Source organism: Oscillatoria sp. FACHB-1406 (genome assembly GCF_014698145.1).
Taxonomy (GTDB): Bacteria; Cyanobacteriota; Cyanobacteriia; order Cyanobacteriales; family Spirulinaceae; genus FACHB-1406.
In genome coordinates this window covers 1-50115 of sequence record NZ_JACJSM010000035.1, presented here as the reverse complement: position 1 = coordinate 50115, position 50115 = coordinate 1, and the positions used below count along the sequence as shown (strand labels likewise).

At 48.0% G+C, this 50115-nt stretch carries 39 protein-coding genes; 17 read left to right on the top strand and 22 right to left on the bottom strand.

Features of this window, described 5'->3' with window-relative positions; all coding sequences use genetic code 11:
* Positions 1-347: 347 nt before the first annotated feature.
* On the bottom strand, positions 348-1082 hold the full coding sequence (locus H6G50_RS22960) for a Uma2 family endonuclease (RefSeq protein ID WP_190721766.1): 735 nt from the start codon (positions 1080-1082) through the stop codon (positions 348-350).
* A 126-nt stretch (positions 1083-1208) separates the two neighbouring features.
* Between H6G50_RS22960 and H6G50_RS22955 the strand changes: the two genes are divergently transcribed.
* A complete protein-coding gene (locus tag H6G50_RS22955; RefSeq protein ID WP_190721760.1) occupies positions 1209-4883 on the top strand; it encodes a hypothetical protein in 3675 nt (1224 codons plus the stop codon).
* Positions 4884-4983: 100 nt separating this feature from the next.
* Here H6G50_RS22955 and H6G50_RS22950 read toward each other — a convergent pair whose 3' ends face one another.
* From H6G50_RS22950 to H6G50_RS22940, 3 genes are all read right to left on the bottom strand, one after another.
* Entirely contained in the window at positions 4984-5868 is an 885-nt protein-coding gene (locus H6G50_RS22950) for a PEP-CTERM sorting domain-containing protein (RefSeq protein ID WP_190721758.1), read from the bottom strand.
* Between the two features lie 389 nt (positions 5869-6257).
* Positions 6258-7178, bottom strand: a complete 921-nt coding sequence (locus tag H6G50_RS22945) for a PEP-CTERM sorting domain-containing protein (RefSeq protein WP_190721748.1) — start codon at positions 7176-7178, stop codon at positions 6258-6260.
* A gap of 449 nt (positions 7179-7627) precedes the next feature.
* Entirely contained in the window at positions 7628-8140 is a 513-nt protein-coding gene (locus H6G50_RS22940) for a hypothetical protein (RefSeq protein ID WP_190721746.1), read from the bottom strand.
* Positions 8141-8580: 440 nt separating this feature from the next.
* Here H6G50_RS22940 and H6G50_RS22935 point away from each other — a divergent pair, with 440 nt between their 5' ends.
* Positions 8581-9558 (top strand): CPBP family intramembrane glutamic endopeptidase, encoded by a 978-nt coding sequence (locus tag H6G50_RS22935; RefSeq protein WP_190721744.1) that lies wholly within the window; start codon positions 8581-8583, stop codon positions 9556-9558.
* Positions 9559-9695: 137 nt separating this feature from the next.
* Here the strand turns inward: H6G50_RS22935 and H6G50_RS22930 are convergent, their stop codons facing one another.
* Positions 9696-10820 carry a THUMP domain-containing protein gene (locus tag H6G50_RS22930; RefSeq protein WP_190721743.1) on the bottom strand — a complete coding sequence of 375 codons (1125 nt, stop codon included), beginning with the start codon at positions 10818-10820 and terminating at the stop codon, positions 9696-9698.
* A gap of 288 nt (positions 10821-11108) precedes the next feature.
* Between H6G50_RS22930 and H6G50_RS22925 the strand changes: the two genes are divergently transcribed.
* Entirely contained in the window at positions 11109-12140 is a 1032-nt protein-coding gene (locus H6G50_RS22925; protein ID WP_190721741.1) for a glycosyltransferase family 4 protein, read from the top strand.
* 448 nt (positions 12141-12588) lie between these two features.
* Here H6G50_RS22925 and H6G50_RS22920 read toward each other — a convergent pair whose 3' ends face one another.
* A complete protein-coding gene (locus tag H6G50_RS22920; RefSeq protein ID WP_190721739.1) occupies positions 12589-14121 on the bottom strand; it encodes a tetratricopeptide repeat protein in 1533 nt (510 codons plus the stop codon).
* Complete coding sequence (locus H6G50_RS22915) at positions 14118-15554, bottom strand: NB-ARC domain-containing protein (RefSeq protein ID WP_190721737.1); 1437 nt, start codon at positions 15552-15554, stop codon at positions 14118-14120. Before H6G50_RS22915 ends, H6G50_RS22920 begins: the two co-directional genes overlap by 4 nt.
* A 281-nt stretch (positions 15555-15835) precedes the next feature.
* Between H6G50_RS22915 and H6G50_RS22910 the strand changes: the two genes are divergently transcribed.
* Positions 15836-16627 (top strand): hypothetical protein, encoded by a 792-nt coding sequence (locus H6G50_RS22910; protein ID WP_190721735.1) that lies wholly within the window; start codon positions 15836-15838, stop codon positions 16625-16627.
* A 483-nt stretch (positions 16628-17110) separates the two neighbouring features.
* Here H6G50_RS22910 and H6G50_RS22905 read toward each other — a convergent pair whose 3' ends face one another.
* Positions 17111-18295 (bottom strand): NAD(P)H-quinone oxidoreductase subunit H, encoded by a 1185-nt coding sequence (locus H6G50_RS22905; RefSeq protein WP_190721733.1) that lies wholly within the window; start codon positions 18293-18295, stop codon positions 17111-17113.
* A 332-nt stretch (positions 18296-18627) separates the two neighbouring features.
* Between H6G50_RS22905 and coaD the strand changes: the two genes are divergently transcribed.
* The 3 genes from coaD to gorA are packed head-to-tail and all read left to right on the top strand — an operon-like array spanning position 18628 to position 21173.
* Positions 18628-19194: a pantetheine-phosphate adenylyltransferase gene (coaD, locus tag H6G50_RS22900; RefSeq protein ID WP_190721731.1), complete on the top strand. Its 567-nt coding sequence runs from the start codon at positions 18628-18630 to the stop codon at positions 19192-19194.
* Complete coding sequence (locus H6G50_RS22895) at positions 19104-19814, top strand: DivIVA domain-containing protein (RefSeq protein WP_242032956.1); 711 nt, start codon at positions 19104-19106, stop codon at positions 19812-19814. The genes coaD and H6G50_RS22895 overlap by 91 nt, the downstream gene beginning before the upstream one ends.
* Before the next feature lie 15 nt (positions 19815-19829).
* A complete protein-coding gene (gorA, locus tag H6G50_RS22890; protein WP_190721729.1) occupies positions 19830-21173 on the top strand; it encodes a glutathione-disulfide reductase in 1344 nt (447 codons plus the stop codon).
* 57 nt (positions 21174-21230) lie between these two features.
* Here gorA and H6G50_RS22885 read toward each other — a convergent pair whose 3' ends face one another.
* The 10 genes from H6G50_RS22885 to H6G50_RS22840 all read right to left on the bottom strand — a co-directional run bounded on the left by H6G50_RS22885 (position 21231) and on the right by H6G50_RS22840 (position 28868).
* Positions 21231-21392 carry a hypothetical protein gene (locus tag H6G50_RS22885; RefSeq protein WP_347239987.1) on the bottom strand — a complete coding sequence of 54 codons (162 nt, stop codon included), beginning with the start codon at positions 21390-21392 and terminating at the stop codon, positions 21231-21233.
* Between the two features lie 204 nt (positions 21393-21596).
* On the bottom strand, positions 21597-23063 hold the full coding sequence (locus H6G50_RS22880) for a sugar transferase (protein ID WP_190721725.1): 1467 nt from the start codon (positions 23061-23063) through the stop codon (positions 21597-21599).
* A gap of 307 nt (positions 23064-23370) precedes the next feature.
* The gene (locus H6G50_RS22875) at positions 23371-24207 is read right to left on the bottom strand and encodes an alpha/beta hydrolase (RefSeq protein ID WP_190721723.1); all 837 of its coding nucleotides are present in this window, start codon (positions 24205-24207) and stop codon (positions 23371-23373) included.
* 130 nt (positions 24208-24337) lie between these two features.
* Entirely contained in the window at positions 24338-25426 is a 1089-nt protein-coding gene (locus H6G50_RS22870) for a WD40 repeat domain-containing protein (protein WP_190721721.1), read from the bottom strand.
* Between the two features lie 159 nt (positions 25427-25585).
* Complete coding sequence (locus H6G50_RS22865; RefSeq protein ID WP_190721719.1) at positions 25586-26014, bottom strand: MerR family transcriptional regulator; 429 nt, start codon at positions 26012-26014, stop codon at positions 25586-25588.
* Positions 26015-26026: 12 nt separating this feature from the next.
* Positions 26027-26314 (bottom strand): hypothetical protein, encoded by a 288-nt coding sequence (locus H6G50_RS22860; protein WP_190721717.1) that lies wholly within the window; start codon positions 26312-26314, stop codon positions 26027-26029.
* 165 nt (positions 26315-26479) lie between these two features.
* Positions 26480-26656: a chlorophyll a/b-binding protein gene (locus H6G50_RS22855; RefSeq protein WP_190721715.1), complete on the bottom strand. Its 177-nt coding sequence runs from the start codon at positions 26654-26656 to the stop codon at positions 26480-26482.
* Between the two features lie 244 nt (positions 26657-26900).
* Positions 26901-27854, bottom strand: a complete 954-nt coding sequence (locus tag H6G50_RS22850) for a glutathione S-transferase family protein (protein WP_190721713.1) — start codon at positions 27852-27854, stop codon at positions 26901-26903.
* Positions 27855-28025: 171 nt separating this feature from the next.
* Positions 28026-28322, bottom strand: a complete 297-nt coding sequence (gatC, locus tag H6G50_RS22845) for an Asp-tRNA(Asn)/Glu-tRNA(Gln) amidotransferase subunit GatC (protein WP_190721711.1) — start codon at positions 28320-28322, stop codon at positions 28026-28028.
* Between the two features lie 24 nt (positions 28323-28346).
* Positions 28347-28868 (bottom strand): photosystem I assembly protein Ycf3, encoded by a 522-nt coding sequence (locus H6G50_RS22840; protein ID WP_190721709.1) that lies wholly within the window; start codon positions 28866-28868, stop codon positions 28347-28349.
* Between the two features lie 283 nt (positions 28869-29151).
* Here H6G50_RS22840 and H6G50_RS22835 point away from each other — a divergent pair, with 283 nt between their 5' ends.
* The 10 genes from H6G50_RS22835 (at position 29152) to H6G50_RS22790 (ending at position 46047) form a co-directional block, all read left to right on the top strand.
* Complete coding sequence (locus tag H6G50_RS22835) at positions 29152-30198, top strand: aromatic ring-hydroxylating dioxygenase subunit alpha (RefSeq protein ID WP_190721707.1); 1047 nt, start codon at positions 29152-29154, stop codon at positions 30196-30198.
* A gap of 122 nt (positions 30199-30320) precedes the next feature.
* Entirely contained in the window at positions 30321-37163 is a 6843-nt protein-coding gene (locus H6G50_RS22830) for a translocation/assembly module TamB domain-containing protein (protein WP_190721706.1), read from the top strand.
* 808 nt (positions 37164-37971) lie between these two features.
* Positions 37972-39003 (top strand): SDR family oxidoreductase, encoded by a 1032-nt coding sequence (locus H6G50_RS22825; RefSeq protein WP_190721697.1) that lies wholly within the window; start codon positions 37972-37974, stop codon positions 39001-39003.
* 77 nt (positions 39004-39080) lie between these two features.
* A complete protein-coding gene (locus H6G50_RS22820; RefSeq protein WP_190721695.1) occupies positions 39081-40355 on the top strand; it encodes a class I SAM-dependent methyltransferase in 1275 nt (424 codons plus the stop codon).
* A gap of 62 nt (positions 40356-40417) precedes the next feature.
* Positions 40418-41239: a glucose-1-phosphate cytidylyltransferase gene (locus H6G50_RS22815; protein WP_190721693.1), complete on the top strand. Its 822-nt coding sequence runs from the start codon at positions 40418-40420 to the stop codon at positions 41237-41239.
* A gap of 152 nt (positions 41240-41391) precedes the next feature.
* A complete protein-coding gene (locus H6G50_RS22810; protein WP_190721691.1) occupies positions 41392-42045 on the top strand; it encodes a PIG-L deacetylase family protein in 654 nt (217 codons plus the stop codon).
* A 53-nt stretch (positions 42046-42098) separates the two neighbouring features.
* Entirely contained in the window at positions 42099-42635 is a 537-nt protein-coding gene (gene rfbC / locus H6G50_RS22805; protein WP_190721690.1) for a dTDP-4-dehydrorhamnose 3,5-epimerase, read from the top strand.
* Between the two features lie 121 nt (positions 42636-42756).
* Positions 42757-44133, top strand: coding sequence for a glutamate-1-semialdehyde 2,1-aminomutase (locus tag H6G50_RS22800; protein ID WP_190721688.1), 1377 nt, complete (start codon positions 42757-42759; stop codon positions 44131-44133).
* The gene (locus H6G50_RS22795) at positions 44072-45514 is read left to right on the top strand and encodes a DUF4910 domain-containing protein (RefSeq protein ID WP_206756594.1); all 1443 of its coding nucleotides are present in this window, start codon (positions 44072-44074) and stop codon (positions 45512-45514) included. The genes H6G50_RS22800 and H6G50_RS22795 overlap by 62 nt, the downstream gene beginning before the upstream one ends.
* Positions 45515-45684: 170 nt before the next feature.
* On the top strand, positions 45685-46047 hold the full coding sequence (locus H6G50_RS22790) for a hypothetical protein (protein ID WP_190721686.1): 363 nt from the start codon (positions 45685-45687) through the stop codon (positions 46045-46047).
* Positions 46048-46075: 28 nt separating this feature from the next.
* On the opposite strand, the gene H6G50_RS22785 is transcribed toward H6G50_RS22790, so the two are convergent.
* From H6G50_RS22785 to H6G50_RS22770, 4 genes are all read right to left on the bottom strand, one after another.
* Entirely contained in the window at positions 46076-48364 is a 2289-nt protein-coding gene (locus tag H6G50_RS22785) for a CHAT domain-containing protein (RefSeq protein WP_190721684.1), read from the bottom strand.
* Between the two features lie 384 nt (positions 48365-48748).
* A complete protein-coding gene (locus H6G50_RS22780; protein WP_190721762.1) occupies positions 48749-48970 on the bottom strand; it encodes a hypothetical protein in 222 nt (73 codons plus the stop codon).
* A gap of 105 nt (positions 48971-49075) precedes the next feature.
* A complete protein-coding gene (locus tag H6G50_RS22775; protein ID WP_190721682.1) occupies positions 49076-49804 on the bottom strand; it encodes a WecB/TagA/CpsF family glycosyltransferase in 729 nt (242 codons plus the stop codon).
* Between the two features lie 211 nt (positions 49805-50015).
* A partial coding sequence (locus H6G50_RS22770; protein ID WP_199303395.1) for a photosystem II protein D1 occupies positions 50016-50115 on the bottom strand: 100 nt, incomplete at its 5' end.

The window sequence follows — 50115 nt, the reverse complement described above, 5'->3', positions numbered from 1 at the left end:
TGGCGTTGCTCGGGACTCAGTTTAATGCGATACTTAGCGTTGGGGTTGCTCATCGGCGCGATCGATAAACTCTTACCCACGATTTTAAGCTTGTCAATGTACTACAGATAATTTCGTAGGGTGGGCAGCGCCCACCAGCCTTAAGTGAGTGCCATTCGATCGTGGACAACGTTGAGGAATTCAGAAGTTGAAAGGTTTGCTGAATCATTGAGAATTGACAATTGATAACGTTCGGATTTGCCAGCGAAGTCCTCAAACTGTAGAGACGTTGTATACAACGTCTCTACAGTTCTTAAAAAGGGGATTACCATTTTCGATTGTGTTGAATCCCATCAGAGAGGAATCGCCTAAAGTTCGTCGGGATTAATCCCCATCTGCCGCAACCTTTCAGCTAAAAGCTGGGCTTTGCGTTGTTCTGCGGCTAAAGCAGCTTCAGCTTGTTCGGCACGTTGGGCTTCAGCTTCGGCTAACCGTTGGGCTTGTTCGAGTTGCTGTTGGGCTTCGAGATAGGTTGCAAAACTCTGCCCGTCAGGACGATACACCTGCAACGTTTCCTCGCTTAACTCAAAGCGAATCCCCAAACGCAGACTCGTCCACCCTTGCATTTCTTCGATGACTTGAAGGTGTCTGTCTCCTGTTTCTGACTCTTGGGGACGCAATAAACCACTGAGTTCGTTTTTGTGCGGGTCGTAAATATAATATTCTTCAACCCCGTGCAAGTTATAGAAGATGAGTTTTCGATTCATCTCTGTTTGCGTATTGCCGGGAGAGAGAATCTCAAACACGACTTGAGGGGCAATATTTTTCTCTTGCCATTGTTTGTAGGAACCCCGATAGCCTTTTCTTGCACCAAAAACAACCATGATATCGGGCGCTTGGCGCGTTTTCACTTGTCCTTCTACGGGATACCACAGTAAGTTTCCAGCCACAAACACTTCGGGATTATCGGCAAACAACCAATCGAGGTTGTAGTAAAACGTCATAATCCATTCAAACTGAAGCGTGTTGTCGGACATGGGTAAGCCGTCATCATCGGGGTAGACAATCGGAGAGGCTGTGGTTTGGGGGAGTTGAGCAACCATCGCGATCGGTACAAATAAACTATTTTCAATTCTAATTGTAGAAGGCAAACTGAAAAAGCGCGATCGCGCAAACTTCTAATCTGGGTACGCTAACGGCAACCGTCCTTATATCCGTCGATTGCTCGTATGAAGCATTTAACCCGATCGCTGCTGTATATTACTGCCGTTTCAACTTTATTATGCCCCGTCGCCGCGATCGCGCAAACCGAAGCCGCCCCCAGACTAACACCGCGCCTCGGCGGACAATTCACCACAGGTTCGGGCGCGGGATACGGTAGCAGTTTCGGTAGCATTTACGGTTGGATTCCCTTTCTACAAACGCCGGGGAGGAATGTTGCTTTTGCAGAAACTCGCCTCAATGTTGAAACCCAAAACGGACGTTTAGGCGGTAATTTTCTGCTGGGATATCGCGGCACGCTGGAGAGTGATTGGGTTTGGGGGACGTATTTGGGTTACGATCTTCGCAGCAATGGCCGCAATACGTTCCATCAAGTGGGGGCGGGCGCAGACTTACAGGGGGCAGGTTGGGAAGTGCGCTTCAATGCTTATGTTCCTGTGGGTAAAACCGAGGCAACGGTTGCCGAAAGCGAGACGGTGCTGAGTTCGACAGCGACCGATGGGCGCTTTGTGGGGAATTATCTTCAGTTTACGCGATCGCAAACCACGCGGCGCGATCGCATTGCCGATTCTGCCCTCACCGGCGCGGATTTAGAAGTAGGCGGGAAACTTGCAGCTTGGGAAGGCGGCGACTTGCGCGGATATGTCGGCGGTTATCTCTATAGCGGCGAGAATATATCTACTTTTGCCGGGTTTCGCAGTCGCATCGTGGCGCGTCCTACTGCTAATACTAACATCGGGTTAACCGTGCAGCGCGATCGCGAATTCGGTACAAACCTTATCCTTAGTATCGGCGCAAGTTGGGGCGGCAGTTCGCCCAATCCTCCCAGCACTCCATCCTACCTCAGCGAAAGCATCGAACGGCAAAGTAACATTGCTCTCGCCCGTCGTACTACCAGCAGCACCAGCAGCACCAGCAGCACCACTAACGCCCTCAACCCCGCCACCGGACAGCCTTGGTTTTTCCGCCATGTCAGCGCCAACAGCAACGGTAACGGGACAATCGAAACTCCCTACAGTAGCATCGAAGCAGCCCTCAACGGCATTCCCACCGACGGCAACCAAATCGTTTACGTTCAAGGAAGCAGTAGCTTTGGCGGTAACTTAACCGTAGCAGACAACGTGCAACTGCTCTCCACCGGACCCATTCAACAAATTCCCACGCCCTCCGGAAGCTTGCAACTCCCACTTTCCGGTAGCGGTAACATTCCCACCCTAACTAGCGCGGTTCGCCTCGGTAGCGGTAGTCTCATTGACGGGTTCAACCTCAATCGTAATCTAGCGATCGATAATTTAAACGGAACCGCGATCGCGCGCAACCTTAACATTAACATTACTGCCCCCAACGAAAGCGGGATTTCTTGCAGCAACATTAGCGGGACTGCAACCCTAAATTTAAGCAATGTTAATCTTGCTGTCAACAATGCCAGCAGTAGCGGAATTCGTTGTACGAATGTCAGCGGAACCGTTGCGATTAATTCCGCAAATATAACCGTAAATAACACTCAAGCGGCAATCCTTCTCCAAAATAGTCCCGGCAGCATTAACTTATCGGGTTTAACTGTCACCGCGAATCATAGCGCTTTGTTGCAAGGCTCAACTTTCGGCAATCTAAGCATTACTAACACCACCTTAATCGGCGATAATGCTCCTACAAATGGCATTACGTTAGAGAATGTCAGCGGCACAGCAACAATTACCGCTAACTCCGGCAGTCGCGTCAATAGTTCTGTTAATAACGGTATTGCTTTAACCAATTCCAGCGGTACAATTAACTTCTCTGGTTTGGAAATTGCCAATAACAAGCAAGCACAAGTTTTTATCCAAAATAATCCCGGAACTGCTAATATTTCTAATGCCACAATCACCGCCAACAATGCAGCATTAATTCAAGGCTCAACCTTGGGCAATTTAAACATTACCAACACCACCTTAATCGGCGATAATGCTCCCGCAAGTGGTATTACGTTGGATAGCGTCAGCGGTACGGCAACCATTGCCGCTAACTCCGGCAGTCACGTTAATAGTTCTGTTAATAACGGCATTGCTTTAACCAATTCCAGCGGTACAATTAACTTCTCTGGTTTGGAAATTGCCAATAACAAGCAAGCACAAGTTTTTATCCAAAATAATCCCGGTACGGCAAATTTATCTAATGCCACAATCACCGCCAACAATGCAGCGTTGATTCAAGGCTCAACCTTGGGCAGTTTAAACATTACCAACACCACCTTGATCGGCGATAATGCTCCCGCAAGTGGTATTACGTTGGATAACGTCAGCGGCACGGCAACCATTGCCGCTAACTCCGGCAGTCGCGTTAATGGTTCTGTTAATAACGGCATTGCTTTAACCAATTCCAGCGGCACGATTAACCTTTCTGGTTTGGAAATTGCCAATAACAAGCAAGCCCAAGTTTTCATCCAAAACAATCCCGGTACGGCAAATTTGTCGAATGCTACCATCACCGCCAATAATGCAGCTTTAGTCATTGCTCAAAGCTTAGGAAACTTAAGTATTGCTAATAGTATTCTTACGGGTAATAATGCTCCTGAAAATGGAATTACTTTAGATAAAGTTATAGGTACAGTGACGATTACTGCAAACTCCGGCAGCCGTATCTTCGGTTCGGGAACTAATGGCATTGCTTTAACAAATTCAACCGGAACTGTCAATATTTCGGGCTTGGAGATTGCCAATACCACTCAAAATGCGGTGCGCGTACAAGAAGTATCGGGAAATCTTAACCTAGAAAACTTGAATATTAACAATTCCGGACAACGAGCCTTTTTCTTAGAGAATACTACCGGAAACCTGAATTTAACGATCGCAAACAGCCGGATGACCAATTCTACCGTTGATGGCGTTCGTGTCGATTTAAATAATAACGCTAATTTAACGGCTGCAATAACGGGCAATACAATTGATGGCGTGACCGACTTAGCAGGCGATGGACTAGATTTTGAAGCCATTGGCGCGAGTCGTATGAACTTAAACCTAAGCAATAATACAATTCGCAACTCTGGCAATTCTGCGATCGAACTTGAAGTACAAAATAATGGCGTTCTAAACGGAAGTATCAATAATAATATTATTGCTAATTCTGGCGGAGATGGCGTTCTATTCTTGCATAATAGCGCTGTTGAATCTCTGCTAAGCTTGACAAATAATACGATTTCTGATAGCGGTTTAAACGGGAATGGTATTACAAAAACTCCAGGTCCCCCACCTCTAAATGTGGGCAATGGTGGCTTTGGAATTGGTGTTATTACTGTTTCTAACGGTAATTTAAAACTAACAGTCGATTCTAATACAATTGCAAACAGTAAGGATGCAAAAATTGGCATTGCTGCCAACCCCGACAATTTTTTACCGGCTTTTTCGGGAACGTCGCGCATCGATGCGCGAGTACGAGGAAATACGCTATCGGGTACGGGAGGCGGTGCAACAACAGGTGCACCTTTTAATGCTGGAAGTTTCGGCGCTTTGGCAGATAGTAATTCGACAATTTGCTTGCAGTTACAAAATAATACAGCAGATGATGTCAATGGCTCTGCTTACCTCTTAGCAAATCTGAATCCCGGAACTGCTCAATTTCAGCGCGATTCTCACAGTGGCAATACCGGAACATTGACGCTAGTTCCTAATAATCCAGCTTTCTTTCCAGCAGGAACGTGCAATTAAGCATATAGGGTGTGTTAGTTTCGCTAACACGCCCTACGCTGAGAAGCTGAAGATTAATTGAAGTCGAGAGACCAAATTTTCAGACGATTTTGAGAGGATGTTAACCTTTATTTTTCTTGCGGCGGTAGAAACCCATTAAATATCCGATCGCGCCTAATCCTAACATCATACTCGGTTCGGGGATATCAACCGGGCCGACAGGCTCCGGATTCGTAGGAACCTCTACTCCATCCATCGGTTCGGAAATAAAAGTAATAGGTGCGGTGTTAACCACAGGTTCGTTAACAACGGGTTCGGTAGCGACGGGCGTGGGATTAACGACGGGTTCGGTAACGACGGGCGTAGGATTAACGACGGGTTTGGTAACGACGGGCGTTTTTGTTTCGATGTTGGCAAAGAAGATGGAAGCGTGGGAAAGTGCCTTGCCATTCTTTTTATTACCCGCAAGCTCAACCCCGCTAGTATTCCAGAGCAGATTTTGAAAATCGCTGAGGGCCGTACCTTTTTGAATATAGTAAGCACTCCAAGAGGTTGCTGTTTTTAAACTAATCACGACATCAGCATAAAGGTTCTCAGCCGCTTTAGTAAGGCTCCAGATTCCCGAACCTTCTTTGTTTTCCGTCCACTGGAAGCCGTAATCGACTGTTGCACCCGAGGTTTTAGCGCCTGCATCTTGCTTGCCGCCAAATGCCCAATTGGTAATGCCTCCAAACACGCCAGTTCCCAGCGCATCGAACAGGCTACCCCGACCATCACCTAAAACGTCATTAGCGGTACTCTTGGTTGAGAATGCACCAATGCAATCAGTGTAAGCGGTCATTCCCGAACCAACTGCATCACAAGCTTGACCGCTCGTGTTCCAACTGGAGAAGTCTTCGAGAACTGATGAAGTGAGATTTGCCGCTTTCGCGCCTGTCGTGGAGAGAGAGAGCGAACCAGCAATAACTAAAGAAGAGCCGACTAGAGTTGTGAGTTGCTTTTTCATCAATGTACCGTTTTCTCGAAAGAGCGTTGTCTTGTGTTCTTAATTTCATTTATAGAGGGTAATTGGGAAAATCCCGTGAAAAATAGAAAAAATTTGTGTAAAATCTTACCAGATTTTATCTAGCTACATAAAAGTGCTGACTTTTTCTCACTATCCTACAATAACCAAACTCATGTTCATAAACAGTTTCAGGCTTTGCATTGCTTTTGTGCCTAATGTTTTGCACTGATAAACATCTGTATAAAAAATAACTTTATAAATAAGTTATTTGACGATAGTGAAGTATAACGGCGTGCCGATTAAAAAAGCGATCGCGCTCCATTCTCTTTAAGATCGCGATCGCTGTCTCAATTGTATAGATGCACTAGACTCAACCCGCTGAACTCATATTAAGCATTCGTTGCGCGGCGCTTGCGATCGCTCCAGAAAGCCAAGCCAATGGAACCTAAACCGAGTAAAGTTGCTGGTTCGGGGACTTCTTGCTGCTGGGGAATCGTTACGTTTCCAGCCAGCGCCACCCCATCATTACCGCACTCGAGCAGAACGTGAACCATAAAAGGCGTTAATCCTGCCGGTAACACGCCCTTCAACAAAGACTTGTCAAGCTGAAAACCGAGGGTTTGAGAACCCGCTGCGCTGAAGTGACCGAAGTTCAGTCCTTGGGCAAGGAGTTGCGCGCTATTCAGAGAAGCAATAGCGCCCAAGAAGTTTCCGGACTGAATCGAGTTGAGGATCGGGGTGTTATCGGTGGTGGGGTTCGCTGCAACGCTGGAACCGTAGAGGTAATTATAAGCAGCATTTTGGGTGGCAATATCAGTTCCCATTGTATTGGCAGTACCCCAGCCCCAATCGTAGTATTGTTTGAGGCTGCCATAGCCGTGATTTTCCAGAGTAACGCTTTGGGCAACAACATTGCCGTACAAACCGAGTTGGGATACGCCCGAGTCATTAGTTCCGGCGAAATGCACCCCAAAGATGCTACCTTCTGCTTGGGCGGTGGCAAAATCCTTACCGGAGAAGTTGAAGAACATATCGCCCCAGCCAATATTGCCATCCGCTGCACCGCTTGCTGCTACGCCGGTTAGCGGCGTTCCCCCTGTGAGTGCGACGAAGATGCTATCGGCGGTTTCCTTAATAGCTAACCCTTGTATTTCATAACCACTGCCCCCGGAACCGTCGCTGAAAGAATCAATGCTATAGTTCCAGCCATCGTAGAGCGTACCGGCTTTCGCTTGCGGCGTTGCGATCGCGATCGCACAACCTAAAACGACTGCTCCTGCGACTACTTTACCCAACTTCTTGCTTTCCATGATTCCGAATCCTCTTGCTCATCTATACATTTCTGTTATAGAGGAACGAAAGGGAGTTTGTCATCAAGATTAGGTAAAGATTTGGTAAAAAATTATACTCGTGAATGTGAAAGTTTGATAGAGATTTTGCAACGTCATTTCGGTAATAATAACAGTATAGAAAGGCTTATCGTTTTTTCTCGGTATTTTTTCGAGCAAGTAACATTGGTCACATAGCTTCTTAACCTCCCAGAAAGAAAAACTACTGATTTTTTTGCGAACCCCCAGAGGAAGCAACAGGAACAAGTACAAAAACACCAATCAAATCCCTCTCCATCCCTCCGCTTGATGACTCGAAGAGATGGAGAGGGATGGGAGTGAGGACTACAAACTCGATTTACTGACCCAAAGAAAAGGTCGCAAGCCTGCCCTTTCAAACTAATGACTGAATTGACGAGCGGCGCGATTACCTATTGAGCGCGGCAACTATTGAGGATGCGAAGATCGTTTTCGCTCGGTGCGTCGAGGCGATGATATCCTTCCAGCCCCATCGCAACGGCAGTCTCTCCATTGCTGGCAACGGGCGATTGAGGTTCGAGGGCGATTTGATGGCTGTAGGTTTCGTTTTCGTAGGGAGCGACTACAGACAAATTGAGGTTGCGCGAATCCGAACTGCCCGTAAAGCAAGCAAACTCCGAGCTTGGCATATATAAAGCACCCGTAACCGTGCCGTTGCGAACTTGAAAGACTAAATACTCAGAACCAATCTTTTCCGGCGTTGGCGATTGACCGTACAGATAGGTTCCATCCGCTAAACTCGATTGAGCCTTTGCTGCTTCTACGCACGCTGTGCTTGTCATTGCCACGCTTGCTGTCGCTAACAGTACAAGGCTGCCCAATCGCTGGGCAAGATTGAGGCGGGATGAAGAAACTTGTCGCGTCTCTTGACAAAAGTCACCAATTGCATTAAAAAAGTTGTACATTAGTATCCTCCCCTCACTCAATAAGTTTGCTCTGCTCTACCACTTAATTAACCGATCCAGCCGCCTTTTTGACTTCCCCCTACTGGAGTAAGTATGATTTTCTAAGGTTGTCCTCCTTTAGAAGGACTGGGGTTGGTTTCAGTTCGATGTCTCGTTATTTCCAATCTAACTAAAGCTAAGGGCTGTCCGCTTGTCGCGCGTGACAGTTTTTGGGCTGGACTGTTTAGCGACTAATGGAGTTCCAGAATATCTCCATTAGAACGAATCAACCTAACGATTGACATTTTCGCCTGTGCTGGATGACCGCTAAATTCGGCAGTGCGATCTCGAAGCAGACAGATACTATCCTTTACTTGCAATATTCAACAACGCCCGATTCCAACAAAAGCAGAAAATTAGGCTAAGATTCGAGGGTAAAGTGCGTATTTAATTAAATATCAGTGGTCGATCCTAATTCTTTTTCAGTAGAAAATAGTGAAAGTTCGTTAACACCGGCTTCGGAATTTTCATCAACCCATCGTCCCAATCTGCCCTTCGAGAACGTGCAAGTCAGAAGTCTTTTGAGTTCTGGTTTAATGGGTTTGCTTGTTAGTAGTGTTTTGTGCGTTCTAATTGCAATACTTTGGTCTCTTCTGAGTTTATTTGGCAATCCAGATTCAGGGATTAATCTTTTCCTCAACACTGAATACACTATCCCTCTCATAATCATTCATGTTTGGGTTTATGGAGTGATTGCTTTTTGGTGCTTTACTCAAATCCGAACCTCAAACCTCAGTATTGTCAGGATTTTTGGCTCTTTCCCTCAAAAAGTGCGAGAGTTAAAGCTATTGATTTTTGCCATTCCTGTTTTTCTATTTTCTTTAGGAATTGGTCAACTCACTCTTCTCGTAGTTTTACAGTTTTTTCAAAAAAACTTCGATCCGATCTGGCTGGCAAACCCACTAATATTAGTGGTTCGGAGTTCGAGTTCGCTGATTTATCAAGTTTTACTAATCGCCATTGTTGTTATTCTAGAACCTGCCCTTGAGGAAGTCTGTTTTAGAGGGTTGATTTTACAGCGCTTAGCAACCAAGTGGAATTGGAAGGTGGCGATTTTAATTTCGTCGTTAATGTTTGGCATTTTACACGCAAATATTATTGGTTTTTTTGTGTTTGGAATTGTTCTTTCTGTGATTTATCTTCAAACGCGGGTATTATGGATTCCTTGGCTGCTGCACCTGTCGTATAATGCGATCGCGCTGTGGGCAGGTCAGCTTTCTAGTAGTTCTCTATTTCCAATGGCAGGACAAAATCTAGAACAGTTGATTTCATCGTGGCGAAATGGGATTATCTGTATCAGCTTTGTCACTCCTTGGCTGTTGTTGTATATTCTCAAAAATTGGCCGAGTAAGGATCGCAAGATTCCTTATGAATTATGAATGATGAATCATGAATGATGAATAGGGAATGGAGAATGATGAATCATGAATGATGAGTGGGGAATGGGGAATGGGGAATGATAAATTATGAATTATGAATGACAAAGGGGAAGTATGGGTAATTGCTCGATCGCAGGTCAGTACAATTCATACTCGAGCAGCGTACAAGCGATCGCGCCGTTGTAAACTGGCAGACGGCTAGAAGCTTTGAGTCCGACTTGTTTGCTGAGTTCCTTACTCCCCGTTAAAACATAGGCTTTCCAGCCTTTAAAACGCTGTTTAAAAATATCGCCCAGCAAGCGGTAAAAACTGACCAGTTCTTGCGTTTCGCCCAACCGTTGACCGTAGGGCGGGTTGCAGATGAGAATACCGCGATCGCACGGCGCTTCAATATCAGCAATATCGGTTTGGAAGAAGCGAACCTGGCGATCGAGGGCGCAATTTTCAGCGTTAGTACGCGCTTGTTGGAGAATTTCGGGATCGCGATCGCTACCGCCGATGAACGCAGGAAGCTCGGAAAGCTCGCGTTTTTGGGCTTCAACGAGGGTTTGTTTCCAAAGTTGGGGATCGAAGTCCGACCATTCTTCAAAGGCGAAGCGATCGCGCAAACGACCGGGTGCTATCTTTAAAGCTTTCAACCCCGCTTCTAACGGCAACGTTCCCGAACCGCAGAGGGGATCGAGGAACGGAATACTTGCATCCCATCCCGCCATTTCCAACAGCGCGGCGGCTAAGGTTTCTTTAAGCGGTGCTAAGCCCATCGCCGGACGATAACCGCGACGGTGCAAACTTTCGCCGGTACTATCGAGACTGAGAATACAGCGATCGCCGCGAATATGCGCGTTAATCGAAAGGTCGGGATTTTGGGGATCGACGCTAGAACGCGCTTGGAATAGATCGCGCTGGCGATCGACAATCGCATTTTTAATCTGCAAGGCAGTATAGTAGCTGTGGTTGAGTTGGGGATTGCTGCCCGTGCAACGAACGGCAAGGGTGCGATCGCACTGCAAGTATTGCTCCCAATTTATCGCGCGCACCTGGCGGTAGAGTTCCCGGGCATCGCGACACTTAAACTCCGCGATCGGTACTAAAACGCGGAATATCAAGCGCGATTCCAGATTAACTCGATAGAGCAGGGCGCGATCGCCTTTAAAGGAAACGCCGGTAAACTCCTGCTGGATATCCTTCGCCCCCAACTCCTCCAACTCTTTTGCCGCGATCGCTTCTAGCCCTCGCGCCACTGTCGCAAAATAATGCTCCATCCTTCAGTACAGTTTTGAAAAAACACATCATGTAGTAGCATATCGCCACTCAGACGAACCGCCCGAAATTGACTGGGTTAAATTGCGACGCGATCGACTCTTGACGCTGAAGAATTCCGGCGTTCCCGTTTTTCTCACTCGATGCCGCAATACTGGAGAATTGGCGAAAAAATTGTTCTATAGACTACGGAAGGAATTGACTAATGAACCAAAAAGTTAGAGGATATTAAGCCAACATTAAGCTTCGTGGCTCGATTAACGAAGCTCTAAAGATAAGGAGTTTCACATATGCGCATCGCTCAAATTGCCCCCCTCTGGGAGAGAGTTCCTCCCCCGGGTTATGGTGGCATCGAGTTAGTAGTCAGCCATTTGACTGACGAATTAGTTCGTCGGGGACACGAGGTCACATTATTTGCCTCGGGGGACTCCAAAACCTTAGCCAAGCTCGAGTCTGTCGTTCCCGAAGCTTTGCGCCTCAATCCCGAGATTAAAGAACCATTTATCTACGAAATGCTGCAACTCGCTCAAATCGTTGATAAAGCGAGCGAATTTGACATCGTTCACTTCCACACTGGGCTGACAGCCTTGCCCTTTGAAAAAGTAATCGATACGAACGTTCTGCACACGCTGCACGGACGCTTTACGACTGATAATGTTAAACTTTTCGATCGCTACAAATATCAACCCTTCAGCAGCATTAGTAACTCGCAACGGGAAGGCGGCCCGGAATTAAACTACGTCGGAACGGTGTATAACGGCATTGATGCCGACGCTTACCCATTCTGCGAGAAACCCCAAGACCCCCCTTACTTAGCCTTTTTAGGACGGATGTCGCCCGAAAAAGGGCCGCATTTAGCCGTTGAAATTGCCAAACGTACCGGCTGGAATCTGCGCATGGCGGGCAAAATTGATGTGGTCGATAAGAAGTTCTACGAACAAGAAATCGAACCCCTACTCGATGGCGAACAAATTCAATATTTGGGCGAACTCAGCCACGAGGAAAAAGCAGCATTGTTAGGCGGTGCAAGTGCGACGCTATTCACCATTACTTGGCCCGAACCGTTTGGCTTAGTGATGATTGAATCTATGGCAGCAGGAACGCCCGTGATTGGCATGAAAATGGGATCGGTGCCGGAAGTGATTGCCCACGGAAAATCGGGCTATATTTGTACGAGTGTGGAAGAAGCGATCGAAGCCGTTCCGAAAGCGATCGCACTGAACCGTCGCGATTGCCGCCAGCACGTCGAAGATCGCTTTACCGTAGCGAAAATGACCGATGCCTACGAAGTTGCTTTCCAAAAGATTATGGAAGGGAAATAGTCGATATTTTCCCTTTCCCTAGAGCGATTAAAAAAGACGTTACTCTAGATTTACGCCTAATGTGAATTAGAAGTAATAAGGGGGACTTTGAATCCGGTTCCCCCCTTTTTTAAGGGGGGCTAGGGGGGATCTTCAACCGTCATGCTAGATTCGATCGCTTATGTGTACACGATAGCCCACCGATTGGGAGAGGGGCTGGGGGTGAGGGAAATCAAGACTTTTGGATAATGCACATCAGACGTGATTTGAAAAATATAAGGGCGAATGGCAACTTGCCCTTACAATCTGCTATGACCCATCACGCTGGTAGAATGCCTCTTCGTGTCGATAATATAAAATCCGCAAAATCGCCCATTATGTAAGAACATCACCCCGTCCCCCCGTACCCCCGTCAGCCTTAATTTAGGTCATTCAACCGGATTTTATATAACCGGCTCTCCAGGCATCGCTAAAGTCCCGTTAAAACGAGTTGAGGAGCGATTCTTTTCAACAAAAATTGGCTTAATCTTTTAACAACTAAAGCTAGCAATAATTTACTATCTCCACCGTTCCAAGGGGGAAGAACCCGAAAACTAGCGCTCAGCGATCGCAGGCAATCTTTCAGTTTCCCGCTCTCGAGATAGGTCAAACCTAAAACAGCAAGTGCAATCCCCGTATAAAAAGCGGAATCCACGGTTTGAGCGCTCGCAAAGGCTTGTTTTCCATAGTCTAAAGCGAGAAAAGTTTCTCCCAGATCGCTATAGAGATAAGACAGTTGAGACAAAGATTGGGATTCGTGGTGGCGATAGCCAAACTGCTGCGACAGTTTGAGACATTGCTGAGTCCTTTCCATCGCTAACGTCGTTTCATTTCGCCACATATGAACGAACGAGAGTATGAGTAGGGCGTAACATTGAAGGCTGGCATTGCCGTTTTGTTGGTTGATTTGTAAGAGTTCTTGCACGCAGGTAATCGTTTCTTCAAACTGGCGCTTGTAGCAGTAGACTAAAGCAATATTAACCAACATCGCACTAATTTGAGAACAACTTCTGCCTTGGTGTCGCTGTTGATACTGCTGCTGTAATGCCTCAAGCGCTTGTTTGGATTTTCCTAACTGAGTATTGGCAATTGCCAGTCGTCCGAGGGCGTACCATTCTGTTTCGGACGCGTCGATTTGACGTGCAATTTCTACAGCTTCCCGACAGCAACGAACGGCGTGACGATAACACCGCAAGTGAATGTCTAAATACCCCAAAGTTGCTAGTGTCTGGCATCTTTCTTTTAGGGTAAAATTATCTCTAGGATCGTTTTGAGCTTTTTCTGAAAACTCCGAGGAGAAGAAATTGCACGATCGCGCTTTCGAGGAAATTTCATCGATCTGGTCTAACACTAACAACTGTTGCTGACAGTAATCCCAAGCCGTTTGATATTGTCCCCAGTGTCCGTAGCAAACGCCTAATCCCCCCAAAGCTAAGGCTAAAGCCTCGCGATTACCGATTTCTGTTGCAAGTTTTAACAAACGCTGGTAGTAATGCGTAGCCTTTTGATACTGACAGAGATGAGTATAAGCAAATCCTAAATTGTTCAAACAAAGACAGTCGATTTCGGGATTGACTCGCTCTAATAAAGGTTCGCACAAGTCGATTTGTTGGGAGTAACATTCCCAAACTCCAAGCTGTTCGTGTAAGGGAGAATAACTTTCGCGATCGACGCAAACGAATAAAATTTGGCAGAGAGATTCCCAGGCTTCAAGCTGACTGAAATGGTAAGCGGCTTCTAAATAGCCTCTAACTCTTTCTAGCTCGGAAGCTTGAGGAGTGGGTTGATGTTGCTTCAGCCAATAAAAAGCGGCTCGTAAATGCGCTTGTTCCAGTAAGGTCGGTTGTCGGTTGAGGTTGCACCCGCGATTGACGACCAGTTCTCCGGTTTCCGTAAAGCAGCATCGAAAAATCTCTGTTTCGGTTATTATTTTGGGCTGGAACCCTGGGTTAAAAGCGCTCATAAGCTCTCTGGTAGATCGGGATTGGTAAGATGTTGGAGAGCGATGCTGCGAATCAAACTATGAAGTCGATATAGGATGCGATCGACTGTACGATCTGTTTCTAATAAAAAGCGACGTTGCAAGGTTTGAAAAGCAATAATTTGGGATTCTTTAGGAGCATCTGCTATTAAAGTTAGCCAAGCCGTTCGTTCTACGGAGCAGCGATAAGTGGCTCCCATGCAGAGTAAAATATAGGCTAAGGGAGATGAAGCCGATAAACGAGTGAAAGTACGTTCGATGCGGTATTTAACCAAGTCGGTTAAATTAACGCTGTAATGCGTCAAAGTCATTGAATCCGTATTTGAACGCAAGTCAGCCGCATTTTTTTGTTGCTCTATCTCCTCGATTTCCTGCCCGTAGTCGTACCAATAAGCTTGAATATTCCCCCGATAGGGACTCTCCCGAATTTCTCCAGCAATAACGCTCAAAGCGAGGGGATGACCCTCATAAACTTCGATGATGCGTTGCAGGTATTCGATTTCCTCCTGTCGTTGGGAATAAACCTCCCAAACTCGAAAAAGTTCGATCGCTTCTGCTGGATTTAGCCCTTTGAGTTCCTCGAGGTGCGATCGCTCTTTATACCGTCCTTGCGCGATGGTCGGCGGTCGATCTTGAGAAGTTAAAATCAAGCGAGAGGGCATCAGTTCTGCTTCCAGCAGGCGATCGAAAAACTTAGTAAAGCAGGGGTCTTTGTATTTGAGTTCGCCGCGATCGCCAGCTTCCAAGATTTCCTCAACCATATCGAGGATGCACAAACAGGGCTGAGTTTGCAAATACATTACTAAATCATTAACGAGTTGTTCGGGCGAGCGATCGAACTCGGATGCAGACGATATTTGTTGTTTTAAGAATTGCTGGGCAAACGCTTCAAAAGTCGATCGCTCCGCATCGAAGCGGATGACTTTAACGACCAACCCAGTTTGAAGAATCTGGGGTTCTAAACTGAGTCGAATCGCTAACGAAGATTTACCAATTCCGGTCAGTCCTGCTAGGATGAGGACGCGGCAATTCGCTTGTACTTTTTCGGTTAGCTTTTTAACCAACACTTCCCGCTCTACCCAGCGAGTTTCATCCGACGCATCGCCCCCATCGGTAGGCTGAGTGCGGGAGACACCGGAAACTGACTCAAGGGGAACAATCGGTTTTCGAGCGTAGCGTTGCAGTGCGCCCGCGATATTTTGCTTGCTAACCTTTTCTCCCAACGCTTTCGAGAGGGCTTGCCACAGTTCCGCGCCGCTATCCTTAATATATCCAGCGTCATAACCCGTTTCTTTGGCAATCTTCGAGTACGTTTCACCTTTCCATGATTGGCGGAAAACCGCTTCTTGAACTTTTGTTAATCGCCCGCGATCGAGCAATCCCTCGACCAGCGCGATCGCCTCTTCTACTGTCATTTTTATACCACCAGCTTATCGACTTTCCCATCCTTCAGCCCTTCTCAGGATTCCTCCGGAGGCGAAAGGGTACTATTTGCTCGGTGGAATCCGACTTTTTACTGACTCTTATCCGACTGCCATCTAATTTCTCAAACAGTTATGCTTTTTGCAGGGTAGAGGTTTAACAAAAGTTTCAACCGAACCTCTTTCAAGTTAGCAGTTTTCTGAGAACTGCCGCTCTTAAGTGCAACTACCAAACACTTTACTCGTATTCATTCTTCTGTTTGGAGTTAATCGCAATGAATTCTTTAAAATTAGGACTGCTTGCTGCAACAACTGCCGTTTCTTTCGGCTTCATTAATTATTCTGCCAGCATTGCCAAAGTTTCGACTGTCCAAAATACACAATCATCTTCTGAAGTTTCTAGTTTGAAAGATAAGGCAATTGTTTCACAGCAAGTCGCCTTCAACCTTCCGAACTTTAAGCCTGAAGCTAGTATGAATGGTAATACTCTTCAGGTGTCTATTCCTGTGTCTCTGTTTGAAGGCCCAATTAACGACATTTTACGGGCTAATGAAGGAAGTTACAAAGATACAGCCTTTCAGAAAATGGATGTCAGTAATCTAAGGGTTGCCTTTACTAACGGAGGCTTTACCGTTAACGGCAACTGGCGCGTTCAAGCACGGGAATATCTAGGTAGCATACTCGGAAAGAAGAAATATTCACCCTGGGTTTCAGTCAGTGGTTCGTTGTCTCAAGGGTTTAATGTTAAAGTCAGCAACGGCAAATTAGTTGCCGAAGCGGGGAAAACAGATATTCGCGGGGCAAGCAAATGGTATGGCGATATTGTGGATGCCGTTATTTCAAGAATGAAAGTCAACGGACAAGTCAATAAACAAGTCAATAGTGGGCTTCAAAGCATTAATGGTATGAATGTCCAGCAGCTTTTAGTGAGTGCAGGGAGTGCTCAAGTCGCTCAAGCTCTCCAAATCAGCCCTAGTGACGCTAGTAAGTTGATTAACTCCCGCGTTGGGGGTATCAACGCTACCATTTCCAACGGACGCTTACAAATTTCTGTTGCAGTTCGCTAATGAGCTAAAAGTAGGGTGGGCAACTGCCCACCTTCTTCCTTCGTTGATGCTCTTCCAAAAGATTTGACTTTGCCTAAAATTAACTTTCCTAAATTTTTAGGATAACGGTGCGTTACGCTTCGCTAACACACCCTACTTTTCATCTCTATGCAGCTTCACATCAATCTGGTATAGCAGTTTTCACGTGAATGAGGTACATCCAACGGGCGCAAGCCTTGCGCCCCTACCGATTTGATTTTGAAATCTGTACCTCACGCATATGAAAAACGCTATATTACACGGGTAACAATTATACTGAAACTGCACTCGAAGATGCGAACTGGAAAGGTATTGCTCAATGTTTTGATAATAGCGCGATGGCTCCCTAATATTAGCTGAATCCCACGCTATAAACCGTCGTAACCTGAAATCTGCGATTGGCTTGATTCCAACAAAATAGGCGAGCAAAGCCCGCCTTTCACAATATTATGGCAATGCAACGATTTAGCGATCGACCGATCCCATAATTACGTCAATACTGCCCAAAATTGCCATAATATCGGCAACTTTTACGCCCTTGAGTAACTGGGGCAGAATTTGTAAGTTGTTGAAATCGGGCGGACGAATCTTAAAACGCCAAGGGAAGAGATTGTCGTTGCCGATAATAAAAACTCCTAACTCGCCTTTTCCGCTTTCCATGCGCACGTAATGTTCGCCCGCCGGAATTTTAAACGTGGGGGCAACTTTCTTCGCAACGTACTGATAATCGAAGCCGTTCCACTCCGACTTTTTCCCTTCCGCCATGCGTTTGGCTTCTAGGTTTTCGTAAGCGCCGCCGGGGATATTTTTACAGGCTTGGCGAATAATCTTCACCGATTCGCGCATTTCCCGCACGCGGATGATGTAGCGCGCGAAGCAGTCGCCGCCGGTTTCCCACTGCACGTTCCAATCGAAATCGTCGTAGCATTCGTAATGGTCAACTTTGCGCAAATCCCACTTCACCCCGGAACCGCGTAACATCGGGCCGGAAAGTCCCCAGTTAATGGCATCTTCGCGCGAAATCGTGCCGACTCCTTCGACGCGGCGGCGGAAGATGGGGTTATCGGTAATCAGTTTTTCGTACTCGTCAACTTTTGGGTCGAAGTAATTGCAGAAATCGATACATTTGTCAAGCCAACCGTAGGGCAAATCCGCCGCTACGCCGCCGACGCGGAAGTAGTTGTTGTTAATCAAGCGCGCCCCAGAAGCCGCTTCCCACAAATCGTAAATAATCTCCCGTTCGCGGAAGATATAAAAGAAGGGGGTTTGCGCGCCGACATCGGCGAGGAAAGGGCCAAGCCACAGGAGGTGATTGGCAATGCGGTTGAGTTCGAGCATGATGACGCGGATGTATTGCGCGCGCTTAGGCACGCTAATATCCGCGAGTTGCTCGGGGGCATTGACGGTAATCGCTTCGTTAAACATCCCCGCTGCGTAGTCCCAACGACTCACGTAGGGAACGTACATGACGGTGGTGCGATTTTCGGCAATTTTTTCCATCCCTCGGTGCAGATAGCCGATGACGGGTTCGCAGTCGATGACATCTTCCCCGTCGAGGGTGACAATCAGGCGCAATACGCCGTGCATGGAGGGATGGTGAGGGCCCATGTTTAAAACCATAGGCTCGGTTCTGGTTTCGATCTTCGCCATAAGCGGCAGGTTCCCTCTCTCGTTTGTTAATTTGAGGAGCGCGCGTATGAATTGCGCTCGCGATGTTTTTTATCTTTTCATCGATATCCGTCTTTAGATTATCGCAAACTTTGGTTCCCTAGCAGCGCGAGTTTAAGGGGACTGCGGGCGCTGGACTGCGTATTTTCCGAGCCTATAGGAATACCTCGCCGCCTCGCATAGATTTTTATCAATTCTGGGGCGAGCGATAAAGAAAAAATTCTGTGGAGCAGCCCCATTAAAGATTCAAGATTGTATATGCTAACGTGGATGGGAATTTATGCTTTGAGTTTTACCTACGCACTCTTTAAACCTTGTCTCCTTCGTCCGCGATCGCGCTATATCCCGGCAGTTTCGACCCGATTACGCTCGGCCACCTCGATATTATCGAACGAGGTAGCAGACTGTTCGATCGCGTCATTGTCGCTGTTTCCTGCAACCCCAACAAACAGCCCCTTTTTTCCACCGAACGGCGCGTCGAGCAAATTCGTCGCTGCATCGAAAAGTTACCCAATGTTGAAGTCGATAGCTTCTGGGATTTAACGGTAGAATATGCTCAGTCCCGCAATGCGGGAGTTTTGCTGCGCGGTTTGCGAGTTCTGTCGGATTTTGAAGGCGAACTGCAAATGGCTCACACTAACAAAATCCTGAATGGCGCGATCGAAACTGTTTTTCTGGCGACTTCTAACGAGTATAGTTTCTTAAGTAGTAGCGTCGTCAAAGAGGTTGCTCGCTTCGGCGGCCCCCTCGATCGCCTCGTTCCCACCCATGTTGCCCGAGAAGTCTACCAATGCTACGCCAAAAACTCTCCCGGGGCGACCCCGAACCCGACGAGTTCGGACAATCCTCCCCCTCGCCCGCACCCCGCTCCGGAAACATAGACATTCAAGCCGAACTCAATCGCCTCGAGGACATCATTCTCTACAGTCCTCACATTCCGCTGACGAAGCGCACCCTCATCGATGAGGAACAGTTGCTCGAGCAGTTGGATTTAGTACGAGTCAATCTACCCTCCGCCTTTGCCGATGCGGTGGAGATTGTCCGGCAAAAAGAGGAAATCTTGCTGCAAGCTGAAGAATACGCTCAAGATATCATCGCGGCGGCCCAACAGCGGGCGGCGGAAATCCTCGATGAGTTGGGCATCGTGCGCCAAGCGGAGTTGGAAGCGGCGCGGGTTCGGCATCAAGTTCAGCAGGAGTGCGAGCAAATCCAGCAGTCAACCCTGGCGGAGATCGAACAATTGCGCGCCCGCACCCATCAGGAAATCGAGCAGTTGCGGCAAACTACCCTGAATGAGTGCGAAGATATTCAAGATGGGGCGGACGAATATGCCGATGCGGTACTCTCCAATATCGAACAACAACTCGGCGAGATGCTACGGATTATCCACAACGGCAGGCAGCAGTTACGCCCCAATTCGACGGGCGGTACGATGGTTCAATCCGAGGCAGGCGACAGTCCACCGCCAGCAAATAACAATCGAAAATCCACTAAAAATTAAACGTTAACGAGGACTATGAATTACGATTACGACTTCTTTGTTATCGGCGGCGGTTCGGGCGGCATTGCCAGCGCTCGCCGCGCGGCGGAATACGGCGCAAAGGTAGCCGTTGCGGAAAACGATCGCTTGGGCGGAACTTGTGTCAATCGCGGCTGTATCCCCAAAAAGTTGATGGTGTATGCGTCGCATTTTCCCCATTTAATGGAGGACGCGCAAGGTTACGGTTGGAGCGCGGTGGAAAGCCAATTGAATTGGCAGAAAATGGTTGTCGCGGTTAACCAAGAGGTAGATCGCCTGAACGGGGTATACGGGCGAATGCTGGATAATTCTAAGGTGGAGTTATTTCGGGGTTTGGCGCGGTTTGTGGACGATCGTACGGTGGAAATTGGCGATCGCCGCGTCACTGCCGATAAAATTTTAATCGCGGTTGGGGGCAAGCCCGTTAAACCCGACATTCCGGGAATCGAAAGCGCCCTGACTTCTGATGAAATGTTTGCTCTACCCGAACAACCGAAGCGCATGGTAATCCTGGGTGCGGGTTATATCGGTTGCGAGTTCGCTTGCATTATGAACGGTTTGGGGACGGAAGTGGTGCAGGTGTTGCGCGGCGATCGCATTTTGCGCGGCTTCGACGACGACCTGCGCGAAACCATCCAAAATGGGATGCAGGAGAGCGGGATTAGAATTTTGACGCAAACCGAGATAAAACGCATCGAAGAGACGGGTAACGGCATAAAAGTGGTCTTAGAGGGCGAAACGGAAGAAGTGTTAACCGATGTTGTCAGCTTAGCCGCTACGGGGCGCAAGCCGAATTTGGAAAAGCTGGGGATAGAACAGACAAAGGTGGAAGTTAAGGACGGCGCGATCGTTGTTGACGAACACAATCGCACCAATGTGGAAAATATTTATGCAGTCGGCGATTGTATCGGTCGCATCGAACTCACGCCGGTTGCAATTAAGGAAGGTCGGATTTTAGCCGATAAACTGTATGGCAGTAAAGATGGCTTAATGAGTTACGATGCGGTTCCGACAGCGATTTTCACGACTCCTGAAGCAGCAACGGTCGGGATGACGGAAACCCAAGCTCGCAAGGAATTCGGCGACGCGGTGAAAGTTTATCGCGCCAAGTTCCGACCGATGTACTATACGCTTGCAGGTCGGGATGAGAAGACGATGATGAAATTAGTGGTCGATACGGCGAGCGATCGCGTTTTGGGGGCGCATATGGTCGGAGACCATGCAGCGGAGATTATTCAAGGCGTTGCGATCGCGGTCAAAATGGGGGCTACAAAGGCAGACTTTGATGCGACTGTTGCCATTCACCCGAGCGTAGCAGAAGAGTTCGTAACGATGCGTTAGTTAAGCCTTAGTTCAAACCGGCTCAATCCGCGAGATAAAAAACTTGGAGCGAGGCGACTAAAATTCTGCAATGTGAATGCGTCCTTTCACAATTCCTCGGAGAATGCGATTAACCGCGCGGCGGTCTTCTTCATTAAGAGATTCATTGAGGGAGGCTGCCATCAAGCCGTAGCGATCCATCAGTGTAATGCGCCCGGTATCGGCAATGGATACTAGCATCTCTGGTATAGCTCCTGGCAGCAATTCAAGTTCAGGTAACATAGCGCGTGCGAAGAGATAGTTATTGATATTTACAATATCTTAAATTTTCGCCACACAACGGGTGATGCTTAGCGAGAGAGTTTGCGATCTTCATCACACAAAAACTGCGATCGCGATCGCAGTTTTTTCTCTCACCACTTAAAATTCACCAGAAACTAATCCTTAATAGGCCCCCTTGCTGGCGAAAACAACTTGAACTGTTCTCAGCAGAATTTTAAAATCGGAGGCTAAAGACCAATTTTGGATATAGGTCATATCCAAGCGAAAAGCATCCTCAAAATCCGTAATATCCGAGCGTCCCGAAACTTGCCACAGCCCCGTAATTCCGGGCATAACGTTATGGCGGACGTGATGGTGCGGCGCGAAACCTTCGACATCCCGCAAAGGTAGTGGGCGCGGCCCTACTAAGCTCATATCGCCAATCAGCACGTTAATCGCTTGGGGAAGTTCGTCCAAACTGTAACGACGTAAGAACTTACCGACTTTGGTAATGCGGGGATCGTCCTTCATTTTAAAAAGAACGCCGCCTTTAATTTCATTTCTAGCCTCCAACTCCTTCAAAAGGCGATCGGCATTGATCACCATCGTGCGAAACTTCCAAACTTTGAAGTGTCGTCCTTTCAAACCCACGCGAGTTTGTTTGTAAAAAATAGGCCCTGGAGAATCAAGTTTAATGAGAAGTGCTAAGAATAAATAGATAGGACTGCCAACGAGCAGAATTGTGCTGGCTACTACAATGTCGAATAAACGTTTCGTCCAAAAATCGCCTCCCACCAGAGTAGGCGGTTGAAACTGAATCGTCAATAAACTGCCAATCGTTTCAATTTTAGGGGCTTGGTGGGGAATCTCCAATCCCGTGGGTAAGATGCGCAGGTGAATGCCGGCCATTTTTAAACTCCAATACAGCGCCATCGGATCTTCGATGGACTGCCAGGAACAGACAAAGACTTCTCCAACGCCTTTATCCGCAATCTCGTGCAGAGTTTGCGTCCAACGTTGGCGTTCTGAGGCTTCGGATAGATCTGCTTGACCGACGATTTTGAATTCTTGGTTGCTAGCGAGTTTGAGCGCTATTTGGGAAATTAAGCGATCGCGCGGCGTACCGATTAAAAAGATCGGACGAGTCACCGCTCCACGACGGCGCAATGTCGTGATTGCCGATTCCGCAATCCAGCGTCCGGTCGAAATCAGCAAGAGGTTAAGAATCCAAGCCAGCAAGAAAACAGACCGAGAGATAAACAAGCCCGGTTCGTAGAGAAAGGCGACTGCAACAATGGTTGCCTGCGTTAGAGTAATGTTTTTAAACAGGCGAGTCATGTTGCGGCGGCTTTCCCGCTCGCTGTACAGTCCAGCCGCAGCCAGCATGGTCTGAGTAATCAGTAAGATTGGCAGCAAGAAGCGAGACAGACTAAAACTCGGGACGCTCTGAAGCCATTGAACTCGCTCGACAAGAATAACAGCAAGCCACCAAGCAAGCGAGATAGAGAGGCTATCTAACGCAACGAACGCGAGAGTACGCAGCCCGCCAGCGGCTGTGCCTCGCCCGATATTAAATGCGGTCGGGGCGCGTAAGTCGTGTTGTTCTGCCGTAACGAAGGAGTTGCGATCGGGTTGATAAGAGTCGGGCATAAACTTTTAGATTGCTTTCGAGCCACCTACAAAATCCAGCAAGATTTTTCTCCATTTTATCTGGAGTGTCTTTCGATCTAGCTTTAGCTCATCGCTTGCATCTTAACCTATCAGTTGCATTGAGGGATGCCCCTTTAAAGAGATAAGTATTGATGCTCAATACCTTTAAGTCGCTGACGGAAGCTTGAAGCCAGTCGAGTTACTAGGAAAGGTAAGGAAGAGCGCCCTGCTCGAAACTTATTGTTCCCCGATTTAGACCTGCCGTTTGAATTTCCCGAAAGAAAAGGTTACTTCCTGAGTCGGAGAGCTAGTTTTTAAACTTTTGTTTTCCTTCTGTTGCTAAAAATTCTCTAATTTCTACAGCAGCGCGATCGCATTTTAGAGCTAACAAGTCATCGCCCGTATCGGCCAGCAGACGCAGTTGAGCGTTAGGAATGAGCTTGGCATAAACTTGAGAGCGAAAGCGATCGCTAGGATTCCCATCATTCCCTTGGAGAATCAGGGTAGGAACTTTGAGCCTTTCTAAGCGGGGATCGAGGTATTCCGCTTCAATTTCTCGCTGGGAGCGGCGTAAGAGTAGATCGCAGGTCGTCGGACACTGAAGCAGTTCTTGGCGATGGGCCAGGACGCGATCGATTTTTGGCTTCCACCCCCCGAATTTAGCAAGCGGGCGCAGCGATCGCAACAACACCGTCAGCCAAGAAAAGCGGCTGACTAATAACTTCTCCCAAGCTTGGTGCTTAGCATCGCCTTGCACTGAGACTCCTGAAGGGGAAATGAGGATTAAACCCCTGACTCGTTCGGGGTGTTGCAGGGCGTAATGAGTAGCAACCCAGCCCCCTAAAGAATGTCCGACCAAGTAAACCCGTTCTAAGCGCAGTGCCTCCAAATAACTGGCAAAACTTTCTACTAACAGTTGGACGGAATAGTGCCTATCAACTCGTTCCGAGTCGCCAAACCCCAGCAAATCCACCGCCAGACAGTGATAGTTCTCGCCCAAACGTTCGAGAAGGGGAATCCACTGACTGCTATCGCGACTGGAACCGTGTAAAAAAACTAATGTGGTCGGACTGCGACCGATTTCGCGCCAGAAAAGCTGTCCGAGCGGCAGTCGAATGCGAGAGTTGCTGAAAAGGAGGGGCATCCCGGTGGAAAGTCGTAACGTCTGGATCGATTCTGAACTAAATTATCTGGCGAGTGGTCTTTTTGTACAACCGAGTTGGGGCATTAAAAATTAAAAATTAAAAATTGAGCCTTAAAATTTAGGGATAGCCCTACTGCGGGAAAAGTTCATCAGGAAGGAAGGGTTGCCAAACTTTGATGGTGCGATCGAAGCTACCGCTGGCGAGAAAGCGTCCGTTGGGGCTGAAAGCGAGGGATTGAACCCAGTCTGAATGGGCGTACCAATGCTGAATCAGAGTACCGCGATCGAGATCCCAAAGGCGAATGCCATCGCGACTGGCACTAGCGAGATATTTGCCGCTAGGATGAACGGCGAGGGCGGTAATTCTGCCGGTGTGTCCGATGAGGGTGTAGAGGAGGCGGTTACTGTTGGCTGCCCAAACACGGATACTGCGATCGTCGCTACCGCTGATTAGTTTACTGCCGTCGGGGGTAAACGTTAGTGCGCCAATGTTATCGCGATGGGCGGAAAATTGCGCGATCGCACCTCCCGTTCTGACGTTCCAATATTTGATTTCGCCCTTAACGCCGCCCGTTGCCAAAATATAGCCGCTGCGCGGATCGATCGCGATATGGTGGATTTGATTGTCGAAACGCGCCAATGTATAAATTGGTTTTTGGGTGCGTAAATCCCACAGGCGAATTCCGTCGAGTCCGGCGCTAATCAGCACTTGGCTATCGGGCGTAATCAGTAGGGAAAGAATATTATTGTTCGTGTCGAGGAATAAATAGTTTTTTTCCAGCGCTTGCCATTGCCAAAGGTTCAAACCCGCATCGTCGCCGCTACTGGCAACGATTTTGCCATCGGGACTGATGGCCATTGCGAGGACGGAGGTTCGTTGCGCGCGGAAACTATCGACTTCTTTGCCGGTCGCCATCGACCAGACGTGCAAGTATCCGTCGTTGCGACTGCCGCCGCTAATTAAGTATTGGCTGTCGGGACTGAAAGCGAGGGAGTCAATCGTTGATTTATGACCTTCGAGTTTGTAGAGCAGTTGAAGGTTTTGCCACGGTTCGCGACTGGGAATCCAGTCGTGTTCGGGATGGTCGATTGGGAGTTCGGGGAAGAAGAGTGTATTGTCAGGAGGGATATCTTTAGCGATCGCGCTTCCTGCATTACCGATTAAGAATAGTGCGATCGCGCCATCTAGAATTCTCGCCTTGTTCGTTCGTTTCAACATAATTCGTAATTCGTAATTCGTAGTTCGTAATTCATAGTTCGTAATTCGTAATTCGTAATTCGTAATTCATCATTCCCCCCTTCATCATTCATAACTCATAATTCATAATTCGTAATTCATCATTCCCCCCTTCATCATTCATAACTCATAATTCATAATTCATAATTCATCAAGGTTCGGACAAATCGTTTCTTCGATGCGCTCTGGGGATGGATATTCTTGCCAGCCGGAGAGAATTTCTTCAATCTCGAATTGCAAGGTTTCTAGGGCGAGGATTTTAGCGCGGATCGATCGCAGTTCTCCTTCGAGGCGTTGTCGGATTTTACCGCAGGGCAGTTCGCCGCGATCGCGAATCTCCAAAACTTCTCGGATTTCGTTGAGGCTGAGTCCGAGCGATTGCGCTCGCTTAATAAAAGCAAGGCGCTGAAAAATTTGCGGGTCAAATAAACGATATCCCGCCTCGGAACGTTCCACAACCGGCGCTAAGAGTCCTAATTCTTCGTAATAGCGAACGGTTTTAACCGGCAAACCGCTTTCCTGCGCGACTCGACCGATTTTAAGCAGTTCGCTAGTTGCCGTGACTTCCACAACCTTTGTGACTTAATACCGATGTTTGCGACTCCTTAAGGGGGGCAGCGGTGCTTCGGAAGGACTGGGGGGAAGGTAGCGCTGGGGGGTTTCTTCTAAGGGGACTGCACGTTCGCGCTGACCTTGGACGACGCGCAGAATAATGGCTAGCGCAATGACTAACACCCCAAAACTTAAGAGCGTCCAGCGTTCGCTAACGCCTCCCATCACCGCATCGACGGTTCCCACGATAACGATAAAGCTCGAAATTTTTTCTCGGCGATAGGTTAATCGAATCAAACGAGGCAATAAGGCGTTCATTGTATTCTGAGCGTTTCGGAATTGAGTTCGCTGTTAATTCCTACAGTAGCTTATCAAACTTCGCAACAACCAGAAGACCCGGCTCAAATGCGATCGCAATCCCTAAGAAGCGAGCGATTTAAGCCGGAGTCTATCGGCGTAGTTTTTAATTTTGAAAGGTTCGCGCTATTGCAGCCCGAGCCAAGATAAAACACCTTGTCCGGTTAGGGCTTCAATCGCTAGGGTAATCACAAAACCGAGCATAGCGGCGCGACCGTTTAAACGTTCTGCATAGTCGTTGAAGCCAAACTTCGGTTCTTCTAGCTTCGGCGCGATCGACGGTTGCGGTTTCGTTTCAACCATAAAATATACTTCCTGTCTAGCTGGGTTAACAATAATTTACTATTTTAACAAAAAGCAGCCCCCCTTTCAATGGGCTGAGACGGGACGGAGTGATGGGAATTAAGGGAGATTGAGGAAGCACTGCTGTTGATGCTGCTTATACCAATTCTCCAAGCAATGGCGACAGATCGATCGCCCCGTCCCCCCGTCCATCCTCTGTAATCCGACTGGAGGGAAATGGTAATACATCTAGGTTTTTTAATTTTTAATTGGTATAACCCCCCTCTAGCCCCACGAGCGGTCCTTGGGGGACAATACCGCTAGGATTAATATGCGGATGACTGCGGTAATAATGCTGTTTGATATGATGGAGATTGCACGTTTCCTTGACACCCGGTTGTTCGTACAAATCTTTTAAGTAGCGCCAGAGATGGGGATAGTCCCAAATATGCTTTAAGTTACATTTAAAGTGAACGTAATAAACCGGGTCGAAACGCAGTAATGTTGTGAAGAAACACCAGTCTGCTTCCGTTATCGTCTCGCCGCATAAATAGGGCTGCGTTCCTAATACTTCGTTCCAGCGATCGAGATGGGCAAACAGTTCGGTGACAGCTTCATCGTAGGCTTCTTGAGAGGTGGCGAAACCCGCCCGATAAACGCCATTGTTAATGGGTTGGTAAATGGCATCGATCGCGCGATCGATTTCGCCCGTGAGTTCGTCGGGACAGAAGGTAACGGAAGAAGTCGCGATCGCATCAAACTCGCGATCGAACATTCGTATAATTTCCCGCGACTCATTATTGACAATTGTCCCCTTTTGTTTATCCCACAAAATCGGCACGGTGACGCGCCCCGTATAGCCAGCATCGGCTTGAATATAAATTTCTCGCAGGTACTTCGCCCCAAAAATCGGATCGGGAATGCAATCGGCTTCTTGAGAAAATTCCCATCCTTCTTCTGCCATAATCGGATCGACAATAGAGAGACTAATTGCGGCTTCCAATCCTTTCAATTTGCGCAGAATCAAGGTGCGGTGCGCCCAGGGACAAGCGTAGGAAACATACAAATGATAGCGTCCTGCTTCCGGTTTAAACTCGCTCGATCCGTCCGCTTTAACCCACTGACGAAAAGTGGTGGGATTGCGCTTAAATCTGCCTTTAGAGTCGCCTTGATAGCCCTCTTTTCGCCAGATTCCATCGATTAACATTCCGGTAGCCATAGAGTTAATTAGGATTTAGGGGATAATGAATCGATAGTCTTGACTATTGTCGAACGGCACTGAATTAAAGTGAGTGAAGGCAATCCTTCCCCCAAAGTTTTCCCCTCAATCTTGCCTTCTTGTCTGTTTTAAATCAGTGCCATTCGTCGCTGATTGAGCGTCAGTTCTGACTCAACCTTCATCGCTGCTGAGAATTTGCGGAACGCGAAAGAATAAATCTTCTTGTTCCGGTGCTTCTCGCAGTAACTCTTCCGGTTCAACTTCCTTTTTAATCTCGTCTGGGCGCGTCACATTGCTTAACTCAATAGCGCGCGTCATCGGCTGTACGTTCGTCGTATCGAGTTCGCTCAATTGCTCGAAATAATCGAGAATGCTGCCCAGTTGAGTGGTGAAACTTTCTTCTTCTTCGGATGTGAGTTCTAAACGAGCCAGATGAGCGACTTTTTGAACTTGTTCGCGATCGAGCATGATGAAATAATTGGGAATTGTAGCTTAAAAGAAAATATCCATATCAGAGCGCCCGGTGGTTTTCAGCCAGTTTTGAGCTTCGATATAGTTATTGGGGGCGAGGCGAATCGCTTGTTTCCAATTTTCAGCGGCTTTATCAAAGAGGGCTTCTGCTTCATCATCTTTGCCTTCTTGTTTGGCGCGTTCGCCTTGAAAATGATACACCACGGCAATATTATTCAAGGCTTGGGGCATCCGCGAGTTACATTCGAGCGCTTCGTGATAGCGTTGTAATGCTTCTTCGTGTTCGCCGTTGCTAGCGTGAATGAGACCCATATTGTAAAGAATATAACTGCGATCGGTCAGATCTTCCTCTAGCAGTAAGGCTTCGTTATAGTTTTCCATTGCTTCGGCGTACTCGCCGTCTGCTTGGGCGGACATCCCATCGCGGTAGTAAGCGAAGGCTTCTTTTGCTTTGCGATTGGTAGGCAGCACTTTTAAGATTAGATCTGCCATGACGGTAAAGCTTTTATCGATAAAGTTATCGTTGCGCTGCGTTCTGGGCATAGGGACTTGTTATCAAAAAGTTTGAGTGTATCATCAATTATCGTACTATCCTAGCTTGTGGGTGTACCCCTTGATTCAGCGATCGGGGGAGTGAGGGAGAGGGGGGAGACGGGGAGACGGGGTGAATAATGAATAATGAATGATGAATAATGAAGAGGGGGAGACGAGGAGACGGGGGGACGGGGGGACTGGGAGACTGAGTTAGGAATTACGAATTACGAATTACGAACTACGAACTACGAACTACGAATTACGAATTACGAATTACGAATTACGAATTACAATGCAACGGCAAACCTTAACTGATGTTCGCACCTGTGGGATAAATCGCGATCGCTGGTATGTTGTCGCGCGCAGTAGCGAGGTGAAAGAACGCCCGGTTAGCGTGACGCTTTGGAAACAACCCATCGTGCTTTATCGCAGCGAAAGCGGGACGATTTGTGCTTTAGAAGATCGCTGTCCCCACCGTCAGGTTAAACTGAGTGCGGGGATCGTAAAACGCGATCGCATCGAGTGCGCCTACCACGGTTGGCAATTTGACGCTGAAGGAAACTGCGCCGAAATTCCTTACCGGGCTGAAAATCAAAAGATTCCAAACTGTCAAATTAAATCCTATCCCGTCAAAGAATTAGATGGCTTTATTTGGTTATTTCCCGGCGAGGGCGACTCGGAAAAGATCGCGCCGATGGGAATGCCGGAATGGGAGCATCTGAATTATATCGCTTCTGTTGCTGCGATCGATTATCAAGGTCATTTCTCCTTTTTAATCGAAAATATTATGGATATGTACCACGGGCATTTACATGATAATTATCAAGCTTGGGCTTCGGCAAAATTGCAATCCATTGAGGTCGCAGACGATCGCATTGATGCCCATTACGAAGCGCAAAGCTATTACAGAATTGATAAAATTTGGTCGATTTCTCAACTCTTTTTTCCGGCTCTGCGTCGCTTGCATCCCGAACCGCTAGATGTCAGCTATATCTATCCTCACTGGGCTTCTAGCCTCGGACAAGATTTTAAAATTTACTGTTTATTCTGTCCGGTTAACGAAACTCACACGCGAGCTTATCTCATTCATTTTACCTCGCTCAATGCCTTCTGGCGTTTGCATAAACTTCCGGTTAAATTCCGCAGGTTTGTGAAAGATAGTTTATTCGGTTCTGCTAATAAACTCTTAGAAGGATTGGTCGAACAGGATATTGAAATGATGGAGCAGGAACAACAAGCTTATTCTAAAAGTCCTCAAAACCGATCCTATGAAATTAATCCGACCGTAACGAGCGTTCAGCGCTTGATTCGCCATCAAGCAAGTTTAGGAAGTTTTTAACTGCTTCGAGCAGTCTGCTAGGGGGCATAACCCAGAAAATTCTTAATGACTTTAAGCTTTAAACTCTAAGTTTTGATAACATGGCAAGGGTTTAATGGCGGTTTTTGAAACGGAATCGGGATATGACCCAGCCTACCCCAAATCCAGAGAACGAGTCCGAGTTAGAGGGTGAAAATCCCGCTCCTCCTTCTCCTCCTCGTCGCAGAAGACGGTGGTGGTTGTGGGGCATTGTCGTGGGGTTTAGCTTGGGGTGCGGGGGTTTAGCGATCGCGTGGTTTGCCCTCCTCAATTACCTTTCGCCCATTCTGACCGATCTCCTCACCCAAGAACTCGATCGCCCGGTACGATTGGGACCGACGAGCGGTTTATCCTTGCGGGGCGTGCGTTTTGGGAAATCGGAAATCCCGCCCACCGCTACCGATAGCGATCGCGCGGTTGTTGAAGCTGTCGATGTTACCTTTAACCTCTGGAGACTGGCAACCGATAAAACCCTAGAACTCAACCTCACCCTCATTCGTCCCACCGCCTATGTCGAACAAGATACCGACGGACAGTGGATTGCAACGCGCTTGCGGAAACGCGAAGGCGAATCGGATTGGGAAATCGACGTGCAAACGGTTCGCGCCGAAAATGCTAACGTCGTCCTCGTCGCCCGCGATAAAAAGCTCGCCCTGAAAGCGCCGGTAGAATTGAACGTCGATCTCGCCACCGTTCGTGCTTACCAAAATTACCAACTATTTGAAGGCGATGCTAAAGGAACTTTTGCTGGGGAGGGCGGACGCTTTAACGCTGCTGCGACGATTCGCCCGCAGACGTTACAAGGAAAAGTTTACTTAGCCACGCAGCAACTCGATTTACTCTACCTCGCTCGTTTGGTCGAAGTGCCGCTGATCCTGCGATCGGGTAAGGTGAGTACCAATCTCGAAGTCGAACTTAACGGTAACCCTTTAAAAGTTCTGCCCCAGGCGGCGGGAATCGTTTCGCTGCAAAACGTGAGCGCTAAACTCGACGAAAAAGCGCTGGGGATTCAGTCGCCGCAAGCACTCGCGCAACGCAAACGCCAGCAGCAACCGCAAGCGATTGAAGAACGACCGCCTTTATATTTCCTCAATAATCTCCCGATCGCGATTCCGGAGGTCAAGCAAGCGAACGGGCGTATTGCTTTCCAAGGACAGAGCGCGCGTTTCGAGTCCTTCAGCGCCCAACTCGGTCAAATTAATGCCCAGATTGGGGGCAGCATCGATGCGAAATCGGGTCTCAATCTCAGCGCCACCACGCAACCCGTAACGATCGCAAATCTTCTTAAAACCTTCGATTTAAAACAACCGCCCGTTCCCGTGGCGGGTGAGTTTAAAGTTGCCCTGCAAGCGAAGGGCCCTTTCAACCAAGCGATCGTCACCAGCCAAATTCTCTCAACCCAGACTTTCCGACTCGCTCGCGCAACTTTCAAAGATGTCCGCGCCCAACTCGCCTTTGCTGTCGCGAAAAATACTCTCGTGCTACAAGCCCTCGATGCCTTTCCGATTCAGGGCGGTAAAGTCACGGGGACGGGACAGGTGCGCTTTAATAAAGACCGCGATCCCGGACAAATTGCCCTCGATTTCCAGACTCAAAATCTTCCCGCCGACGCGATCGCAGCCCTCTATATTCCCAACTTACCCGTTACCATCGGCCCCATTTCTGCCCGCGCCCAAATCTTAGGCCCCTTCACCAAAATTGAAGACCTGCAAGCGCAGATTTTTACCCGACTTTTTGATGGCGGAACCCTCGCCGTACAAAACGCCCGCATTAAAGACGGGCGCTTTTTCGGGACGGTGGCAGCAGCGGGCGTACAACTCAATCGCTTCTTACCGGCGACTTCTCCCCTGCGTCCGGTGGCAGGAACGGGGGAGGCGCTGTTCGAGATTTCCGGGCCGCTGCAAAAATTAAGGCTGGAACGATTGACACTGGCGGGGGCGGGGCGAGCCGCGATTGCAGGCGGGACTGTAACGGCAAGTAACATTCAGTTGCAAAACGGACGGTTTTCTGCCGACCTCAATGCCGCTAACCTGCAAGCCGGACAGATCGCGCCGAAAATCCTGCCCGCGAAAATTACTTTGCCTTCGTTAGGGGCATTAAATGGCGCGTTCCAAGTCGCAGGACAGGTAAGAACGAATGCAGCAGGCAAGCCGAGAGTTAGCGACTTGACGGGGACGGGGGCATTAGGCGTAGCCGTGGCCAATGGTGTGGTAGAAGCGCGGAGAATCGCAGTATCCGGCGATCGCTGGCGGGCAGATGTTGCGGTTAATAATATTGATGCCAACCGCGTTGCCACCTTACCGAGTTTGCCCCCAGCGGCGCGATCGCTGCAACAATTACTCGGAAAATTTTCGGGCAATTTCCAACTCGCCGGTAACTTAAAGCGTTTCGATCTCAACTCGCTAACCGCAAGCGGTATCGGACAAACCCGTATTGCTGGAGGGACGGCGAATATTGCCGCCAACGTCAATCGGGGCAATTGGGCGGCGAATATTGTCACCAACGGCGTGCAACTCCCCCGCTTAGCGGCGGGGCTGAACTTACCGCCCGTCGTGGCAAAGACGCAGCGCGAACTCGGCGCTTTCACCGGAACGATTCAGGCGAGCGGAAACTTAAATTCCTTCGACCCCAAAACGTTAGTCGCGAGCGCAAACGGCAACTTGAACGCAGCGGGCGGTGCGGCAAACGTCAACCTCAAGTTAAATCGGGGTAACTGGTTGGCTGATATTGCGGCAAACCAAGTGCAATTAACTCGTTTGACAGCGGGGTTAAACTTACCCGTTCCTATCGCCCGCGTGCAACAAACCCTAGGCGCATTTACAGGAACCTTGCGCGCTTCGGGAAGTTTGAGTTCCTTCGACCCGAAAACGTTAGTCGCCAACGCAACCGGCAACTTAAACGCGGCGGGCGGAACGGCGAAGGTGAACTTGAGGGCGAATCGGGGTAATTGGTTCGCTGATATTGCCGCGAGTGGCGTGCAATTGACTCGTTTGACGGCGGGGTTAAATTTACCCATTCCCGTTGCTCGCGTGCAACAAACGCTCGGCGCATTTACGGGGAACTTACGCGCTTCGGGAAGTTTGAGTTCCTTCGACCCGAAAACGCTGACGGCGAACGCAACCGGAAACTTGAACGCGGCGGGCGGGACGGCGAACGTAAATTTGAAGGTGAATCGCGGCAACTGGTTGGCTGATATTGTTGCAAGCGGCGTGCAATTGAATCGCTTGACGGCGGGGTTAAATTTACCCGCAGCTTTAGCGCGTCCGCAGCAAGCATTGGAGGCGTTTACGGGAACGTTGCGCGCGGCGGGAAATTTGAGTTCTTTCGATGCAAAAACGCTGACGGCAAGCAGCAAAGGACAGCTTAACCTCGCGGGCGGTCGTGCGGATATTGCCCTCGATTTGACGGGGGGGCGCTGGTTGCTCGAGGCGAACGCTAGCGATATTCAACCGCAGCAGCTTTTGGCGAATATTCCCCCACAATTTCAAACTCCGATTAGCGGTGATGTCGATTTGCGCGGTACGCTGTCGGATTTGCGGTTAAATGCAATCGCGGCGACGGGTTCGGGACGCTTGAATTTGGCGGGCGGTCAGTTGTTGGCGAATAATTTGCGTTTGGCGAACGGAAGCTTACAAACGACGCTGGTTCCCAATAATGTCGAACTCGCGGGTTTGGTGAATGGGTTGCGCGGTAAAGTCAGCGGCAATATTGACGTGACGGCAAACCTGGCAAATTTGAGTCCGGAAGGGGTTCGCGCGCGCGGCAATCTCAATTTGAGCGAGGAAGTGTTACCGCTGCAAGGGCCGGTGGCGGCGACGTTTGATTGGAATGGCGGGCGTTTGAGCATTGCGCGCGCTACTTCTACGGGCTTGGATGCGAGCGGCTATGTGGATGTGAATACGGCAGCGCTGCGGCGGGGGAAATTGGGGTTAGATGCAATCGCGCGTTTCGATCTCGATGTCAGTTTGCAGGGGTTGAAATTAGACCAACTCTCGGAACAAGCTAAAAAATTCATCGCTTGGCCGCCGAACTTAAACCCGGCAATTCAACAAACGCGCTTGGCGGGACTGGCGGATTTTAGCGGCAACCTGCGCGGAACGCCCGCCGCCCCTCAAGTGAATGGTACTCTCGCCCTGCGCGATGCGAAATTTAATGAGTTTGTCCTCGATCCCTTGGTTTCTGGGCCGGTCGCTTTTACGCCGGGACAAGGCGGATCTTTGCGTTTGGCAGGAGTTCGCGATCGCATCGAAGTTGCCCTCGCTGCCGATTACAAGCCCAATTCCTTCCTCATTCAAGTTGACGAACTTTATGCGGAGGGGACGCGCCAAGGCGATATCTTAACCGCTACAACCCGCAATGTGCCGCTCGCCTACGCCCGCAGCCTCGTACCGCCGCAATTGATTCCTGCCGCGATCGCCGGACAGCCCCTCTCCGGTCGTCTATCGGGTAATTTTAATGTCAACCTCGCGACTTTGGCTGCTTCCGGCACGATTAATGTTAAAAATCCCATTTTCAGCAGAATTTCTGGCGAGAGCTTGACAGCTAGCTTTGAATATGCTAATGGTTCTGGTATTATTCGCGATGCGGTGTTCCAACAGGGCGAAACCCAGTACGCGATCGACGGTCGCATCGTTCAAACCGCTCGCGGGCCGCAGTTCAACGCCGAAGTTGGCATTACAGCCGGACGCATCCAGGATATCCTCGCTACCGCTCAAATTTTCAAGATTTCCGACCTCACCAATATCTTGCGACTGCCGGTTTATGGCAAAGCGAACAACCTCGCCGCCGCCCCGATTGACATTCGCAACCAACCTTTAATTCAACAATTACGCCGCCTTGCCGAAATTGAAGCCCTCTTAGAAGAGCGGCGCAAAGAACGCTTGGCTTCATCACCCCTACCGCCCCTTTCCGAAGCCACAGGAGCCGTTGAAGGGAAGATTCGCGTTGCGGGATCGCTGGCAGAAGGGCTGGATCTTGCCTTCGATTTGGACGGTTCGGATTGGAAATGGGGGCCGTTTGTCGCGAATACGACTGTCGCGCAGGGCAGCTATCAAAAGGGCGTATTAACCATTCGTCCGTTCCAAATGCAACTGGCAGATGGCGGTTCGATTAGTTTTGCTGGCGCGTTGGGCGGTGCAACCCAATCGGGACAACTCCAGATTGAGAAACTGCCCGTCGCGTTAATTCAAGAATTCGCCGCCTTGCCGCCGGATATCGGTTTGACGGGATTTGTTAATGCGTCGGCGGTATTGAGCGGCACGCAGCAAAATCCGCAAGCGCGGGGACAATTAACGGTGGTTGATGCCGAACTCAATCAGGAAAAAGTAGAGTCGGCGCAGGGGAATTTCAGCTACAACCAAGGGATTTTAAACTTTGCGGTCGATAGTATTATTGCCGCCGGAACCGAGCCTTTGCTGATTGCGGGTAAGTTCCCCTATCGTTTTCCTTTCCCCAACGCCGTCCAACCGAGCAGCGATGCGTTTGAGTTGACTTTAAAGCTTCAGAATAACGGTTTGACGATTTTAAATGCGCTGACGCGCCAGCAGTTAATCTGGAAGAAGGGAGAAGGCAACGTGGATCTCGCGATCGCGGGACGTTACGACCAAGATAAAAATCGCCTCCTCGACCTTAAAGCTAACGGAACGGCAAATCTGCAAAATGCAGAAGTGGCTTCTCTCCTCCTTTCTGACTCGCTGAAGAATCTCAACGGTCAAATTTTATTCGACTTCGATAAAATTACCGTGCAAAGCCTCACCAGTCAGTTGGGCGGCGGGCAAGTGACAGCCGCAGGTTCTATAGCACTGACGCAACCCGCGCCCCAAGACAATCCGTTAACGATTGACCTGAAAAAACTCGCCGTCAACCTTAAGGGACTCTATAACGGCGATGCGAGCGGCAACCTAAAAATTACGGGCGCGCTTTTGCAACCCGTTCTCGGCGGCAATCTGGAACTGACGGACGGACGGGTATTGCTGGCGGGTTTGTCCACTTTTGGTTCGGCGGGGCGCGGCGGTTTCGTCAATAATGGCGGCAGCGGTTCTACTCGCGGCGGTTTGAGTCAAATCGTTTCAGCCACTCGCTTCGATAATCTCGCGCTCAAACTCGGCAATGGTTTGCGTTTGGAACAGCCGTTATTAGTGAATTTTAGTACCGATGGCACGATTGTTTTGAACGGTCGCACGGATGATATTGCGCCGAGTGGAGTCGTGCGTTTGGTGCGGGGACAGATTAACTTGTTTGCGACGCAGTTGCGCTTGCAGAATGGTTACGATAACGTTGCGATCTTCCGCCCCGAATACGGACTCAATCCGCGTTTGGATTTACGGTTAGTTGGTTCTGCGATTGAATCGAATCGCACTCAGACGACACCGGAAGCTTTTTCCTCGGAAATTCGCGAGTCGCTGGTGAATTTTGGTTCGGTGGAAACCGTGCGGATTGAGGCGATTGTTGATGGGTTTGCTTTAGCGCTGCTCGAAAGCTTGCAAGTCGAACCCGGAGTTGCTTCGGCGCAAAAAGTGCGATCGGTTATTCAATTAACCAGTTCGCCGTCGCGCAGCGAAACGCAGATTATTGCCCTGTTAGGCGGGAGTTTTATTAATGCCTTCAGTCAGCAAGATGCCGGACTTGGATTGGCGAATTTAGCCAGCAATGCCCTTTTAGGATCGATTCAAAATGCGCTAGCGGATAGTTTGGGGTTGAGCGAGTTTCGCATTTATCCAAGCGTGGTTCCCAATACGGACGATCGCACTTCGACCTTTGGTATTGCCGCAGAACTCGGGTTTAATGTTACGGATAAGTTGGGCGTTTCCGTGACGCAATTCCTTACGCCGTCCGTGCCAACCGAATTAAATTTACGCTACCGCATTAACGATCGTTTGCTACTGCGAGGTTCGAGTAATTTTGGCAGTGAGTATCGGATGCAGGTTGAGTATCGGCAGCGGTTTTGAGCTTTAAAGATGGGGGAGTGAAAATGGGGACTAATAACAAAACTTCATTGAGTCAATTTATGTTTAAGTTTTGCGATCGCGCAGGGATCCGCGTAGTGGCACGCATACTCTCGGTAACTCTTCACGATAGAACGTCGATTTTTCGTGCCGTCTAATGCACTTCACAATTGATGTAACGAAATAGTCATTAAGTCTGCTTCATCAATAAACTCGTCGGTTTTACCGATCTCCTCTCATTCGTGTCCGAGAAAACCTGTAAGTCAGCGGTATTCGGGTTATCGATCTTCTTAATCCTTCGTTGCATTTTAAAGATTTAATAAATTAGCGACACAATTAATAGCTTTTCATTGCCACTCGAATTTGAGCGTGCTAGCTTGAGCGTGATATAGGAAATTTCTAAGTTGCCTCCATTGGCAAGAAAAATATCATAACTTCAAAGGTTAAATACACGAATACTAGCTTGCTTCCGCGCTGTTTTCGATTAATTCAAAAGTATCTACCCTGTCTTAAAGGACGATAAAACAAGGAAGAATGGTATCTACTCTACCCCCTGAAGTCATTCAGCAACTCCCTCCGTTGCGCTGCCAAAGCCCGTCACCATCGGTGTTGTTATTGCCGTTCCCCATCGCAAAATCTTCTAAATCAGCGCGACAGGGGAACCCAAGGGCGCAATCGATTCTTTCAAATTTTTAAAAAGAGCGTCAACTCAATCATTTGTATCGCTGCAAGCTGTGAACTAGCTTGCCTCCCATAGAACATCGATAAACCGCGAGGACAGCATTGAATTGCTATTTATTATTTGCAATCTATGAAAGTCTTAATTACCGGAACAGAAGGATATATTGGTTCGTTACTCGCTCCTCTACTCATGCAGCAGGGACACGACGTTATCGGCGTGGATACTGGGTTTTATAAAGTCGGTTGGCTCTATAATGGCACTTCCTTAACACCCAAAACCCTCAACAAAGATCTGCGACACATTGACATTGCAGACTTACAAGAGGTAGAGGCGATTATTCACCTCGCCGAACTTTCTAACGATCCCCTCGGACAACTCGCCCCGCAAATTACTTACGAAATCAACCATGAAGGATCGGTACGCTTAGCAAAACTTGCCAAAACTGCTGGCGTACCGCGCTTTATTTATACCTCCTCCTGTAGCGTTTACGGATTCGCCAGCGAAGACTTCGTAACAGAAGAATCCGCCGTCAACCCACAAACCGCTTATGCCAAATGCAAAGTGTTAGTAGAACGCGACGTGCGAGAACTCGCCGATGCTGAATTCTGCCCCACCTTTTTACGGAATGCCACCGCCTATGGTGCATCGCCCCGAATGCGCTTCGATATCGTCCTCAATAACCTCGCTGGTTTAGCGCAAACAACGGGCGAAATTAAAATGATTAGCGACGGAACGCCTTGGCGACCTTTAGTTCACGTCTTAGATATTTGTAGCGCGATCGCGTGCGTTTTGGAAGCGCCACTGGATCTCGTGCGCGATCGAATTTTTAACGTCGGCGACACCAATAGTAACTATCAAGTTCGAGAAATTGCCGAAATCGTTGCCGAAGTCTTTACCGGATGTCAGCTTAGCTTCGGGAAAAGCGATCCCGACAACCGCAGCTATCGCGTTTCCTTCGACAAAATTACAAACACTTTACCGGGATTTAAATGTAAATGGGATGCCAAACAAGGAGCAAAACAACTCTTCGAGATCTTCCAGCAGATCGATATGAGTAAGGACACCTTTGAGTTCCGAGGCTTTACTCGCCTCAAACAACTTGAATATTTATTGCGAACGCATCAAATTGATTCGCACTTCTTTTGGAAGCAATACCTTTAATAAAAAAGCGTGTTGCCTTTGAGATTGGGAATTACTGACAATTCTTGAGTTGCGTCTATCCTGTCACAAATAGAACTATGAAAACAGAAACTTTGCTGACACAATCTGTCACTTCTTCCGAGCGGACTCGCTGTCGTTGTTGCAGTTCGCCGCTTCATCATACCTTTGTCGATTTAGGAATGTCTCCCCCCTGCGAAAGCTACCGCAGCGCCGAACAGCTAAATGAAATGGAGGCATTTTATCCCCTGCACGTTTATGTGTGCGATCGCTGTTTTCTAGTGCAACTTCAAGAATACGTTACCCCCGCAGAAATTTTTACCGAATACGCCTACTTTTCTTCCTACTCCGACACCTGGTTGCAGCACGCTAAAACTTATACCGATATGGCAGTGCAACGTTTCGGATTGAATGCAGAAAGTCTCGTTGTCGAACTCGCCAGCAACGACGGATATTTACTGCAATACTTCCTCGCAAAAGGGATTCCTATTCTAGGAGTTGAACCCGCCGCTAATGTGGCTGAAGTGGCAATTCGTAAAGGAATCTCCACCTTAGTTGAATTCTTTGGTGAGGAAACCGCAAAAGCAATGCTTGCGCGAGGTGAAAGCGCCGATTTGATCGTCGGAAATAACGTTTTAGCACAAGTTCCCGATGTCAATGATTTCGTTAAAGGAATGAAAGTTCTTCTCAAACCGCAGGGCGTAATTACAATGGAGTTTCCCCATTTGATGCGGTTAATGGAAGAGAATCAGTTTGATACCATTTATCACGAACATTTCTCCTACTTTTCTTTCATTGCAACCGAAGCGATCTTTGACGCGCAGGGATTAACCTTATTCGATGTCGAAGAAATCCCGACTCATGGCGGTTCTTTAAGGATTTACGCGCGCCATACCGAGGACGAGACTCAACCGATTAGCGAACAAGCAATGGCGCTCAAAAAACGCGAACTTGCTGCCGGTTTCGATCGCCTTGATAGTTATACTGCCTTTGCCGAACAAGTTAAAGAAACTAAACGAAAACTACTCGATTTTCTGATTAAAGCCAAACGCGAAGGCAAAACAATTGCCGGTTACGGCGCTCCGGGAAAAGGAAATACACTCTTAAATTATTGCGGAATTCGTACCGATTTTATCGACTATACCGTCGATCGCAACCCCTACAAGCAAGGAAAATTTTTGCCCGGAACCCACATCCCAATTTTCAGCCCAGAAAAAATCCATGAAACCCAACCCGATTACGTGCTAATTCTTCCCTGGAACTTTAAGGAAGAAATCATGCAGCAAATGGCAGGAATTCGCGAGTGGGGCGGGCAGTTTGTTGTACCCATCCCTGAAGTTAAAGTTTATTCGTAATCGAACAGAGTTCGCTCTGTTATCTCTTTTTAAGACTCAATTAGCTAATCAGGAGAAAAATCATGAAAGTTGTATTATTCTGTGGTGGTTTAGGGACTCGAATGAGAGATTACTCCGAAAATATTCCCAAACCAATGGTAACAATTGGATACCGACCTATTCTCTGGCACGTTATGAAGTATTACGCTCATTACGGCCATAAAGATTTTATCCTCTGTTTGGGTTACAAAGCAGATTTAATTAAGAGCTATTTTTTGAACTATAACGAATGGCTTTCCAACGACTTCACCCTATCGAGCGGAAACCAAATTCAACTCGCTAACCGCGATATCCACGATTGGAATATTAACTTTGTCGATACCGGATTAACCGCTAATATCGGGCAGCGTCTTAAAGCCGTAGAACCTTATTTAGACGGGGAAGAATATTTTTTAGCTAATTATAGCGATGGTTTGACCGATCTGCATCTTCCCAGTCTTATTAATTTCGCAAAAATGCACGACAAAGTTGGAAGCTTTTTGTGTGTTCGCCCCAGTCAAACTTTTCATCTTGTCAATATGGATGAAAGCGGAGTTGTGCGAGATCTCCAAGATGTTACCCAGCGTGATATCTGGATTAATGGCGGATACTTTGTCTTCAAGCGCGATATTTTTGACTACATGAATCATGGTGAAGAATTAGTGTATGAACCCTTCCAACGCCTCATGAAGGAAAAAGAACTGATTGCTTATAAATACACCGGATTTTTCGGCGTGATGGATACCTTTAAAGAAAAGCAACAGCTTGATGATATGTACGCGCGCGGCGAAACGCCTTGGGAGGTTTGGCGCGAACCTAAAGTCGAACTTTCTAGCAGTCGTAAAGTTGAATTACGTTCTGCCTAAGTTGGTACGCGCTCGTCAATAAATTTGTTTAGCGCTTGTCTTGCGATCTCCAGTCGGATTTCTAGTCAAGATTTAGGAACTAAGTCTATAATTTTGCTTAGAAATCCGATCTTTAAAATGACGCTAAGAGAGGGATTAACTTAAAGTTAAAGATGTTAAAGATTGAGTTTGAGTCAACTCCTTCATCGAGTTACAATATTCTTTGCTTGGGGGCGCATTGCGATGATATCGAGATTGGTTGCGGTGGGACAATTTTAAAACTGATTGAAACCTACCCAAATTTAAACATTCACTGGGTTGTTTTCAGTTCTACTCCTGAAAGAAAGCAAGAAGCGCTCGATAGTGCCGATATTTTTCTGAAGAAAGCAGCTAAACGAACGATTGTTATTCAAAACTTTCGAGATGGCTTCCTTCCCTATCAAGGGGCTGAGGTAAAAGACTATTTTGAGCAACTCAAGCAAGCCTTTAAACCCGATGCGATCTTTACACACTATCGCCAGGATTTTCATCAAGATCACCGCTTAATCTCAGAGCTAACTTGGAATACGTTTAGAAATCATTTTATTCTTGAATACGAAATTCCGAAATACGATGGCGATCTGGGAAATCCGAATTTTTTCGTTCACTTATCTCCCGCTCACTACCAACAAAAAATTAAATTCATTCTCGATACGTTTAAAACCCAAAAAGGAAAGGCATGGTTTACAGAAGAACTCTTCCAATCCATTCTCCGTATCCGAGGAATGGAGTCTAATGCACCGAGTTGTTACGCTGAAGCATTTTATAGTCGAAAAATGGTTTTTTGAATAAAGTTGGGTACTGCAAAATATTCTTCGGACAATTTATTAAAGGGTGCAAGATGAAATTTACAAAGACTGCAATAGAAGGAGCCTTTATCATCGAACTCGAATTACATGAAGATGCTCGAGGTTTTTTTGCCCGAACGTTTTGTGTTAAGGAATTTGAAGCCCAAGGCGCGATCGCCAATTTCGTGCAATGCAATATTTCTTCCAATTGGAGAAAGGGAACTTTGCGAGGAATGCACTATCAAGTTTTCCCATCCCAGGAAACAAAATTAGTGCGCTGTACGCGCGGTGCTATCTATGATGTCATTGTCGATTTGCGATCGCATTCGACGACTTATTTAGAACGAGTTGCGGTTGAATTAACCTCTGACAATCGTTACGCGCTCTATGTTCCCCCACAATGCGCCCACGGTTTTCAAACTTTAGAAGATAATACAGAAGTGCTCTATCAAATGGGGGATTTTTATCAACCAAAATATGATGCAGGCGTGCATTACAGCGATCCAACTTTTAAAATTGAATGGCCGCTATCCGTAACTGGAATTTCAGAGAGAGATTTGAGTTTACCTTTTTTTAATCCCCGATTATAACCCAGATTGAATGCAAATTTAACTGGAAATTTTTGAGAAGTTTTTTATAAATCAAATTTATTGTCAATTTCAAAAAAATCAAACTTTAGTTTTTTTATTAATCTTTTACGAGGAGACAAAAGTGACTGCAAATCTTACAACACAGCCTACTTATGCAGAACAAGAGGAGACTGCTTCTCTCAATTTTTCGGCTCGCTTTCAATCCTCGAAAGCGCTTCAACAAAAAAGTCATACAATCATTCCGGGGGGCGCGCATACTTATGCAAAAGGCGACGATCAATATCCGGAAAATGCACCGGGATTTATTACCAAAGGGAAAGGATGTCGCGTTTGGGATGTTGATGGTAACGAGTTTATAGAGTATGGAATGGGATTGAGGGCAGTCACGTTGGGACACGCCTACGAACCCGTTATCGAAGCTGTATCTCAGCAAATTTTACTGGGCAGTAACTTTACTCGTCCCGCACGCATTGAGTTAGATTGCGCTGAAGAATTGCTCGAATTAATCGACGGTGCAGAAATGGTAAAATTTGCCAAAGATGGCTCTACTGTCACTGGCGCTGCCATTAAATTATCTCGCGCTTATACTGGTAGAGATAAAGTCGCAATTTGTGCCGATCATCCCTTCTTTTCTTCTGAGGATTGGTTCATCGGGAGTACCCCTATATCGAGTGGAATTCCGCAAGTTACGCGCGACTTAACGGTTAAGTTTCGCTACAACGATCTAGATAGTGTTAAAACTCTATTCGAGCAATATCCCGACCAAATAGCCTGCGTTATTTTAGAACCGGTAAAAGTTGACGATCCCGTCGATAATTTTCTCCATGAAGTCCAACGCCTCTGCCGCGACAATGGCGCAATCTTTATTCTCGATGAAATGATTACTGGGTTTCGCCTTCACAATGGTGGCGGTCAAAAATATTATAATATTGTTCCCGATCTTTCTGCTTTCGGGAAAGGATTAGGCAACGGCTTTGCGGTTTCTGCATTGGTTGGAAAGCGAGAAATTATGGACTTAGGAGGGATTAATCACGAGCGAGAACGAGTTTTTTTACTGTCTACTACGCACGGTGCAGAAACTCATGCTTTAGCCGCAGCTATAGCGACGATGCAAGTTTATAAAACCGAAGGAGTTATCGAGTTTTTGCACCGTCAAGGTGAAAAGTTAACTGAAGGGATTGATCAAGCGATCGCGCATTATCAACTGCAAGACTATTTTGAAGTCATCGGCAAACCTTGCAACCTCGTTTACGCTACCCGCGACGAACAGAAACAACCGTCTCAAGCCTATCGCACCCTCTTTTTACAAGAAACGATCGCGCGCGGTTTTATTATGCCATCTTTAGTGGTGAGTTATTCCCATACCGATGAAGTTATCGAACAAACTGTAAATGCGATCGCGGGTGCCTTATCGGTTTACAAACAAGCGCTGGAAAATGGTATTGAGGGCTATCTTATCGGTCGTCCGGTTAAGCCGGTTTTTCGACCATTTTGTTGAATTACATACTCCAGAAGTCCTTAACTTTTCACTAGCCCGCGATCGCAATTTCCCTAAATCTTGGCATACAATCATGACGATTGAACCCTCCTCTATCGGGCAAGACCTTTACGATCTCATCGTCAAACTCTACCCAATTTGTCGCAGTATTACCGGGGGCGGCACGCGCCAAACCCTCCAAATTCTAAAAGAGTCGATCCCTTTAGAAGTTAGGGAAGTCCCGACGGGAACGCAAGTTTTTGATTGGATCGTTCCGAAAGAATGGAATATTAAGGATGCGTATATTAAAAACGCGAGAGGAGAAAAAATTGTTGATTTTGCTGTTTCGAGTTTGCACATTCTCAACTATAGTCTTCCAGTTCGTACTAAACTAGAATTAGAAGAGTTAAAACCTCATCTCTTTACCCTCAGCGATAGCCCCGATTGGATTCCCTATCGCACGTCTTATTACAAAGAAAACTGGGGATTTTGCCTCGCGCACAATCAATACTTACAATTAGAGGCGGGAGAGTACGAAGTTTTCATCGACTCTTCCTTAGAACCCGGATATTTAACTTATGGCGAGTATTATCTTCCCGGCGAAAGCGAGGAAGAAGTTCTCATTTCCTGCCATATTTGTCATCCCTCCCTAGCAAATGATAATCTTTCGGGCAACGCGATCGCAACTTTTCTCGCCCAATATCTCCGCGAAACGTCCCGACGCTATTCCTACCGCTTCCTCTTCATCCCCGGTACGATTGGCTCGATAACTTGGTTGAGTTTAAATGAAGATAAAATTGCTAACATCAAACATGGCTTAGTTTTAACCTGTTTGGGAGATTCGGGGCATTTTACTTATAAAAAGAGTCGTCGCGGTAACGCAGAAATCGATCGCATTATCGCACATCTGCTCGCTACTTCTAGCAAAGAGTACGAAATGATAGACTTTTATCCCTACGGTTACGACGAACGGCAATATTGCTCGCCGGGATTCAACTTACCCGTCGGCTGCTTAATGCGATCGCGTCATGGCACATTCCCAGAATATCACACCTCCGCCGACAATCTTGATTTTATTAAACCCGAATCGCTTGCCGAATCTTTTGCTCTTTGCCGCTCGATTGTAGACGCTCTTGAAGCCAACAAAACTTACCTCAATCAAAACCCAAAATGCGAACCCCAACTCGGAAAACGCGGGCTATATCGCACAATGGGAGGGCATCAAGATAGCGGCTTTAATGAAATGGCTTTGCTGTGGGTTTTAAATTTATCGGATGGCAAAAATTCTCTCCTCGATATTGCCGAGCGATCGCAAATACCTTTTGAAGTCATTGCTGCCGCTACCCGCGCTTTATGCGAGTGCAAGCTATTAGTTGATAGTAGTATAATATCTGAGTTATAATAGAAGAGAGTATCGTTTTTCTATAAATCCCCTGAGAAAAGTTCTGTACAGATCGCTGCCTCTCAAAAGTAATAAAAACGAGGTATTTCGGGTTGCTCTACAAGACGATCTGTTTTAGACGGGGACTGACTTAACTTTCAATCCCTCATTAAAAAGAGAGGAACAATACGATGCAACGCTTTTCATTTTTTTCCTTATCAATTATTACGGGTATGGCGGTTCTAACGCTCGGAAGTTCCGTTCGAGCCGATATTTACGACGCAACAGTTATCTGTACCGTGCGCGGTTTAACCCAAGGACAATTAGCGCTGCGTCCTCGACCGAATGGCTCGCCCTTTGCCGGTTTGAATAATGGTAATATCGTGCAAGCATGGGGCGGCACTCTCGATCGCAACGGCACGATCTGGGAAGATGTTACCGTTTTAGAAGGCCCTAACGCTCGCGTCGAAGGACAAAGAGGTTATGTCAACGGCGATTATCTATCGTGCAAGTGGTACGACGAAGATGGCAACTTAATTCGAGAAGAGCCATAAAACCCCGCGCACCAGCACGCAAATTGCTTCATTTTTTCTCGCTCGTAGCAATTAATCTTTCCCAATCTTTAATTGCTTTTTCCGACCACAACCAATTGTTGCTTAAAGCTTCTGTTTGAAACTCGGTAGGCGCTTCAGAAATTGCAACTTGACGAAGTTTAAGTGCCTTATTCAACAGAACTTTTTGTGAATTTCCGGTTTGCTGGCGGGCCATTTGTCCCAAGGCGAGGGCTAAACCAGCATAAGTCGTTAAAACCTGCCGATCCTTGCTAGCCGTTTCTTTACTGGCAAGTTCAAAAGCATCCGACCAAGCTTCATTCGCGTTGGCAAGCTTCCCTTCTTGATAGTAGGCAAAACCTAAAGCATTATGGTAGGCGATCGATTTCGGGTCTTTGCTGGCAGCAGATTCCCAGTAACGCCGCGCATCGTCGATGCTATAGTCCTTGTTACCGCGCAGGGCGAATTGCCAAGCGAGACGACCGGATAAAAAGAGGATCTCCGCTCGGTCTTGTTGCTCTCGGGGGACAGCAGCGAGGACAGCTTTGGCGTTGTCGAGGGCGTTGCGCTTGGGGTCGAGCAATTCTTCGATCGCGAGTTTGCCTTGCTCGAAGTTACCGCGCGCGAACTGTTCCGTCGCAATCCCGGTGAGGGTATCGGTTTGAACCTTAGCGAAGTCGAGATTGCCGTCTTTGGGGGAGGTTGTTAAGGTTTTTACTGGCGTTGGGGGTTTTTCGGTAACAGATGGTGTGGAATTGCGCCCTAAAAACCACCATCCCAGGACAAGCGCGATCGCACCGACTCCCATTGCCCCTAAAATTGCCATTAATCGCCCCGACTTCTGCGGCGGTTGGATGGGGTCGGCAATACTCAAAGCGGGAACGACGGGCGGTGCTGCGGTCGGTTGAGAGGGATTTTCGCTCGGAGTGGGCGCTAAATCGCTCATTAAACTGCGAACAAAATCTTCCTCTTCTGCGAGCGCGCTAGCATCTTCGCCGACAGCATACGCTTCATTATCGGGCGTTAGCGCTAAGGGAGCGAGAAAATCTGTGTCGTCGTCCGCCTCGAAATCGCTACCCGCTACAAAAAGACCGTTACCCGACAGCACTTCTAAAGGAATATCATCCGTTTCTGGGTCGAGCAAATCCTCAACGGAATTTTCTGTCCCCTCCCCCTCGACGAACATCCCATCAAACTGAGGGTGCAGGTATAAAACCGGTAGCGCCCAATACAACTGATTCGAGCCATAGGAAGCAATTAAGCCTTGTCGCGCGCGAGACAGACTTAAATCGATGGGATAACCGCGCTCCAAATTGCGGTAAAACAAGCGCGTTAAGGTCTTAGCTACATCGTCGGGAATGCGTTCTGCCATCGCGAGGACGGCGGGAATACCGCACTTAATCAACGCTTGGGCGAGGTTGCGATCGCCTTCTACCGCAGAGGCGCGGGCGCGCGCCGCATCCGCTCCCCGACAGGAGTTAAACACCGCCAACTGCACGCCATTATTGGCCAACAACCCAGCTAAATCTTCTCCGGAAACCGTTTCCGTCAATCCCGTATAGCGATTGACCAGATAAATATCGCCTCCCGAATCGCTAAAATTGCTGTGGCCGGCGTAGTGAAAAATTTGATATTGCCCCTGTTCCAACGCCTGAGTAAGTTCTTCGCGCCCGGGGTGAGGTAGGATGTTCAGTTCGACGGTGAGGGCGCTATCTTCAGCATTGCGATTCAATTCGGCTTTTAGATCTTCAGCCTCTTGCTGTAAGTCTAAGCCCTCGCGATCGTCGGGTCCAGCCAAAACCATCAAGATTTTCACCGGACGCTGTTTAACTTGGAGGAGGCTTGCGGGTAGATTCGGCTGATAGCGGGAAAAAGCAATATCCGTTCCCGTCGCTAAGGGACGATAGCAGGAACTTTCCCGCCCGCCGGTATGCAGGACTTCCCAAGGGAGGCGCGGTAGGAGGTTGCCTTTGAGTCCCAATCGCAGGCGCAGGCGCGATCGCTGGTGGTTGGCGATTCCCTGGGCAGCAATCCAACTATCGCGCAGACTGCCTTGAAAAAGGGCATCGTAGAGTTTTTGACCCAAGGCAATCGGCGACGGCGGTAGATTTTCCCCTCCCAACTCAGAAGGCTGACTCTCCCCCTGAAACACTTGCAGTAACGGATCGCTCATTAACTGCTGCGCTTCCTTCAGCCACGCCTCGACCGACCAATCGACTTGTTCTTCGGCCAGCGGTACGCCGGGGGAAACTTTTTCGGTACGAACGAGATATCGGTCTCGGTCTAGGGGAGTGACGGAGAGGTGAAATTCCTGAAACATCCTGGCGATCGGGAAAGAATAAAAGAACAGGGAAAACGGCGATCGAACAATTCCGTAGAACTAACGAGGGGAGCGAAGCACTCTCTTTAAATTTAAGAGATGAATTTCCAGCGTGCAAAGTTTCCCTGACTCATTGTGCTGCAACTCTTACCCCAATTCATCCGGGTTTTTCGGATAAATTGACAGCTTGACTGTCAATTTTTAGGAATAGACCCGCTTTCTTGCTGACCCAAGCCGGAAGAGGGTCAAAGACCTCGTGCCATTTTTTCGGAAAGTTTTCCGGATTGTTTCCTTCAATCCAAGAAGAATGAAAAGGTAGATGCACCCTGATTTGCCTTCCCCGCCTCGCCCCTTAGAGTCGGGGAGTTTTTTTTGAGCGATCATTCAGTTAACGGAAAATGAATGGACTTCAAAAACAGGGCCGATTGCAGCCATTGTCATGACATCCTCGCGAATCACGCCTTCTACCGTTGCCTTAAGTCCTGCTTGTTTCAAGTCGGTGGGTGCATCCTTAAGTTCGTAGGTTTCGCCGGAGTCGGTGACTAAGGCCCAAGTGCCAACGCCTATATCTTTACGTTCGATAGTACCTTTGAGTTCCATAGTTATTCTCAATAAGAATTGTTAATAGTGTATCCCGCTCGGATAGTACGTTGCATTCAGCACTTCATCCCACTACGATAACCTGAATGCAATGGTTGGAGGAAGTTCTTTCTATTTCCCTGCGATCAGCGCGCGCCAAGCAAATTGAGGCAAGACTAACATTCGCCGCCAGCGCCAAGGCTCTTGATACAGGCGATAGAGCCATTCTAGATGGATTTCGCGCAACCAGACGGGCGCTCTCGATTTTGAACCCGACCAAATATCAAAACTGCCCCCAACCCCAATCCAAGTTGCTTCCGGACAGAGGGCGCGATGGCGACGAATCCACAATTCCTGACGCGGTACGCCCAAACCCACTAAAATCAAGCTGGGCTGTCGATCGCGCAACAAATTCAGAAATTCCTCTTCTTCGCTGGTTGAAAGAAAGCCGTTACGGAATACGACTTTTAGTCCCGGACAGCGTTGTTGCCAAAACTCCGCCGCTCGTTCTGCGACTCCCGGCGCGCCGCCATAAAATACAACAGTAGCAGAGTCTCCCAAACAACCCAGCGATTCGACCAGCGCTCCAGCGAGTTCAATTCCCGGACAGCGGTGCTGCTGTTGGTTGCGCAAGCGCAGGTAAAGGACAACGCCCGAACCGTCGGGAATGACCAGTTCTGCGCTCCGCACGATCTCGCCAAATTCGGGGTCGCGCTCGGCTAACATTGCCATTTCTGCATTCAGCGTGATAATGTGAGTGCCAACTTTTTGTTCGAGCCGCGATCGCACCCAACCCGCGTAGTCGTTACATAAGTGGATGGGGACTCCGAGTACCGAAGATTCTTTTGATTCTGCCAACATAAAATTTCGGGTTATCGCTGCTATTCTTCAATACGATTAATCCTGCTTTCGCCGTCAATCTGTCTCTGTCCGGCAACTGAAAATATCACAGCAGCAATCTATCACATTTTGAGCGATCGAAGGGGTAAGGGCATTTGCCCACAAAAAAACCCTCCGCTCGGGAGGGCTTACTCATCTAACTATTGACTAGCGATGAAGTTATTTTTGCGACTTAGCCGTTGATGGAAGGTGCGGTTAAAGCCACAGGTGCTTGTTCGCCACTTGCCAAGTCTAACGGGAAGTTGTGAGCGTTGCGCTCGTGCATTACTTCA

Coding starts and splice junctions, on each gene's coding strand:
- H6G50_RS22960 (WP_190721766.1), bottom strand. CDS start 1,082: ATGGTTGCTCAACTCCCCCAAACCACAGCCTCTCCGATTGTCTACCCC.
- H6G50_RS22955 (WP_190721760.1), top strand. CDS start 1,209: ATGAAGCATTTAACCCGATCGCTGCTGTATATTACTGCCGTTTCAACT.
- H6G50_RS22950 (WP_190721758.1), bottom strand. CDS start 5,868: ATGAAAAAGCAACTCACAACTCTAGTCGGCTCTTCTTTAGTTATTGCT.
- H6G50_RS22945 (WP_190721748.1), bottom strand. CDS start 7,178: ATGGAAAGCAAGAAGTTGGGTAAAGTAGTCGCAGGAGCAGTCGTTTTA.
- H6G50_RS22940 (WP_190721746.1), bottom strand. CDS start 8,140: ATGTACAACTTTTTTAATGCAATTGGTGACTTTTGTCAAGAGACGCGA.
- H6G50_RS22930 (WP_190721743.1), bottom strand. CDS start 10,820: ATGGAGCATTATTTTGCGACAGTGGCGCGAGGGCTAGAAGCGATCGCG.
- H6G50_RS22925 (WP_190721741.1), top strand. CDS start 11,109: ATGCGCATCGCTCAAATTGCCCCCCTCTGGGAGAGAGTTCCTCCCCCG.
- H6G50_RS22920 (WP_190721739.1), bottom strand. CDS start 14,121: ATGAGCGCTTTTAACCCAGGGTTCCAGCCCAAAATAATAACCGAAACA.
- H6G50_RS22915 (WP_190721737.1), bottom strand. CDS start 15,554: ATGACAGTAGAAGAGGCGATCGCGCTGGTCGAGGGATTGCTCGATCGC.
- H6G50_RS22910 (WP_190721735.1), top strand. CDS start 15,836: ATGAATTCTTTAAAATTAGGACTGCTTGCTGCAACAACTGCCGTTTCT.
- H6G50_RS22905 (WP_190721733.1), bottom strand. CDS start 18,295: ATGGCGAAGATCGAAACCAGAACCGAGCCTATGGTTTTAAACATGGGC.
- H6G50_RS22895 (WP_242032956.1), top strand. CDS start 19,104: ATGCTACGCCAAAAACTCTCCCGGGGCGACCCCGAACCCGACGAGTTC.
- gorA (WP_190721729.1), top strand. CDS start 19,830: ATGAATTACGATTACGACTTCTTTGTTATCGGCGGCGGTTCGGGCGGC.
- H6G50_RS22885 (WP_347239987.1), bottom strand. CDS start 21,392: ATGCTAGTATCCATTGCCGATACCGGGCGCATTACACTGATGGATCGC.
- H6G50_RS22880 (WP_190721725.1), bottom strand. CDS start 23,063: ATGCCCGACTCTTATCAACCCGATCGCAACTCCTTCGTTACGGCAGAA.
- H6G50_RS22875 (WP_190721723.1), bottom strand. CDS start 24,207: ATGCCCCTCCTTTTCAGCAACTCTCGCATTCGACTGCCGCTCGGACAG.
- H6G50_RS22870 (WP_190721721.1), bottom strand. CDS start 25,426: ATGTTGAAACGAACGAACAAGGCGAGAATTCTAGATGGCGCGATCGCA.
- H6G50_RS22860 (WP_190721717.1), bottom strand. CDS start 26,314: ATGAACGCCTTATTGCCTCGTTTGATTCGATTAACCTATCGCCGAGAA.
- H6G50_RS22855 (WP_190721715.1), bottom strand. CDS start 26,656: ATGGTTGAAACGAAACCGCAACCGTCGATCGCGCCGAAGCTAGAAGAA.
- H6G50_RS22850 (WP_190721713.1), bottom strand. CDS start 27,854: ATGGCTACCGGAATGTTAATCGATGGAATCTGGCGAAAAGAGGGCTAT.
- gatC (WP_190721711.1), bottom strand. CDS start 28,322: ATGCTCGATCGCGAACAAGTTCAAAAAGTCGCTCATCTGGCTCGTTTA.
- H6G50_RS22840 (WP_190721709.1), bottom strand. CDS start 28,868: ATGCCCAGAACGCAGCGCAACGATAACTTTATCGATAAAAGCTTTACC.
- H6G50_RS22835 (WP_190721707.1), top strand. CDS start 29,152: ATGCAACGGCAAACCTTAACTGATGTTCGCACCTGTGGGATAAATCGC.
- H6G50_RS22830 (WP_190721706.1), top strand. CDS start 30,321: ATGACCCAGCCTACCCCAAATCCAGAGAACGAGTCCGAGTTAGAGGGT.
- H6G50_RS22825 (WP_190721697.1), top strand. CDS start 37,972: ATGAAAGTCTTAATTACCGGAACAGAAGGATATATTGGTTCGTTACTC.
- H6G50_RS22820 (WP_190721695.1), top strand. CDS start 39,081: ATGAAAACAGAAACTTTGCTGACACAATCTGTCACTTCTTCCGAGCGG.
- H6G50_RS22815 (WP_190721693.1), top strand. CDS start 40,418: ATGAAAGTTGTATTATTCTGTGGTGGTTTAGGGACTCGAATGAGAGAT.
- H6G50_RS22810 (WP_190721691.1), top strand. CDS start 41,392: ATGTTAAAGATTGAGTTTGAGTCAACTCCTTCATCGAGTTACAATATT.
- rfbC (WP_190721690.1), top strand. CDS start 42,099: ATGAAATTTACAAAGACTGCAATAGAAGGAGCCTTTATCATCGAACTC.
- H6G50_RS22795 (WP_206756594.1), top strand. CDS start 44,072: ATGGTATTGAGGGCTATCTTATCGGTCGTCCGGTTAAGCCGGTTTTTC.
- H6G50_RS22790 (WP_190721686.1), top strand. CDS start 45,685: ATGCAACGCTTTTCATTTTTTTCCTTATCAATTATTACGGGTATGGCG.
- H6G50_RS22785 (WP_190721684.1), bottom strand. CDS start 48,364: ATGTTTCAGGAATTTCACCTCTCCGTCACTCCCCTAGACCGAGACCGA.
- H6G50_RS22775 (WP_190721682.1), bottom strand. CDS start 49,804: ATGTTGGCAGAATCAAAAGAATCTTCGGTACTCGGAGTCCCCATCCAC.